This window comes from Salinibacterium sp. (genome assembly GCF_031364185.1).
Classification (GTDB): Bacteria; Actinomycetota; Actinomycetes; order Actinomycetales; family Microbacteriaceae; genus Rhodoglobus.
The window spans coordinates 1-57671 of sequence record NZ_JANLVV010000150.1; the positions used below are offsets into that span (position 1 = coordinate 1).

45 protein-coding genes (1 of these 45 running past the window's edge) are annotated in these 57671 nt (G+C 61.2%); 25 read left to right on the forward strand and 20 right to left on the reverse strand.

What is annotated here, in order from left to right; all coding sequences use genetic code 11:
* Positions 1–204 (forward strand): hypothetical protein (locus tag RMN95_RS06735; protein WP_309616172.1); only part of this gene is annotated, 204 nt, incomplete at its 5' end.
* 4 nt (positions 205–208) lie between these two features.
* Here RMN95_RS06735 and RMN95_RS06740 read toward each other — a convergent pair.
* On the reverse strand, positions 209–3154 hold the full coding sequence (locus RMN95_RS06740; RefSeq protein ID WP_309616173.1) for an aminotransferase: 2946 nt from the start codon (positions 3152–3154) through the stop codon (positions 209–211).
* Between the two features lie 30 nt (positions 3155–3184).
* A complete protein-coding gene (panB, locus tag RMN95_RS06745; RefSeq protein WP_309616174.1) occupies positions 3185–4021 on the reverse strand; it encodes a 3-methyl-2-oxobutanoate hydroxymethyltransferase in 837 nt (278 codons plus the stop codon).
* Between the two features lie 74 nt (positions 4022–4095).
* Between panB and glnA (RMN95_RS06750) the strand changes: the two genes are divergently transcribed.
* The 5 genes from glnA (RMN95_RS06750) (at position 4096) to RMN95_RS06770 (ending at position 13329) form a co-directional block, all read left to right on the forward strand.
* A complete protein-coding gene (glnA, locus tag RMN95_RS06750) occupies positions 4096–5433 on the forward strand; it encodes a type I glutamate--ammonia ligase (protein WP_309616175.1) in 1338 nt (445 codons plus the stop codon).
* A gap of 11 nt (positions 5434–5444) precedes the next feature.
* On the forward strand, positions 5445–8384 hold the full coding sequence (locus tag RMN95_RS06755; protein ID WP_309616176.1) for a bifunctional [glutamine synthetase] adenylyltransferase/[glutamine synthetase]-adenylyl-L-tyrosine phosphorylase: 2940 nt from the start codon (positions 5445–5447) through the stop codon (positions 8382–8384).
* Positions 8385–8921: 537 nt separating this feature from the next.
* Positions 8922–10412, forward strand: coding sequence for a glycosyltransferase (locus tag RMN95_RS06760; RefSeq protein ID WP_309616177.1), 1491 nt, complete (start codon positions 8922–8924; stop codon positions 10410–10412).
* A 37-nt stretch (positions 10413–10449) separates the two neighbouring features.
* A complete protein-coding gene (locus RMN95_RS06765) occupies positions 10450–11862 on the forward strand; it encodes a glycosyl hydrolase (RefSeq protein ID WP_309616178.1) in 1413 nt (470 codons plus the stop codon).
* Between the two features lie 21 nt (positions 11863–11883).
* Entirely contained in the window at positions 11884–13329 is a 1446-nt protein-coding gene (locus RMN95_RS06770; RefSeq protein ID WP_309616179.1) for a UDP-glucose/GDP-mannose dehydrogenase family protein, read from the forward strand.
* A gap of 64 nt (positions 13330–13393) precedes the next feature.
* Here the strand turns inward: RMN95_RS06770 and glnA (RMN95_RS06775) are convergent, their stop codons facing one another.
* On the reverse strand, positions 13394–14818 hold the full coding sequence (glnA, locus tag RMN95_RS06775) for a type I glutamate--ammonia ligase (protein ID WP_309616180.1): 1425 nt from the start codon (positions 14816–14818) through the stop codon (positions 13394–13396).
* Between the two features lie 135 nt (positions 14819–14953).
* Between glnA (RMN95_RS06775) and RMN95_RS06780 the strand changes: the two genes are divergently transcribed.
* Positions 14954–15358 carry an RDD family protein gene (locus tag RMN95_RS06780; protein WP_309616181.1) on the forward strand — a complete coding sequence of 135 codons (405 nt, stop codon included), beginning with the start codon at positions 14954–14956 and terminating at the stop codon, positions 15356–15358.
* Here the strand turns inward: RMN95_RS06780 and RMN95_RS06785 are convergent.
* Genes RMN95_RS06785 through lipB form a run of 3 tightly spaced genes read right to left on the reverse strand, consistent with a single transcriptional unit; the run spans position 15355 to position 17715 of the window.
* The gene (locus RMN95_RS06785) at positions 15355–16068 is read right to left on the reverse strand and encodes a DUF4191 domain-containing protein (RefSeq protein ID WP_309616182.1); all 714 of its coding nucleotides are present in this window, start codon (positions 16066–16068) and stop codon (positions 15355–15357) included. The genes RMN95_RS06780 and RMN95_RS06785 overlap by 4 nt on opposite strands.
* Positions 16052–17092 (reverse strand): lipoyl synthase, encoded by a 1041-nt coding sequence (gene lipA / locus RMN95_RS06790; RefSeq protein WP_309616183.1) that lies wholly within the window; start codon positions 17090–17092, stop codon positions 16052–16054. Before lipA ends, RMN95_RS06785 begins: the two co-directional genes overlap by 17 nt.
* Positions 17089–17715 carry a lipoyl(octanoyl) transferase LipB gene (gene lipB, locus RMN95_RS06795; RefSeq protein WP_309616184.1) on the reverse strand — a complete coding sequence of 209 codons (627 nt, stop codon included), beginning with the start codon at positions 17713–17715 and terminating at the stop codon, positions 17089–17091. Before lipB ends, lipA begins: the two co-directional genes overlap by 4 nt.
* Before the next feature lie 112 nt (positions 17716–17827).
* On the opposite strand from lipB, the gene RMN95_RS06800 reads away from it, so the two are divergent.
* The gene (locus tag RMN95_RS06800) at positions 17828–19201 is read left to right on the forward strand and encodes a protein kinase domain-containing protein (protein WP_309616185.1); all 1374 of its coding nucleotides are present in this window, start codon (positions 17828–17830) and stop codon (positions 19199–19201) included.
* 2 nt (positions 19202–19203) lie between these two features.
* On the opposite strand, the gene RMN95_RS06805 is transcribed toward RMN95_RS06800, so the two are convergent.
* From RMN95_RS06805 to RMN95_RS06815, 3 genes are all read right to left on the reverse strand, one after another.
* Positions 19204–20847, reverse strand: a complete 1644-nt coding sequence (locus RMN95_RS06805; protein ID WP_309616186.1) for a 2-oxo acid dehydrogenase subunit E2 — start codon at positions 20845–20847, stop codon at positions 19204–19206.
* Between the two features lie 61 nt (positions 20848–20908).
* Positions 20909–22282 carry a dihydrolipoyl dehydrogenase gene (lpdA, locus tag RMN95_RS06810; RefSeq protein ID WP_309616187.1) on the reverse strand — a complete coding sequence of 458 codons (1374 nt, stop codon included), beginning with the start codon at positions 22280–22282 and terminating at the stop codon, positions 20909–20911.
* Between the two features lie 95 nt (positions 22283–22377).
* Positions 22378–23871, reverse strand: a complete 1494-nt coding sequence (locus RMN95_RS06815; protein WP_309616188.1) for a leucyl aminopeptidase — start codon at positions 23869–23871, stop codon at positions 22378–22380.
* Between the two features lie 135 nt (positions 23872–24006).
* On the opposite strand from RMN95_RS06815, the gene RMN95_RS06820 reads away from it, so the two are divergent.
* The 3 genes from RMN95_RS06820 to RMN95_RS06830 all read left to right on the forward strand — a co-directional run bounded on the left by RMN95_RS06820 (position 24007) and on the right by RMN95_RS06830 (position 27594).
* Positions 24007–24927: a PAC2 family protein gene (locus RMN95_RS06820; protein ID WP_309616189.1), complete on the forward strand. Its 921-nt coding sequence runs from the start codon at positions 24007–24009 to the stop codon at positions 24925–24927.
* Between the two features lie 572 nt (positions 24928–25499).
* Positions 25500–26879 (forward strand): RNA polymerase sigma factor, encoded by a 1380-nt coding sequence (locus tag RMN95_RS06825; protein WP_309616190.1) that lies wholly within the window; start codon positions 25500–25502, stop codon positions 26877–26879.
* A gap of 19 nt (positions 26880–26898) precedes the next feature.
* On the forward strand, positions 26899–27594 hold the full coding sequence (locus tag RMN95_RS06830) for a coenzyme F420-0:L-glutamate ligase (protein ID WP_309616240.1): 696 nt from the start codon (positions 26899–26901) through the stop codon (positions 27592–27594).
* A gap of 100 nt (positions 27595–27694) precedes the next feature.
* On the opposite strand, the gene RMN95_RS06835 is transcribed toward RMN95_RS06830, so the two are convergent.
* Both RMN95_RS06835 and RMN95_RS06840 read right to left on the reverse strand, forming a co-directional pair.
* Positions 27695–28696: a sugar-transfer associated ATP-grasp domain-containing protein gene (locus tag RMN95_RS06835; RefSeq protein ID WP_309616191.1), complete on the reverse strand. Its 1002-nt coding sequence runs from the start codon at positions 28694–28696 to the stop codon at positions 27695–27697.
* Positions 28697–28793: 97 nt separating this feature from the next.
* Entirely contained in the window at positions 28794–29018 is a 225-nt protein-coding gene (locus tag RMN95_RS06840) for a hypothetical protein (RefSeq protein ID WP_309616192.1), read from the reverse strand.
* A gap of 227 nt (positions 29019–29245) precedes the next feature.
* Here RMN95_RS06840 and RMN95_RS06845 point away from each other — a divergent pair, with 227 nt between their 5' ends.
* Entirely contained in the window at positions 29246–31327 is a 2082-nt protein-coding gene (locus RMN95_RS06845) for a DNA topoisomerase IV subunit B (RefSeq protein ID WP_309616193.1), read from the forward strand.
* A gap of 56 nt (positions 31328–31383) precedes the next feature.
* The gene (locus RMN95_RS06850) at positions 31384–32895 is read left to right on the forward strand and encodes a carboxylesterase/lipase family protein (protein ID WP_309616194.1); all 1512 of its coding nucleotides are present in this window, start codon (positions 31384–31386) and stop codon (positions 32893–32895) included.
* 97 nt (positions 32896–32992) lie between these two features.
* On the opposite strand, the gene RMN95_RS06855 is transcribed toward RMN95_RS06850, so the two are convergent.
* A complete protein-coding gene (locus RMN95_RS06855; RefSeq protein WP_309616195.1) occupies positions 32993–35449 on the reverse strand; it encodes a DNA topoisomerase IV subunit A in 2457 nt (818 codons plus the stop codon).
* Between the two features lie 12 nt (positions 35450–35461).
* Between RMN95_RS06855 and RMN95_RS06860 the strand changes: the two genes are divergently transcribed.
* Positions 35462–36598, forward strand: coding sequence for an alkaline phosphatase family protein (locus RMN95_RS06860; RefSeq protein ID WP_309616196.1), 1137 nt, complete (start codon positions 35462–35464; stop codon positions 36596–36598).
* Between the two features lie 52 nt (positions 36599–36650).
* On the opposite strand, the gene sepH is transcribed toward RMN95_RS06860, so the two are convergent.
* Positions 36651–37652 carry a septation protein SepH gene (sepH, locus tag RMN95_RS06865; protein WP_309616197.1) on the reverse strand — a complete coding sequence of 334 codons (1002 nt, stop codon included), beginning with the start codon at positions 37650–37652 and terminating at the stop codon, positions 36651–36653.
* Positions 37653–37863: 211 nt separating this feature from the next.
* Between sepH and RMN95_RS06870 the strand changes: the two genes are divergently transcribed.
* Positions 37864–38157, forward strand: coding sequence for a DUF4193 domain-containing protein (locus RMN95_RS06870; protein ID WP_309616198.1), 294 nt, complete (start codon positions 37864–37866; stop codon positions 38155–38157).
* A gap of 41 nt (positions 38158–38198) precedes the next feature.
* Here RMN95_RS06870 and RMN95_RS06875 read toward each other — a convergent pair whose 3' ends face one another.
* The gene (locus RMN95_RS06875; RefSeq protein WP_309616199.1) at positions 38199–38648 is read right to left on the reverse strand and encodes a DUF3093 domain-containing protein; all 450 of its coding nucleotides are present in this window, start codon (positions 38646–38648) and stop codon (positions 38199–38201) included.
* Between the two features lie 75 nt (positions 38649–38723).
* Between RMN95_RS06875 and dut the strand changes: the two genes are divergently transcribed.
* The 5 genes from dut (at position 38724) to dxs (ending at position 45499) form a co-directional block, all read left to right on the forward strand.
* Positions 38724–39218, forward strand: a complete 495-nt coding sequence (gene dut / locus RMN95_RS06880) for a dUTP diphosphatase (protein ID WP_309616200.1) — start codon at positions 38724–38726, stop codon at positions 39216–39218.
* Complete coding sequence (locus RMN95_RS06885; RefSeq protein WP_309616201.1) at positions 39215–39829, forward strand: DUF3710 domain-containing protein; 615 nt, start codon at positions 39215–39217, stop codon at positions 39827–39829. The genes dut and RMN95_RS06885 overlap by 4 nt, the downstream gene beginning before the upstream one ends.
* The gene (locus RMN95_RS06890; RefSeq protein ID WP_309616202.1) at positions 39826–40575 is read left to right on the forward strand and encodes a DUF3159 domain-containing protein; all 750 of its coding nucleotides are present in this window, start codon (positions 39826–39828) and stop codon (positions 40573–40575) included. The genes RMN95_RS06885 and RMN95_RS06890 overlap by 4 nt, the downstream gene beginning before the upstream one ends.
* A 157-nt stretch (positions 40576–40732) precedes the next feature.
* The gene (locus RMN95_RS06895) at positions 40733–43549 is read left to right on the forward strand and encodes an aconitate hydratase (RefSeq protein ID WP_309616203.1); all 2817 of its coding nucleotides are present in this window, start codon (positions 40733–40735) and stop codon (positions 43547–43549) included.
* Positions 43550–43558: 9 nt separating this feature from the next.
* Positions 43559–45499, forward strand: a complete 1941-nt coding sequence (gene dxs, locus RMN95_RS06900) for a 1-deoxy-D-xylulose-5-phosphate synthase (protein ID WP_309616204.1) — start codon at positions 43559–43561, stop codon at positions 45497–45499.
* A 139-nt stretch (positions 45500–45638) separates the two neighbouring features.
* Here dxs and RMN95_RS06905 read toward each other — a convergent pair whose 3' ends face one another.
* The 4 genes from RMN95_RS06905 to RMN95_RS06920 all read right to left on the reverse strand — a co-directional run bounded on the left by RMN95_RS06905 (position 45639) and on the right by RMN95_RS06920 (position 50918).
* Positions 45639–47771, reverse strand: coding sequence for a 3-hydroxyacyl-CoA dehydrogenase NAD-binding domain-containing protein (locus RMN95_RS06905; protein WP_309616205.1), 2133 nt, complete (start codon positions 47769–47771; stop codon positions 45639–45641).
* A complete protein-coding gene (locus RMN95_RS06910) occupies positions 47772–48968 on the reverse strand; it encodes a thiolase family protein (protein WP_309616206.1) in 1197 nt (398 codons plus the stop codon).
* Between the two features lie 74 nt (positions 48969–49042).
* Positions 49043–50224, reverse strand: a complete 1182-nt coding sequence (locus RMN95_RS06915; RefSeq protein ID WP_309616207.1) for an HRDC domain-containing protein — start codon at positions 50222–50224, stop codon at positions 49043–49045.
* Between the two features lie 97 nt (positions 50225–50321).
* A complete protein-coding gene (locus RMN95_RS06920; RefSeq protein WP_309616208.1) occupies positions 50322–50918 on the reverse strand; it encodes a DUF3000 domain-containing protein in 597 nt (198 codons plus the stop codon).
* Between the two features lie 80 nt (positions 50919–50998).
* On the opposite strand from RMN95_RS06920, the gene RMN95_RS06925 reads away from it, so the two are divergent.
* Positions 50999–52180 carry an alpha/beta fold hydrolase gene (locus tag RMN95_RS06925; RefSeq protein WP_309616209.1) on the forward strand — a complete coding sequence of 394 codons (1182 nt, stop codon included), beginning with the start codon at positions 50999–51001 and terminating at the stop codon, positions 52178–52180.
* A 47-nt stretch (positions 52181–52227) separates the two neighbouring features.
* Here RMN95_RS06925 and RMN95_RS06930 read toward each other — a convergent pair whose 3' ends face one another.
* Positions 52228–52671, reverse strand: a complete 444-nt coding sequence (locus RMN95_RS06930; protein ID WP_309616210.1) for a SufE family protein — start codon at positions 52669–52671, stop codon at positions 52228–52230.
* On the reverse strand, positions 52668–53600 hold the full coding sequence (locus RMN95_RS06935; RefSeq protein ID WP_309616211.1) for a sulfurtransferase: 933 nt from the start codon (positions 53598–53600) through the stop codon (positions 52668–52670). Before RMN95_RS06935 ends, RMN95_RS06930 begins: the two co-directional genes overlap by 4 nt.
* Positions 53601–53732: 132 nt before the next feature.
* Here RMN95_RS06935 and zapE point away from each other — a divergent pair, with 132 nt between their 5' ends.
* The 4 genes from zapE to RMN95_RS06955 all read left to right on the forward strand — a co-directional run.
* Positions 53733–54749, forward strand: a complete 1017-nt coding sequence (gene zapE, locus RMN95_RS06940; protein WP_309616212.1) for a cell division protein ZapE — start codon at positions 53733–53735, stop codon at positions 54747–54749.
* 290 nt (positions 54750–55039) lie between these two features.
* Complete coding sequence (locus RMN95_RS06945) at positions 55040–56362, forward strand: ammonium transporter (protein WP_309616213.1); 1323 nt, start codon at positions 55040–55042, stop codon at positions 56360–56362.
* Between the two features lie 73 nt (positions 56363–56435).
* Positions 56436–57497, forward strand: coding sequence for an ammonium transporter (locus RMN95_RS06950; RefSeq protein WP_309616214.1), 1062 nt, complete (start codon positions 56436–56438; stop codon positions 57495–57497).
* Positions 57494–57671, forward strand: the start of a protein-coding gene (locus tag RMN95_RS06955) for a DUF2071 domain-containing protein (RefSeq protein WP_309616215.1). The gene runs 542 nt beyond the window's last position; 178 of the gene's 720 nt are visible here — the first part of the coding sequence; its start codon is at positions 57494–57496; the stop codon falls past the right edge of the window. Before RMN95_RS06950 ends, RMN95_RS06955 begins: the two co-directional genes overlap by 4 nt.

Genomic DNA, 57671 nt, shown 5'->3' on the forward strand with positions numbered 1-57671 from the left:
GCTTCGATGGGAGCAACACAAAGGGAGGTGGCCATGACCGAGTGGTGGTACAACAACAAGACGGGCGTCGTCGAGGAAGGCCCCCAGTCCCTTGGCGCCGATCGCGATGGACCGTATTCGTCGAAGGAGGAAGCGACGCGCGCCCCGCAGATCGCCCAGGAACGCTCCCGCAGGTGGGCCGCCGACGACGCTGCGGGTGACTAAAGATTCACCATCCCGTCGACAGCACCTCATCCAGGGTTTCGACGAAGAAATCAGCGCTCTGTCGGGTGAAACACAGCGGCGGTTTTATCTTCAGCACACACTGCCGGTCTGAGGTGGGCTGCATGATGATGCCCAGCTCACGCAGCCGCTCGCAGATCGCCGTCGTTTCCTCGGTCGCAGGCTCCAGGGTTCCACGATCGCGCACCAACTCGAGCCCGAGATAGAGGCCGCTTCCGTGCACGATTCCGACGATGGGGTGCCGCGCTCCGAGCTGCTCCAGTCGCGCCTTCAGGTACGCGCCGGTCTCACGGGCGTTCCGCTGCAACTCCTCGTCACGAATCACATCGAGCACGGTCATCCCGATCACCGAGCTGACCGGACTGCCCCCGGCGGACGAGAAGAAGTAACCCTGTGAGCGGTAGTGCTCGGCAATCTCTGCCGTGGTGATGACGGCGCCGAGTGGATGCCCGTTGCCCATCGCCTTGGCGACGGCGACGACATCGGGCACCACCGATTGCTGCTCGAACCCCCAGAACCATTCGCCGAGGCGACCGTAACCAACCTGCACCTCGTCGGCGACGCACAGGCCACCGCCGGAACGGACGGCCGCATAGATATCGTGGAGGTACCCGTCGGGTAGGGCAATCCCGCCGGCGTTGCCGTAGTAGGCCTCGGCGATGAAGGTGCCAATCGGGCTGCCTGCCTCGGCGATGGTGTAGATCTGCTGTACGGCCTCGCGTGCGTACCGGGATGCTTCGGCTCCGCGATAGCGCCCCCGGTAACTGTTGGGGGCGTCGACCGTGTGCACCCACGGCGGCCTGGTGGTGAGCGCATCCGGGTTGTCGGCGATCGACGTTGAGACCGAATCCGACAGGTCTGTCCAGCCGTGGTAGGCCTCCCTGACGGCGAGCACGTCACGTCGACCGGTCCAGGCGCGCCCGATCCGCAGCGCCAGGTCGACCGCCTCCGATCCGCTGTTCACGAAAAACACGGAGTCGAGGCCATCGGGAAGCAGGCTGGCGAGCCGTTCGGCAAAATCGACCACGGCCGGATAGTGGAACCGCGAGTTGGTATTCAACAGGTTCCACTGGCGGGTGAGGGCGGCAACCAGTCGTGGATGGGAGTGCCCGATGGAGGTGACGTTATTGAGCCCGTCGAGATAGACGCGACCGTTATCGTCGACCAGATGCTCCCTCCAGCCACGGACCATCATCGGCGGATCGACATAGTAATGTTCCTGTGCCGCTGCGAGAAAGCGCTCGCGCCGGTCGAGAAGCTCGTCCTCCCGCGGGGTCACGGGTTCGGTCCCGGAAAACAGGAGCGCGGTCGGATCGAGCGAAACTGCTCCCCACGCTCGCACGAGAGCCGACGTGACAGCCCAGGGAATCTCCACACCGTCACGCGCGACGCGGAGCGTGAGCGCCGTCTCGACGCGCCCGATTGGCTCGCCCGCCGCCACCTCGGTTCCGGATGGGTGTCGTGGAATCACCCCGCCCAGCGACATGCGCACCCCAGCGCCTAGCAGTGTCATGCCGTCGTCGGTGTGCTCGACTGTCCCGCCCCAGGGCGCGACCACCTCGTGGGGCTCAGTAACGGCAAGTTCCACGCCGAGCACGCAGTTGGCGGGCTCCGCAGCACTGAGCGGCGTGGCACGAGTCAGTCGAGGTTGTGCAAAGACGGTCATTGTTCCGGATGCGCCCGCAGCCAGCGAGGCGGACGTGATGGCGCGCTCGACACCCGCTTCCGCCCAGCGACCCTCACCCAACTCCGAGCTCGCCGCGGAAAAGTCGAGCGTCGTGATCGCCGAGGCCGCAAGGGTCGGGATCAGCGGTACGAACCGCGGAAGCCGCGGATTCGTTCTTTCCGCTCCCACAGTGTCGAGCACGAGTGCCGTGGCCACCGTGATGGGCAGCGCGGTAGCTCGCTCGAAAATCATCATTTCGTGACCGAGATTGCCGGCGGCATACTCGTTGTCGGGATCGGTGCAACCGACGTGAGCGCCACTGGCCACCAGCATCGCGCCTCTCAGCACGACAAGGGGCCAGAGCGCCTCGGCTTCGGCTCGGCTCAGCGGCCTGACGGCGTGGTAGGCCGTGATGGCAGCCATCACGCTGGTGACTGATCCTCCGGTGTGGTGCAACAGGGAAGACACCGTGACGGCCAGTTCTCCGACAGTCCAGCTGTGGTTAAGGTCCCCGAAATCGATGACCCCATCCGGCACCACACCGTAGCCAGGTGACACCACGATGTTGTCATCGGTGAGATCGCCGTGGATCACCTGCCGGGGAAGCTCGGGCCTGAGGGGCTCCACCATGAGCCACGCGGCCGCAGCCTGTGACTGCAGGCGGTCACGTAGTGGTGCATCGATGACGAAGGGAAGCAGTGCATCCAGAACATCCGGAGCACGGCGAAGGTCCCATTGGTGAGGTCTCATCAGGGCTCGAGCTGGTTGCCCTGCATGCGCCAGCGCGACGTCGACTCGAGCCACCACTGTCCCGATTGCTCTCACGACGTGAGGCGACAGGTATCGGCCGCCCGAGAGCGGTTCTCCTTCGACGAAGGTGAGCAGCCGCGCGTGTAGCACCTGGCCGTCGACGGCGAGGTGTTGAACGTCCATGCCGTCGAGGCCGAGACAGGGTCGGGGGATCCTGATGCCAGGCTCTGCTGCAGCAAGGCGGACTGTGGCAAGGTTCTGGGCTTCGAGTTCAGCCGCGGTAGTAGCCGGGTTGGAGATTTTGAACAGCATTGGACCATCGGCGCCCCGTAGCAGGAAGTTTCGGTCCTGGTGGCTTCCCAGCGATTGTGCTGACGCGACAAGTCCGAAGAGATCGCGAACGAAGCTCTCAGCCTGTGCCGGCGTGACCGGTGGCGGGGTCGATTGCACCAGCGAGAAGTCTCCGGATGTCATGGCATAGCTGTCATTGCTCGATTTACCCTGCTCGGTAGTCATCGCTCAGCACCAGACACAACTCAACCCCGGTCAGTCCTGGTAAGAGTGCTCCGGTCCCGGATACGCACCCCCGGCAACGTCGCCGCGAAACTCGCTCACGGCATCAGTGAGAGTCTGGCGCAGGTTGGCGTACTGCCTCACGAACTTCGGAATGCGCCCTTTGGTCAGTCCGGCCCAGTCCGTCCAGACGAGTAGTTGACCGTCGACGTGTGGGCCCGCGCCGACACCTATGGTCGGGATCGAAAGCTCTTCGGTGACTCTGGCCGCGGCATCCGCCGGCACCATTTCGAGCACCACGGCGAATGCGCCGGCGTCCTCGACAGCATGGGCGTCTGCCAGAAGCTGTTCGATGCCCTCACCTCGGCCCTGGATGACGTGCCCGCCGAGACCGTGTTCACTCTGCGGCGTGAAACCGATGTGCGCCATGAGAGGGATGCCCGCGCTCACGATCCTTCGGATCTGCTCCGCACTGCGCACACCACCCTCGAGCTTGACGGCATGCGCCCCCGTCTCCTTCATGAAGCGGAAAGCGGTGTGCAGAGCCTCATCCGGGCCGGACTCATAGGAGCCGAACGGCATGTCAGCCACGACGAACGCTCGAGACACGGCGCCTGCGACGGCACGGGCGAGCGGGATGAGGTCGTCGATGGAGACCGGTAACGTCGTTTCATAGCCGTAGACGTTGTTGCCCGCTGAGTCGCCGACGAGCAGGAAGTCGATGCCAGCGTCATCGAAGATGCCCGCCGTCAACTGGTCGTAGCTGGTGAGTCCGGTGATCTTGATCCCGTTTTCTTTCGCGCTCTGAAAATGCCTGGTGCGGATGCGCTTAAGGTTCGCTTGCGCTGCCAAGGCTGCGGAGTCAGTCATAACTGGGAGTCTAGCCAGCGCGGTACTCTGGTAACGCTGCCCTGACGCAGTCGAGTGGATTGAGAAGGAGCTTGATGGACAAGCAGCGTGACTTCGTTCTTCGCACGATCGAAGAGCGAGGGATCAAGTTCATTCGACTGTGGTTCACCGATGTCGTGGGAACGCTCAAAAGCGTTGCCATTGCGCCCGCCGAGGTCGAAGGGGCTTTCGCGGAGGGGCTTGGATTTGACGGTTCAGCGATCGAGGGTTTCACTCGCGCGTATGAGGCCGATATGCTCGCCCACCCTGACCCCACCACCTTTCAAATTCTGCCCTGGCGCGGCGAGATCGACCCCACCGCGCGTATGTTTTGTGACATCACCACTCCCGACGGCCAGCCCGCCGGCTCTGATCCAAGAAACGTGCTCAAACGCGCGCTCGCGAAGGCCGCCGATCGAGGGTTCACCTTTTACACGCATCCTGAGATCGAGTTCTACCTGCTCAAGTCCTCGAAACTTAAAAACGGCAGGCCAGAGCCGGTCGACTCAGCAGGATTCTTTGACAATGTTCCCGGGGGAACGGCGCACGACTTTCGACGTCGGTCCGTTCGGATGCTCGAAGATCTCGGTATCTCGGTCGAGTTCAGTCACCACGAGGCCGGACCCGGCCAGAACGAAATCGACCTACGCTACGCCGACGCCCTGACGACGGCCGACAACATCATGACGTTCCGCACCGTCATTAAAGAGGTCGCTATCGAGCAGGGTGTCTACGCGACGTTCATGCCAAAGCCGATGTCTGGTCATCCCGGGTCTGGGATGCACACCCACATGTCGCTCTTCGAAGGCGATGCCAACGCCTTCTACGACGCCAGCGGCCATTACCAACTATCGAAAATCGGACGGCAGTTTGTCGCCGGCCTCCTGAAGCATGCTCCCGAGATCACCGCAGTAACAAACCAGTTCGTCAATTCGTATAAACGGCTGTGGGGCGGAGACGAGGCGCCGAGCTTCGTCACCTGGGGTCACAATAATCGTTCGGCTCTCGTGCGCGTGCCGCTCTACAAGCCAAATAAGGGCCAAAGCGCCCGCGTGGAGTATCGCGCGATTGATTCGGCAGCGAACCCGTATCTCACCTTCTCGCTGCTCCTTGCCGCAGGCCTGAAGGGAATTGAGGAGGGGTACGAGCTGCCTCCCGAGGCAGAAGACAACGTCTGGGAGTTGTCCGACTCCGAGCGCAGGGCGTTGGGCTACAACCAGCTGCCGGCTTCCCTCGATCACGCCGTCTCGATCATGGAAGATTCCGAACTCGTCGCGGAGACGCTTGGCGAGCAGGTCTTCAACTACGTACTGCTCAACAAGCGGCGCGAGTGGAAGCAGTATCGGGCGCAGGTCACGCCGTACGAGTTGGAGTCGAACCTGGAGATTTTGTAGGCCACCCGACCATGCTCAGGTCCCAGACAACGCTGACTGAACTGGCCAAGCTCGGCTTCGCCGAGCTGGGGGTCGCCAGTGACAACCTTGTCGCGCTCGACGCGCCGACATTGCTGCCGCATTTCGCTGCGGCGGCAGACCCAGACCAGGCACTCCGCCTGCTCGTGTCACTGCGCGAGACGGCGCCAGCAGAGGTGCAGTCGCTGCTCGACGACACGGATGCCGCGGGTCGTCTAATCCAGATCCTGGGCGCATCGTCCGGTCTTGGCGAGTTCTTCGCACGGAGGCCCTCTCAGCTCGACGTGCTCCGCACCGTGCTGACCGCGCCGCCGGCCTCGGCGGAATACAACTCGGACATGCTGGAGGTTGTCGCCGGGCTCGACGGGGACGCGGCGTGGGTGGCACTGCGGGTGCGATACCGTCGCCATCTGGCCCAGCTTGCGGCATGGGATCTCTGCCAACCCGATCCGCTCGCGGCTGTCGACCGGGTCGCTGCAGCCCTTGCTGACCTGGCCGGATCAACCCTTGATGCCGCGATTACGGTTGCCCGGCGCGACATGAAGTTCCCGGCCGACGAGGTGGCGGCGACGAGGCTGTCCATCATCGGGATGGGAAAGGCCGGCGCACGCGAGCTCAACTACCTCTCTGACGTCGACGTGATCTTTGTGGTTGACGGCGACGGCGACCTGCCAGACGATCGTGCCGTGCAGATTGGTACCAGGCTGGCCATCAGCACGATGAAGGTCATCAACGAGCTCGCGATTGAGCCCGGCCTCTGGGAGGTTGATGCGAACCTGAGACCCGAGGGCAAGGATGGCGCGCTGGTGCGCACCCTCGAGTCACACGTGGCCTATTACGAGCGGTGGGCCAAGAGCTGGGAATTCCAGGCGTTGCTGAAGGCCAGACCACTCGCGGGAGATCACGAACTTGGCCTCAGCTACATCCAGGCACTGGCCCCCATGGTGTGGTCGAGTGCGTCGAGGGAAAATTTCGTTGAGTCCGTGCAGCGGATGCGAGAAAGAGTGACGGCGCACATCCCCAGCGACGAATTGGATGTACAGCTGAAGCTGGGCCCCGGAGGCCTGCGTGACGTGGAGTTCACCATCCAACTTTTGCAGCTCGTCCACGGCCAGGCCGATGAACTCGTGCGCCAGGTGGCCACCCTCCCCGCCCTGGTCGCTCTCGCGGAGCAGGGATACATCGGCCGCGTTGAGGCTGCAGAGTTCGCGCTGGACTACCGGTTCCTGCGCCTCCTGGAGCACCGACTCCAATTGTCGCGGATGCGCCGAACTCACCTCATGCCTACCGATCCGGATGCGCTGCGTGTGCTCGCGCGATCCAGCGGGCTTGCCACCACCGCCGATAAACTCACCGAGCAGTGGCAGCGCACAAAGCAAGCAGTGCGAAAACTCCATGAGCGTCTGTTTTATCGGCCTCTGCTTTCCGCCGTTGCCGCTCTGCCGGATGGGGGCATCGCGCTGTCCACATCCCAGGCGCAGGCGAGGCTCGCGGCGATCGGCTTCCGTGACGCGCGCGGTGCGCTGGGGCACATCGGGGCGCTCACCGGGGGAGTGTCCCGCCGAGCCAGTATCCAGCGCACCCTGCTGCCGGTGATGCTGGAGTGGTTTGCCGAGGGCGCGGATCCTGATCGAGGTCTCTTGGCCTTTCGACGGCTCAGCGAAGACCTGGGTGAGACGTACTGGTTCCTGCGGATGCTGCGGGATTCTTCCGGGGCCGCTGAGCGGTTGACCCAGGTGCTGTCCGGGTCGAAGTTCGTGGGTGACCTATTCGAACGCATCCCCGAGGCGGCAGCCTGGCTTGAGAATGACGACGAGCTCAGGCCGCGTTCGCGTGCGCTTCTTCTCGAGGAGTCACGGGCTACCGTCGCGCGACATGACGGTGACATGGATGCTGCGGCACTCGCCCTACGTACTGCCCGCCGCCGCGAGGTTTTGCGCACCGCGCTCGGCGGCATCCTCGGCATGACGAGCATCGAAGAAATCGGATGTGCACTGTCCGATATCACCACCGCGGTTCTCACCGGCGCCCTTGCGCTCGTTCACCGGTACGGAGACGGGATCGAATTTGGCATCATCGCCATGGGGCGCTACGGGGGAGCGGAGCTCGGCTTCGGTTCTGATGCAGACGTGATGTACGTCTATCGGCCGGCAGGGGCTTTACCCGAGGAAGCCCAGGCTCGTGCTGAGCAGATTGTGCGTGGGCTAAGCAAGTACACGGAGGATCTCAGGATTCCACTCGACCTCGACATCGGACTGAGACCCGAGGGCAAGAACGGTCCGATGGTGAGATCCCTCGATTCGTACCGTGCGTACTACGCTCGCTGGTCACTCACCTGGGAGGCCCAGGCGTTACTGCGCGCTAGGGGTGTCGCGGGCGATCCTGGCGTTCTGGAGGCCTTTGAGGAGCTTGCCAACGACGTGCGATATCCATTGGAGATCGCCGAGCAGGATGTTCGGGAAGTGAAAAGGATTAAGGCCAGGGTTGAGGCCGAACGTCTGCCCCAGGCTGCCGATCCGGCCCGCCACCTGAAACTAGGTCGGGGTAGCCTGAGCGACGTTGAGTGGTTCGTGCAGCTTCAGCAGCTCGAGCATGGCGCGACCATGAGGGGCCTGCGTACGACGTCGACCCTCAGCGCCCTGGCTGCGGCTGTCACCGGAGGCCTGATCCCGGCGGGCGACGCGAAGAAGCTTCGGGATGCCTGGATGCTGGCCTCCCGCGCCCGTTCCGCTATGACACTCTGGACGTCCAAGACTGCCGATGTGCTTCCGACGGACCGACAGCAGCTCGATGGGGTGGCGCGGCTGCTCGAGTATCCGCCGGGCTCTGCGAGCAGGTTTGAAGAGGACTACCTACGGGTGACGCGACTCGCCCGTCAGGTGTTCGAAAAGCGATTTTACGGGCCGCCGTCGCGCGCGCCCACCAACGGTTGAGGAGCACTTTGCTCCCCGATGGACGTCCTGAGAACGAGCATCCCGTTTCGCGAATGTTACGAACGTGTAAACAATATTCTCGCGAATCTCGCAAAACTCGACCGTTTAGGGTGGGGGATGTTTGTACCCCGTTCGGGAGGGCTTCGCAGTTCAGAGGTTCAGTGCTTCTGTGTGACAAATAGTCAATAGACGAAATTGTCTACCCTCAAAAGCGACAACATATTTCGACGAAACTGCTGTCCAAGGTGGACTTTTGCTCTGCCCCATAGCGTCGTGATCGAGCCATCACTGGTATCGGCGAGAACGGCTTTTGCGGTCTTGGCCGGCACCCCCTAAAGCACCGAAGTACGTCAGCCGAAGTGCCCACACGGGGCAGATCTGCCGATCGCATTTTGGCCCCGGATGTGCCGCCGATCGACAAAATTCTCGAATTGCACTCGGTGATTCCCTCCAGCAATAATCAAGCAACTCAATGCCGAGACACATCCTCAGCGCGGTGGATGATCATTCATCATCATCACAACGTCGGGGGCATTCGTGTTCATTTTCCTGCTTCAACTGCGCCACATGATCGACGGACATCCTGAGATTTACATGTTTGCGGTCTACTCAGCGCTCATATGGCTGCTCTGGGTGCTCAAGGTTGTGCTGTCATCGCGGTACCGACCGTTCACCGGCACATTCGAGGGCACCACGAGTGTTGTGGTTCCCGTGTTGGATGAGCCGGAAGAGTTGTTTCGGAGTGTGCTGGCACGCATGGTTGAGCAGCGGCCGTCCGAGATCATTGTCGTGATTAACGGGGCTCCGAATCCTACGCTCGAGCGAATCAGTGAAGAATTCGCACCCTTGGTGCGGTGGGTGCATACCCCGATTCCAGGTAAACGCAATGCGGTGATGATCGGGACAGAACTGTCGACGGGCGACATCACTGTGCTTGTCGATTCGGACACAGTCTGGACAGACAACACGCTGTCGGAGTTGGTGCGGCCCTTCGCGGACTCGCAGGTGGGTGGCGTGACTACGCGCCAGCGCATTCTTGAACCCGAACGCAGCTGGATTACTCGATGGGCAGACTGGCTTGAGAATTCGAGGGCGCTGTACTCGATGCCAGCCCAGAGCGTGTTGGGTCAGGTGGGCTGCCTGCCCGGGCGAACGATCGCTTTCCGCCGGTCGATCATGACCCGGGTGATGGAGCGCTTCATGACCGAGCGGTTCATGGGGGTGTTCATGGAAGTGAGTGATGACCGGACCCTGACGAATCTCGCTCTCCAGGAGGGTTACCGCACGGTGTACCAACACACATCCCTCGTTTTCACTGACGCACCGCTTGAGGTGAGGAAGCTGTTCAAACAGCAACTGCGCTGGGCGCGCGGGAGCCAGTACAACACGCTGCGGATGCTGCCCTGGATGCTGGGTCACGCGCCCTTACTCGCGCTGTTCTTCATTATGGATATCATCCTTCCCTTTCTTCTTGCGGGGGTCATCGCGGGATGGGTGTACCGCGCTATCAGTGGCCAGGGTTACAACTTCTACGAGGGCATACTTTCCGAATACGGCCTCCAGGGCGGGATTCTGCTCGTGCTCGCCCTCATGGTGGTCTCCTCGGTGCTGAGCATGGCCATCCGGCAGCTCAGGCACCTTTCAGAGAAGCCCTCAGACTTCATCAGGCTGCCGGTGTTCATCGTCGTCTCGACGGCGTTTTTGATGCCCATACGTCTTCTTGGGTTCTTCAGGATGGGCCATGCGAGTGGATGGGGAACTCGTGCCGGTGCTTACGCTGGCGGCAAGTCCAACGACATCTTGGTCGATCAGTGGACCGATTCACGGGACACAGAGATCGAACTCAATTCTGGGCACGACAGCCTCTCCCGTCCCGGAGCGCTGCTGGAGGCCGCACCGCGGCGTTCCACGCGAGTGGCGGCCCCGGTATCGCAACGACGCCGACTCAACCCGAAGGCCGCATGGCCCTACATCATCGGTTTCTCGATCTTCGCTTTGGAGGCATTTTTCATTGTCAATTTCTCGTAATTTCACTGTCCGGCGCGGCCCAGCAGCATGGTGGGCTGTGAGTAGTGCGCGATCTCGATGGACGGGTGTCGGTGCGGCCACTCTCGTGCTGGCCCTCGGCGTAATCAGTGCATTTGTCTGGACCTCTCCTGGCAACCGCGTGACCGAGGCACTCGGTACCGCCGCACGCAGCGTCATCGAAGGCGAGACCCTGGCGCAGGAGCGCAGCGCATGGAAGAAGGAGGAAAAGAAGCTTCAGAGTGAAATCCGAGTTCTTCAGTCTTCCGTTGCCCTGAGCAAATCCAACCTCAGGGAAACCAACTCCAAGGCTGCTGCCCTCCAGCAGGCGCTGTGGAGCACCCAGGGCGCCCTCACAGCGCTCAAGGCCACTAAGCCGGCGAGCACCCCCAAGTCAGCGCCCCCAATCTCACGCCAGCCCGGGTCGGAATCGGGATCCGATGTGGTCACCGCTCCGTCGAAGGCCGAGCTCCTCAATCCGGCATCGTCGTACCTCGGTCTCTTTACCGAACAGGCTCCATTCAACTGGGCAACGTACGACGCTACTTCGGCTCGATTGGGAAGCATCCCGAGCGTCGTGGGCTATTTCGGTGGCTGGGATGAGCCCTTCCGCTCGAATGCGATCACTCGCGCCTGGGAGCGTGACACTCTGCCCATCCTGACCTGGGAATCGCGCCCGATTGGCTCTGCGAACGATCAAGTCACTGAGCCCGACTACACATTGCCGGCGATCATCGGTGATCCGGATGCGGGCGTCGCAGGTTCTCACGATGACTACTTGCGCCAATACGCCCGTGACATCGTGTCCACCGGCTTGCCGATGGGTATTCGGCTCAATCATGAGATGAACGGGATCTGGTACCCGTGGGCTGAAACTGACGGCCAGGGCAACCCCATCAATTCGAACAGGGTAGGGGATTACGCGAAAATGTGGAAACACGTCCATGACATTTTTGCCGAGGAGGGTGCCAATGATCTGGTCATCTGGATATGGGCGCCAAACATCGTCAACAATCTGCCCGCCTTGCATCAGGCATCCGGATTTCTTGACGGACTCTATCCCGGCGATGAATATGTGGATTGGGTGGGGCTTTCCGGATATCTACGACCGCCCTACAAGCCCGATAATGATTTTACTTTCGAGTATTCGTTCGATGCGAGTCTCGCTCAGCTGCGCAGCATTACGCAAAAACCTATCTTCCTTGCTGAGATTGGCGCGTCAGAGATTGGCGGGCATAAGGCAGCCTGGATTACGACTCTCTTCGAGGCGTTGGCCAAGCCCGAGAACGATGACATTGTGGGTATTTCCTGGTTCAACATGGCGATCACGACCTATGTCGAGGGGGAGCGCGCAACCAACGACTGGCGAATTGATTCCCGCGCGGACTCGCTGGCGGCATTCGTCGATGGGCTGGCTCGTCCCGACAGCGATTTCGCACTCAATTCACGCTGAACCGACTGAGAAGGTATACACATGAAAAACACAGCAGCCGCTGGCCAGGAAAGCGAGCAGTCTGGAAAAGCGGCACGGCCCAGGCTCAGTGTGGTGGGAACGGGGTACCTTGGTGCGACGCACGCCGCCGCCATGGCCGAGATGGGTTTCGATGTCATTGGCGTAGATTCAGATCCAGCCAAAGTGCGTCAACTGAGCGAGGGCAGGGTGCCCTTTTTCGAACCTGGTCTGCCGGAACTTATCCGCACCCACGTCGATAGCGGACGATTGCGTTTTACGACTGACCTTGCCGAGGCGACGTCCAATTCCGACGTGCATTTCATTTGCGTCGGCACTCCCCAGCAGCGCGGAAGTAATGCCGCAAACCTCAGCTACGTCGAAGAGGCGACCCGGCAGGTTGCGACCTTCCTGACCCACGACGGCCTAATCGTAGGCAAGTCGACTGTGCCCGTGGGCACAGGGGCGCGTCTGCGGTCGATCATCGCGAACGCTGCCCCCGCAGAGGTCAATGTCGAATTGGTGTGGAACCCAGAATTCTTGCGTGAGGGCAAAGCCGTCGATGACACGCTCGCCCCTGATCGCATCGTGATCGGGGGTGCAACAGCACAGTCGGAGGCAACGCTTCGCGCGGTATATGCCATTCCCATCGCGGCTGGTGCCCCGGTGATCTTCTGCGACCTTCCGACAGCCGAGCTCGTAAAGGTCAGTGCCAACGCTTTCCTGGCTACCAAGATTTCCTTTATCAACGCTATCGCCGAGGTGTGTGACGCCGCGGGTGCAGATGTCGCCGTGCTTGCCGATGCGCTTGGACACGATGTGAGGATAGGACGGCAATTTTTGAATGCCGGCCTTGGATTCGGCGGCGGATGCCTGCCGAAGGACATTAGAGCCCTCATCCATCGATCCAGTGAATTGGGCGCGATGAAGGCGGCGGCGCTTCTCCAGCAGGTGGACGAGATCAACATGTCGCAACGCCTGCAGGTGATCGATCTTGCGATTGAGGCGTGTGGCGGATCTGTTCTCAATCGAAGAATTGGTGTTCTCGGTGCTGCCTTCAAGCCGCTTACGGATGACGTACGCGATTCTCCCGCGCTGAATGTTGCTGCAGCACTGCATCTACGGGGTGCCCAGGTTGTCGTTTACGACCCCGAGGCTACAGAAACGGCACACAAGATGTTTCCCACGCTCACCTATGCCGAGTCTCTCGAGGAGGCGGCCTCCGGAGCCGATGCAATCCTGGTTGTGACGGAATGGGACGAGTTCAGAAGCAGCGACCCTACGGCCCTGGGCGACATTGTGAAGAGTCGCGTGATTATTGACGCCCGGAATTGCCTCGATGCAGTCCTGTGGCGAGCCGCTGGCTGGTCGTTCAGCGGGCTGGGAGCATCATCGTCTCGACCACCGATCATTGACGGTGTTGGGCAGGATTTGACGAGACGGCCTCGGCAACTTGTGAATTCACTTTAGAGACCAGTACCTAACCGGGCGGTCGCACCTTCGGCAGGGTGCGACCGCATGGCTAGCCTTGCGCTTATACCGAGTAGTACAGCTCGTATTCGAACGGTGTAGGTCGTTGTGCGGCCGGGATGATCTCTTTCTCACGCTTGTACGCGATCCAGGTTTCGATCAGGTCGGGAGTGAAAACATTGCCTTCCGTCAGGAAGTCGTGATCCGCCTCCAGAGCGCGCAGGGCCTCCTCGAGTGACGCGGGGACTTGCGGGATCAGCCTGGCTTCCTCCGGGGGAAGCTCATACAGGTCCTTGTCAACGGGCTCATGCGGCTCGATTTTATTTTTGATCCCGTCGAGGCCGGCCATCATCTGTGCGGCGAACGCGAGATATGGGTTTCCGGAGGCATCCGGTGCGCGGAACTCGATGCGCTTGGCCTTCGGGTTGGTACCGGTGATGGGAATGCGGATGGATGCCGAGCGGTTACCGGCCGAGTAGACCAGGTTCACGGGAGCTTCGAATCCGGGAATGAGTCGACGGTACGAGTTCAGCGTCGGATTGGTGAACGCGAGCACCGCCGGAGCGTGTTTCAGGAGACCGCCGATGTACCAGCGGGCGATGTCGCTCAGGCCGCCGTACCCTTTTTCGTCGTAGAAAAGCGGTTCAGATCCGTTCCACAGTGACTGGTGGGTGTGCATTCCGGAGCCGTTGTCCCCGAAGAGCGGTTTGGGCATGAATGTCACGGTTTTGCCCCACTCGAGCGCCGTGTTCTTGACGATGTACTTGAACTTGAGGAGGTCATCCGCAGCATGCACCATGGTGTCGAATCGGTAGTTGATTTCGGCCTGGCCGCCGGTGCCCACCTCGTGATGGGCGCGCTCCAAAATGAGGCCAGCATCAATGAGCTTGAGACACATGTCGTCGCGAAGGTCGGCCTGCTTGTCGACGGGACTCACCGGGAAGTATCCACCCTTGAAGGGGGTCTTATTGGCAAGGTTGCCACCCTCCTCCGAACGGCCTGAGTTCCAGGCGCCCTCCTCGGAATCGACAGACCAGAAGCTGCCGTTCTGCTTGACGTCGTATCGCACGTCATCAAAGATGTAGAACTTGGCCTCGGGGGCGAAGAACGCGGTGTCGGCGATACCCGTTGAGGCGAGGTACTTCACGGCCTTCTTCGCGACCTGGCGTGGGTCACGGCCGTAAATCTCACCGTTACGTGGGTTGTAGATGTCGAAGATCATGATGAGCGTGCGTTCGGTGCGGAATGGGTCGACGTACGCCGTCGACACATCCGGGATTAGCTGCATGTCCGATTCGTGGATGGAGGCGAAGCCGCGAATGGAGGAGCCATCGAACATCTGGCCGACGGAGAAGAACTCCTCATCAACGGTGGACGCCGGGATATTGAAGTGCTGCTGTACACCGGGAAGGTCGGTGAAGCGGATATCAAGGAATTTGACGTCAGTGTCCTTGATGAACTTGAGCACTTCGGAAGAATCACTGAACATGTGAAGGACTCCAATGAGCGTGGTGCTGAACGGCAGCAAGCGCCGCCACCCCCGAGGGTAAGGGCAGGGAGTTTCCTTGGGGTCACGCAAATGTTTCCGACGTGTTACGCGTTGACGTTTCGATAGAGTTGAGGGGTGTCAGGAGCAAGGTCATCCGCGTCGAATTGGCCCGGCAGGCGCCTCGGCCTCCCCGAGGCTGGTTCGCGTTCTCTTGCTCGACCGGGTCGACGATTCGCGGCGATCGCCATCGACTGGGGCATTGCGGTAGGCGTCTCTGTTGTTTTCTTCGACTATGACCCGCTGGCCACACTCGCAATATTTGCCGTTGCTCAGGCGGTCGTTCTCATCACGACAAACGGCAGCATTGGCCATCTATTGCTCGGTATGCGCGTGGTTCCGCTGGCGGGAGGCTACCTCGGGCTCTGGAGACCGCTGGCGCGCACGATCCTGGTGTGTCTGGTAATCCCTGCGGTGATCTGGGATGCCGACCAGCGCGGGATGCACGACCGGCTCATCGGAACGGTGCTCGTGCGCCGTTAGCGCGGTCGCGGCGCACGGACCTTGGTCGGGTCCATTCCCTTGGGGATAGGGAGACCATTACGCCCAAGGGAATTGAGTCGGTTGGATACCGCGAGGATCTCGGGCTTCCGCAGCGCAGACTTGATCGAGCGCAATTTCACCGGGAGCTTATGAAGGGGCACCGACTCGGCGTCGGGCCCCACGTAGAGAAAAGTCACAGGCACGTTCGGCAGGATACGCGTGATATTCCTACGTTCGCCCTCAAGCATGGGCTGGGTGCGACTGCGCGGACCTTCACCGATCAGTGCCACCCCTCCGCGGCCGACGGCGCGATACACGGCATCCTGGGTCTTTGGGCTCACCGCAACCGGCATTTCACTCGCGGTCCAGCCATTGCGCAGGGAACTTTTGAGCACCGCACCCACCGCGCCTGGCTGACCTGCGATTTGGCTGTAAGCGGCGCGTTCGGCGCGGCGACCCAGCACAATCAGGAAGACCAGGACTCCACCCAGCACACCAGCGACGATGTACAGCACGAACCCAAGAATCTGGTCACGTGAGAGCAGGAACGCCAGGACCAGACCTATCAGGACCGGGCCGAGGAAGGCGAGCAGCAGAAACCAGATGGCCAGGCTGTCGTAGCGTCGGGTCATCTGGAAGACCTGGTACATCTGCTTCAGTCGGCCCGGCTCTTTAGGAGCTTTGGGCGCTGTGTTAGTGGTGCGTGCCATGAACCAAGGATACGGCCTCTGTCGATACCGCCTGGGCGAAGCCTAGGTCTGCACTGGCCAGATGACGCAACGATTCCGGGATGTCGCGGCCTTTGCGCTGCATAGAGCGCGCCCACAGGCGCCCAGCCCGGTAACTCGAGCGCACCAGCGGACCCGCGAGAACTCCGAGAAAACCAATTTCTTCCGCAGCTTCGCTGAACTCTACGAATTCCTGCGGCTTCACCCATCGGGCAACAGGAAGGTGTCGCGGGGTTGGACGTAGATACTGGGTGATCGTGATGATGTCGGTTCCGGCGTCGTGCAGATCATGAAGTGCCTGGACTACCTCCCTGGGCTCCTCGCCCATGCCAAGGATAAGATTGGACTTGGTAATCAGCCCCGCGGCGCGTGCCTGGCTGATGACCCCGAGGGATCGTTCGTACGTGAATGCGGGACGAATTCTCTTGAAAATGCGGGGCACCGTCTCGACGTTGTGGGCAAAGACTTCAGGACGTGACGAGAAGACCTCCTGAAGCAGATCGGGATTACCTGAAAAGTCGGTCGCAAGGATTTCAACACCGGTTCCTGGATTTCGATTATGGATCTGCCGGACAGTTTCTGCATGCAACCAGGCGCCCTCGTCGGGCAGATCATCGCGGGCTACTCCGGTCACTGTCGCATACCGGAGGTTCATCTTCGTCACGGACTCGGCGACCCGGCGGGGCTCGTCCCTGTCGTAATCCGCGGGTTTGCCGGTGTCAATCTGGCAGAAGTCGCAACGACGAGTGCACTGGCTCCCACCGATCAGGAACGTCGCCTCGCGGTCTTCCCAACATTCGAAGATATTCGGACAGCCAGCCTCCTGGCAGACCGTATGAAGGTTCTCCTCCTTCACGAGGTTCTGAAGCTGCCGGTATTCAGGGCCCATTCGTGCGACAGTCTTGATCCACTCGGGCTTGCGCTCGATAGGTGTCTCCGCATTTCGAACTTCCAGACGGAGCAATTTGCGGGCTCCGTGCTGCTGGGCGCCGGTGTCGACCGTCACTGTGCGCTCACCAGGCTGCTGCTGAACGCGGCGCGCACGACGGGTACGACCTCTTCGGTAGAAACATCCCGTCCGAGTTGACGGGAAATCGAGGTGACCTCGGCGCCAACAATCCCACACGCGATAATTCGACCGTAGGCATCGAAAGAATTATTGCAATTCAAGGCAAACCCATGCATCGTCACTCCTTGCGACACTCTTATTCCGATTGCGGCGATCTTCTCGTTGTCGCCAATCCAGACGCCTGACCGCCCGCTCACCCTGTTCGACTCGACGCCGAGACAATGGAGCGCCTCGATCAGCACACCCTCTAGCCTCCGCACATAACCGACCACGTCGATCGGCTCGGCGAGTGTCAGGATCGGGTAGCCGACCAGTTGTCCCGGGCCATGCCAGGTGATCTTGCCGCCACGATCGACGTCTATGACCGGGGTTCCATCGGTGGGGCGCTCGTGGCTCTCGGTTCGCTTTCCTGCGGTATAGACCGAGGGGTGCTCCAGAAAGATCACGGTGTCTGGCGATCGTCCACTAACGACAGCGGTATGGGTTGCGCGTTGAAGCTCTAAGGCTTGCAAATACGGCACGGAGTTGGCGCTTAGCCCCGCGACGACATAGTCGACCACATTCCAAGTCTAAGCCAGTCCACTACGCCTCCCCAGCCGCTCGAACCTGGTCACTTCCCCAGATCGGGGATCATGGCCCCGCTCTGACGCATAGTCGCTGCAGGCTTGTGGCGTGGTGATCGACTCTCTTGGCGGCTATCGCCTCATTCGTAAGCTTGGCGAGGGGCCTCGCGCTCAGGTCTTTCTTGCCCACCCCCTTCGTGAAGCCGACGACGCGACCCCGGCAGCAATCAAAATCTTCCATCCGGGTGTCAGCGAGGAGTCGATCACGCTCGAAGTCGAGGCCCTCTCGCGAGGAGCAGGGCCACATTCGCTGGAACTCCTCGATCTCACCACCGGGCCGGGCGGTGTGCTGGCTCTCATTCTCACCAGGTGCGCGAATGGCACCGTCGGGCGGCTCATTCGCGAGCGCCCCGACCTCAGGCCGGGGGAGGCCATCACGATACTGGCGCCGATCGCGCTCACTCTCGGCCGGCTTCATGTTTCGGGCGCCACGCACGGGGCAATCAGGCCAGACTCTATCCTGTTCGACCAGTCGGGGGCGCCGACCCTCGCCTGCTTCGGTAACGCGCGGCTCATCGATTCCGGGATGCCCGCCGCGGGTCGTGACGCACAGCCAGGCCTCCAGTCAGACCTTGAAGGGATGCGAGCACTCGCAACGCTTGTGCTCGAACACGTTCACGATGACGCAGCGGCGAACCTGGTCGAGTGGCTGAAATCTTGTGTCCCGGGCGAGTCCGGATGGCTAGAAGCGTTCGCCTGCCTCCTCTTCGACCTGGCTGAGCCGTTGGCCATCGACCTTCGTAGTGACCACGCGTCGATTGCACAGTCGCCGCCCTCGCGGCTCAGGCGCGCGGATCCCGTCCCTGAGGCCCCGACGCTTCGAAGAGCTGCCCTCCTGGACTTGCCCGATTTTGTGCTGAGGCTCATTCCCGACAAGCTCGCCATCCCCGGTGTCCTCCTGAGCGTTCGCACGGTGTTCTCCTCTGTACGCCCGAGATTCTGGGTGACAGCGGGAATCGTCGCAGCGACCCTTTTGGTCGCGGTTGTCGCTATTCCGCCGAGCAACTCTGATGCGATGCGTGCTCCGGCTGCGTCCCCGGTGTCCATGCCCGGGTCACCTGAGACCACGGGGCCCAGCGAAACTCACGAGCCCAGCGATACAGACGATGCTGCGGCTGCTGCAATTCTTCTGCTCGCGCAACGGCAAGTGTGCATCTCAGAGCTTTCGCTCCTGTGCCTGGATGCCGTCGACCACCCCGACTCTGCCGCATCGATTGCAGATCAGTCCCTGCTCAGTGACCTTCAGAGCGGTGCCGAAATTCCAAATACCTGGGTTGTGACACCGAGCGAGGTTACCGTGGTCGAGCGTCTGGGTGACTCTGCGATCGTCCGCCTTGGAGACCCCATAGGCTCCGAGCCCATCTCGCTACTTCTGGTGAGGAGTGAGATGGGCTGGCGTATCCGAAGCTACCTGCAGCAGTAGCCTCAGATTCCCAGGTCTTTCTCGAAGTCGCCACCCTCAAGACGGTGCTTGACAGCAACAAGGAATCGCGCGGCGTCCGCGCCATCGACGATCCGGTGGTCGTAGCTCAATGCGAGGTACACCATTGAGCGGATCGCGATCGCGTCACCCGACGCGACGCTGATCACGACGGGCTTCTTGGCGACGATTCCGGTGCCGAGAATTGCGGACTGGGGAAGGAATACGATCGGGGTGTCGAACAGGGCACCACGAGACCCTGTATTGGTGAGCGTGAAGGTTCCGCCCGCCAGCTCGTCGGGCTTCAACTTATTGTCCCGCGTCCGAGCGGCCAGATCGGCGATCTGGGAGGCGAAGCCAGCCAGATCAAGAGTCGCGGCATCACGGATCACCGGCGTGAGGAGTCCACGCTCAGTGTCGACGGCGATGGCAATATTCTCGTGCGGCGGATACACGATCGTGTCTCCGTCGATGGTCGCGTTGATAATCGGGTTCGATGCCAGCGCCTCGGTTGCGGCGAGGGCAAAAAACGGAAGGAAAGAAAGCTTCTGACCTGTCGCAGCAAGGAACTGATCCTTTACGCGGTTTCGCAAGCTGGCCACCAGCGTGACGTCCACCTCGACCACCGAAGTGAGCTGCGCGGATGACTGCATAGATATGACGGCACGCTCGGCAATCACCTTTCGCAGTCGAGACATCGGAACGGTAGTTCCCCGCAGCGCCGAGATTTCTGGCGGCGCGGTGACAGTGGGAGCGGGCACCCCTTCTCCTGCCGGCGCGGTGGTGGCGACATTATTCGACGCCTCGAGCACGTCCTGCTTTCGGATGCGTCCGCCGACGCCGGTTCCGGTCAGCAGGTCGAGATTGATGCCGCGCTCGTTCGCCAACTTTCGGACCAGTGGCGTGACGTATCCAGCGTGGGCGTCGGGCGTTGCTGCGCCAGTAGTAGGCGCTGCTGCCGGGAGAGTGATCGTTGTTGCTGGTGCCTGGCCTGGAGGATTGTTGACTGTTGCCGTGCCGGTAGCGTCGGCTTCGAGAGACTCGTCAGTGCTGAATTTATCGGGCGCGGCCTCTTTGGGCGTTGCTTCGGGAGGCGCTCCGGCGGCGGGAGGCGCTTCGGCGGCGGGAGGCGCTTCGGCGGTGGAAGCTGCTTCGGTTGGCGGTGCCTCGGTTGGCGCTGGCGCGTCTGTGGAGGGAACCTCAGCGGCAGGCGCCATGTCGGCAGGGGCTGCGGCAACAGTCTCAGGCGTGGTCGGCGCGACTTCTGCCGGGGCTGCTTCGGATTCCGCTGGTTCAATCGGAGTCTTGGAGTCGGGCAGCAGTTGCTCCACCGGCGCCTCGGGCGTGGGCGAGACAGGATCTGCCGAAGCATCCGAGTGGGGTGCAACGGACGCGTCGGCTCCTGCATCCACGCCATCGCCGATGGTGACCAATGCTGTCCCAACTTCGACGGTCTCGTCCTCGGCGACCAGGATGGCTTCCACCACGCCGGCGACGGGGGAAGGAATCTCGGTGTCGACCTTGTCGGTTGACACCTCGAGCAGCGGTTCATCCACCTCGACCCGGTCCCCGACCTTCTTGAGCCAGCGGGTGACCGTACCCTCGGTAACACTCTCGCCGAGTGCCGGAAGGCTGACGGATTCGCTCATCAGTGATGCTCCTTTGTAACGCTTCTACGCAATAGCTTAGTTAGGCGATCGAGTCGGTGGACTAGATCGCGTGGAGTGGTTTACCGGCGAGGGCGAGGAAGGCCTCACCCAGGGCCTCGTCCTGCGTGGGGTGTGCATGAAGCAGGGGAGCGATGTCCTCGGGGTATGCCTCCCAGTTGACGGCAAGCACGGCTTCCCCAATGAGTTCACCGACGCGCGCACCAATCATGTGAACCCCGATTACTGGGCCGTCATTGAGGCGAATCACCTTGACCGATCCTGCGGTTCCGATGATGTGACTTTTGCCGTTCCCCGCGAGGTTGTAGTCATACGTAGTGATTTTTTCGGCGCCGTACTGGGATGCTGCTTTCGCCTCTGACAGCCCGACCGATGCGACCTCAGGATCGCTGTAGGTGACCTTGGGAATATTGGCGTCGTCAATCACGATCGGGTTGAGGCCAGCGATCTCTTCTGCAACGAAGATGCCCTGCTGAAAACCGCGATGTGCGAGTTGCAGCCCTGGGACGATATCGCCGACGGCGTAGACGCCTGGGACGCCCGTGGCGAGCCGCTCGTCTGTGATGACGAAACCACGATCCAGGGTCACTCCAACCTCCTCGAAACCAAGGTTGGCAGTCACAGGACCACGCCCCACCGCGACGAGGAGCAATTCGGCCTCAAAGGTCTGTCCGTCTTCGAGCGTGACCACCACACCGTCATCATTCTGTGTGACGCCCTGGAAACGGGTACCGAGCGTGAATGCGATTCCACGCTTTCGGAACGCCCGCTCGAATTGCTTGCTGACCGACTCGTCCTCGTTCGGAACGAGGTGGGGCAGTGCTTCGATGATCTGCACGTCAGTTCCCCAGCTCTTCCAGATGCTGGCGAACTCGACGCCGATGACGCCGCCACCGAGAACGATGACTTTTTTGGGTACAAAGTCGAGCTCAAGAGCCTGTTCAGAAGTGATCACCCTGCCACCGACTTCGAGGCCTGGGAGTGAACGTGAGTACGAGCCCGTGGCCAGGATGACATTCTTTCCTGTCACGGTGTCGTCCCCGACCTGAACTGTCGTCGGCGAGATGAGCGTGCCATGGCCTTCGATCGTGGTGACCTTGCGCGCCTTCAGCAGGCCCTGCAAACCACGATATTTGCTTGCCACGATCTCTTGGCGGTAGGCGGTGACAGCGGCGATATCGACCCCGCCGAAGCTGGCGGTGATCCCATATTTGGCCGAGTCACGGGTCACATCGGCAACCTCGGCTGAATGAAGCAGGGCTTTCGTCGGGATGCATCCAACATGCAGACACGTCCCGCCGACCTTGCCCTTCTCAATGAGGCCGACGGTTAACCCCAATTGGCTGGCGCGCAGTGCCGCGGCATAACCGCCACTTCCGCCACCGAGAACGACAAGGTCAAAAGTGTGCTCTGACAATCCAGCAACTCCTCCATCAGAATCTGTGTTCCGGCACGCCAACGAGTGTGGCGAAAGACCGGGCTGGGCGGAGAAATCCCGCCTCAAGCACCCTACTACGATCGAGAAAATTCCTCTGCCAGCTCGATCAAAGCCCGCACCGAAACCCCCGTCGGGCCCTTGCCGGTGTATCCCCATCCAGCACCGCCGTTATTGGCTGCACCAGCGATATCCAGATGAACCCACGGAATGGTGGGTTCATCGTCGCCTTCGCCGGCGGTGCCGACGAAATCCTTCAGGAAAGCGGCGGCGATCATCATTCCCCCTGCGGTGTTCCCCGGCTTGATGTTGGCGATATCGGCGACATCAGAAGCAAGGAGAGGACGAAGCTCCGCCGCGATTGGCATATGCCACAGAGTTTCGCCAACGCTGTTGCCTGCTGCCACGACTCGGCCAGCCAGAGCCGCGTCGCCCATTATCGCGACATATCGTGTGCCCATGGCGACGGATGCGGCACCAGTGAGTGTCGCGACGTCGATGATTGCGTTGGGGTGTTCCTCACTCGCCGCTACCAACCCGTCAGCCAGTACCAGTCTTCCCTCGGCATCGGTGTTCAGCACCTCCACCGTCGTGCCGCCGCGAACCGTAATGACGTCGTTTGGGCGCATCGCCGAGCCGGACGGCATGTTCTCAGCGAGGCACAACCAGGCCGTCATTCGCAATGGAAGCCCTAGTCTCGCCACGGCGAGTATCACGGCGAGAACCGTCGCGGCTCCGGTCATGTCGTACTTCATTCCGATCATGGAGGCCGGCGGTTTGAGCGATAGTCCACCAGAGTCGAAGGTAATTCCCTTTCCCACCAGCGCCAGGTGCTGGATGCCTCCGGCGGGGGAATAACTCATCTTGACCAGTCTGGGCCCGCGGGTGGAGCCGAGGCCGACTCCGAGGATCCCGCCGAATCCGCCATCGGCCAGGGCCTTTTCGTCGAGTACCTCGACGGCGACGTCTGCGTGTCGTGAAAGGGACACTGCGGCGTCGGCGAATGACGCCGGATAGAGGTCATTTGGTGGTGTGTTAACGAGGTCACGCACGGTGTGCACGGCCTCGGCTATCACCCCTGCCCGCTCGGTGAGTCCTTCCGTGGTGTTTCTGGTGGCGACGGTAATCTGCACTGCGGGTTGCTGTGTGGCTTTTCGTGGGTTGGTCGTGTACCTGGTGAAGGAATATGCGCCGAGGGCTGCACCCTCGAGTACCGCGAGCACCTCGGCGTCTGATTCGGCGGGAAGGCCGAACAGGAGTGAACCGATACCCCTAAGCTGCCGTGCCGCTGAGCCGGCCGCGTAACGCAGGGAACTCGGCGTTACCAATCCTGAACCAAGCCCGACGAGAGCGATGCTGATGGCCGCCCCGCCCAGGCCGGGAACCCGGTGAACCTCATCTTGGGCCCCGGTCACACCTAGCGAATCGAGACCGGCCTGGAGCTGCGTGAGGTGCGGAGCATCGGTCAGCAGCAGCGGGCCGCCCGGAGATTTCATCACTCCAATCACGAGGACATCAGCTTCGATGGCCAGTAACGGTTCGGTGGATGTGGTAAGAATCGGAACTGTCATCCAACAATCGTATCTACGGGTGAATGGCCATCCAGACGTCCCCGACCCCGATGGGCCTGCCCTGTTCGCTGTCGGCGCTACCGCTCGGTGACTGTTCGACCGTCGCGGTGCGGTGGCCGCGATTAGGCTTGATTCATGCGCGATCCGGCTGGCCTCCACGACCTTTCCACTGACGTAAGTGTGCCCGCCGGCCTCAACCTCGTCGCAGCCCTTACGGGCTTCGCTGACGCCGGTTCAGCCGTAACGCAGCTGAGCGACTACCTGCTCGACACTATGAACCATTCAGTGGTGGCACGCTTCGACAACGACACACTTCTGGACTACCGTGCGCGTCGCCCAGTCATATATTTTGACCAGGATCACGTTTCCGACTACACGCCGTTGTCTCTGAATCTGTATCTGATGAAGGACGAGCTCGAACAGCCCTTCCTGTTGCTCACGGGCTATGAGCCAGATTTCCAGTGGGAACGGTTCACGGCGGCTGTGCTGCAGCTCATCTCGAAATTCGACGTCAAGTCGACAACGTGGGTGCACGCTATCCCGATGCCGGTTCCCCATACGCGACCAGTGGGAACGACCGTGAGTGGAAACCGCACCGAACTCATCGAATCTCTGTCGGTGTGGCGGCCACGCACGCAGGCGCCCGCGAATGCGCTGCACCTGCTCGAGTTCCGGCTGAGCGCCCTGGGTCATCCCATCGCCGGCTTCGTCTTGCTGATTCCGCACTACCTCGCTGACACCGAGTATCCCCTCGCGGCGGTGGCAGCCATCGAGGGGGTGAGCGCCGCGACGGGCCTAATCTTTCCGACCGACCGCCTTCGTGAGGAAGGAAGGGACTTCCTGGCCAAGATCGATGCGCAGGTGGAGAATAACCAGGAACTTGCCCGCCTGGTGGGAACCCTCGAAGAGCGACACGACAGCTATATGCAAGACAACCCGCTTCGTTCACCCCTCACCGACATCGACGGAGCGCTGCCCACCGCAGACGAGATCGCAGCCGAGCTTCAAAATTTCCTCGCAATCCGGCGAAACGACGACACGAACCCGACTGCCTGATCGAGGCGAAGGTGCCAGCCGTCCCGGCGTCGGAGGCTCACAGCGATGAGTTCGCATGACGAGCTGGTGTTGGGAGTGCTTTTGTTAGTTGGTTGGCAGCCCATGAGCGGTTCTCTACACCAACGTGTGGGTTAGCCGTGGGCTGAGTGCGTGGCAATGTGGAATAAACACAACCCTGCAATGGGTTATTTTTGCGGTACTGGTAGCGGCGGGGAACAAGGTGCCGTTCCGGCTGGCGTGCCAATTCTGAACCGCAGACGGTCAGAGAACCGTGTTTATTAGGTTAGTACAGCAGCGGTGTCAATAGCGGTATGAAACCCGTGCAATAATTGAATACGAGACCCGGTCAAGTTCCAGGCAACCACCCCATCCGCGCGATGAGTTGGCCTAAAACTTGACAAGGGTCTTAGTGCTGCCCCTGAGGCTGCTGCCCCTGAGGCTCCTGTCTCAAAGTCCGCTGGCCATAGGTCCGCTGGCCACAAGCCCGCTACACAGGGCCTGCCACCAACAAGTCGCACAGAACCAACAAGCCGCACAGAACGCGCTGCCCACACTCCTGAAAGGTGCTTCGAATGGCAACCCGAACCAAATCCGTACCCGTCGATGATGCGGTCGTCGAAAATGACATCGCCACGTCAAAGCCCGCGGCAGTGAAGGCCGCTACGGCGAAGGTCGGCACAACTGTCACGGCTGCGCCCGCGAAGGGTGCCAAGAAGGCGGCCGCCCCTAAGGCGACGGCAAGCAGGGGGCGGAAGTCGACTGTGAAAGCGGGCGATGAGAACGGACCTGACGAGACGGGGACTGACGAAGGCGTCGACATCGACGCAGGTAATGACCCTGAGGTAGCCATTGTCGCGGTCGATAGCGCCAAAGTTGATGGCAAAGACGATGACGCGAAGGACGAGTCGTCTGACGAAGAGGACGACGAGAACCCCAAGTCGACCAGTAAGGATGAGGCGCTGCCGACGGGCGCCCTTGTATTGTCCCTGGTGGACGACGATGACGACGTGCCTGTCTATTCGGCGGCGATCACGGGTGCCACGGCTGACCCCGTGAAGGACTATCTGAAGCAAATCGGCAAGGTCGCGCTTTTGAACGCGGCCGAAGAGGTCGAACTGGCAATGCGTATTGAGGCTGGTCTGTTCGCCGAAGATAAGCTCTCCGGAATGTCCGCGACCGAGTTGCGTTCTGCGGTCGGCCGCGAACTGCAGTGGGTAGCCAAAGACGGGCAGCGCGCCAAGAGCCACCTGCTCGGTGCGAATCTCCGACTGGTCGTGTCCCTGGCAAAACGGTACACCGGCCGTGGAATGCAGTTCCTTGACCTGATCCAGGAAGGTAATCTGGGCCTGATCCGCGCCGTGGAGAAGTTCGATTACACCAAGGGTTTCAAGTTTTCCACGTACGCGACCTGGTGGATTCGCCAGGCGATTACGCGCGCCATGGCTGACCAGGCTCGCACCATTCGAATCCCCGTGCACATGGTAGAGGTCATCAACAAACTCGCCCGTGTGCAGCGTCAAATGCTCCAGGATCTCGGTCGCGAACCTACTCCCGAAGAACTTTCCCGTGAGCTCGATATGACACCGGAGAAGGTCATTGAGGTGCAAAAGTACGGTCGGGAGCCGATCTCGCTTCACACCCCTCTTGGCGAAGACGGTGACAGCGAATTCGGTGACCTCATCGAAGACACTGAGGCGGTTGTGCCCGCTGATGCTGTGGGCTTCACGATGCTTCAGAAGCAACTCGAGAGCCTCCTCGATTCCCTGTCTGAACGCGAAGCCGGTGTGATCCGAATGCGTTTCGGCCTCGGAGACGGAATGCCGAAGACGCTCGACCAGATCGGTGACACCTTCGGAGTGACCCGCGAGCGGATCCGACAGATTGAGTCCAAAACGATGGCCAAGCTGCGTCACCCGTCACGATCACAGTCGCTGCGCGACTATCTCGAGTAAACTCGTGGCGGATTCTTCCATGGGGCAGGCCAACGAGGGCAAGTCACTGACGGTCTCGATCGACGGAGTGGCATATCAGCGAATTCCCATCAGGACCCATGTGGTGATGCGCGAAGACGTTCTGCTTGACGTAATCGTGAAGTACGCCAACGAGTCCGTGCGCGACGGAGACGTGTTCTTCGTTACCGAGAAGATCGTCGGCATCACCCAGGGGCGGGCATTTCCGTTGGAAGATATCCAGCCGCGTAAACTCGCCATCACCCTATCGAGATATGTCACTAAGACATCGCACGGCATCGGCCTGGGCATACCCGAGACGATGGAGATGGCACTGAGAGAGTGCGGCACCCCCCGAATCCTTCTTGCCGCTGCGGTAGCTGCGGTGACAAAGGCCTTCGGCAGGCGGGGAGATTTCTATCGGATCGCCGGGTCCAAGGCGCGTGCAATCGACGGCCCCACCAAGAATACGATTCCTCCGTACGATTCCCAGGTTGTCCTCGGCCCGTCGCGACCCAACGGAGTCGCGGCTGACATCAAAGCCGCCCTCGGAAAGTCACTCGATGTACTCGTAGTTGATATCAATGATTTTGGTGGCAACGTGCTTGGCTCGACCGCCAGTCGCACGGTTGACGAGCTCATGGTCAGAGTGTTGAAAGACAACCCGCTTGGTCAGGACCGGCAGTCGACACCGATGGGGATCATCCGCCGCGCATAGCCTTCGCTGCTTCATCCGCTGCTGTGGTCACAACCAACACAAGGTGTGCGTTAGCGTCCACCAGAAGTGAGCGCTTGTCTGACGTCAGTTGCTAGCGGAACTAGAAGTCGATGACCTCGCGGAATCGAGGGAGCAGGCCGATTTTATTGCCCGTCAGGCTCGGCTTCATCTGGAACACTCCAGTGTTGTAGTTGCCTTCGATGATGACGGGGTGGTCGTTGGCTATCGCGACATCCCAGCCGACATAGGCAATTTGGGGGACGATCCTCGCGACAGTGTCGAGGAGCGCCAAGACCTCGTCGAACAGCGGCACCCGGAAGCCGACGATAGATACGCCGGTGAGCGGATGAGTGGTGAACGTATGAGCGTCCTTATCGAACGCACCGTACGGCGCGATCCCGGTCTTCTCGTCGATCACGGTGTACATGCCGCCTCGGGCGTAGTTGTCGACGTCGGCTCCGTTTCCCAATCGAAGCACGGCCTCCATGACGTGCACGTTCGTGCCATCGAAGAAGGTGATCATCCGCAGGGAGTTCACGCTGGTTGGACACAGTGCCGCCATCGCTGGGTGCTGGGTAATGAATGCCTCGACGAGAAACTGCTCGTCCGTCAATAGCTGCGAACGAAGGTCATCGAAATCGACCGTGTCATTCGCGAGGTATTTACGAATGCCGGCACCACCCATGCCATCCAGTCGCTTCGCCATGACGGACCCGTGATGCATGACAAACTGCTGCAGCTCTGCAGTGCTCGTCGTTCGGACGTCAAGCCAGGCGCGACCGAGGTAAGGGTCGAACAGGCGGTTGAAGGTCAGTTTGTCGATAAACTGTTCGCGAAATGACCGCTGGTTGTATTTGATGACGATGGCATTGGCGTTGCCGCTGGTGATCCACGTGCGTCGTTCCCTGCTGCTAAGCGACCAGAATTCGAACTCCTGATAGTCGAGATACCCGGCCTGGTAGACGACCGAGCATACGACCATGTCGACGAGGATGACCCATCTTGGTTTGCCGCTCAACGCAGATACGGCGGATGCGACGACCAACATGTTGCGCACGTCGAGGCTCTTCAGCCGCGAGAGGTAGTGCCTTATCCGCTTCACGGTGCTCCTGTCGCCGAACTGCTGTGGCCAAAGAGATGAGGGCCGGCGCTGGCGCCGACCCTCAAAAACCTACTGCGTTGAAGTTGCTTTCGAAGCGTCAGACCGTGCGGTCCTCGAGGAGTCGACTCGACTCGTCATGCCAGTTGAGGGCTGTCGGAAAAAGCTTGTCTTTGAACTGGTTGCCGTGGTGGGCACAAAACAAGAGGTCGCCACTATTCAAGGTAACGCGGATGTATGCCTGGGCACCGCAACTGTCACAGCGGTCGAGAGCCGAAAGGGTGTAGTCGAGTTCTGGATTTATCTCAGTGGTGATCTGAGTCATGAGCAGCTCCATTCGGGTCGACGGGTGAAATACCGTTCTCTAATACAAACACGACTCTGTAGCAGAGGTGGGCCTTTTAGCGGTATTTCGCTGAACGCGTAGTGGTCGAATCGCCAAGACGGTCGCTCGCCGGCTTTCGAGTGTCGGAGCACGCGGGGCTGCATCGTGAAACGTAGTCTTGTAGCGGGCTTTGGCCGATGACGCAGTGTGATTTCAGGAGGATAGCCATGTCGAGTGCTGACTACTCAGCTCGCCATCTTTCGGTGCTCGAGGGTCTTGAGGCCGTTCGTAAGCGCCCCGGCATGTATATCGGCACGACCGATTCCCGCGGGTTGATGCACTGCCTATGGGAGGTTATCGACAACTCTGTGGATGAAGCCCTTGGTGGCCATGGCTCGGAAATCAGCGTCGTGCTTCATCAGGACGAGAGTGTGACAGTCCGCGACAGGGCACGAGGAATACCTGTCGACATTGAGCCGAAGACCGGTCTGTCCGGGGTCGAGGTTGTGTTCACCAAACTGCACGCCGGCGGCAAGTTCGGTTCGGGCTCGTATGCCGCATCTGGCGGGCTGCATGGGGTCGGCGCATCGGTTGTGAACGCCCTGTCTGAGCGTCTCGATGTCGAGGTCGATCGCGACGGTAAGACCTGGGCCATGTCATTCCATCGGGGTGAGCCGGGAATTTTTGACGATCGTGGGGGCGAGCCCACCCCCGATGCGCCCTTCACACCTTTTGTCTCTAATAGTGAATTGCGCGTGGTGGGCACCGTAGCAAAAGCGGTTACGGGTACCCGCATCCGGTATTGGGCTGACCGCCAAATTTTTGCCAGGGGGGCTACTTTCCAGACCGAAGAATTGCTCGACCGGGTTCGCCAGACTGCATTTCTCGTGTCCGGGCTGCGGCTCGACATCACCGATGAGCGGCCGACAGTTCCCACGCACGAGAACTATCACTTCGACGGCGGAATAGGGGAGTTCGTAGAGCATCTCGCTACCGACGTTGCGATCATGGACACCTGGCGAATGACAGGGGAGGGCTCCTTCACCGAGACTGTTCCCGTTCTTCAGGAGAACGGTCACATGATTCCAACTGAGCTGACACGAGAGTGCCAGGTGGACGTTGCGCTTCGGTGGGGTACCGGATACGACACCGTATTCAAAAGCTTCGTCAACATCATCTCCACTCCCAAGGGTGGTACTCACCAGGCGGGATTTGAGCAGGGGATGCTCAAGTTCCTTCGGGCAGAAGCAGAGAAAAATTCCCGCCGACTCAAACTGGGCAGCGATAAGCTCGAAAAAGACGACATCCTGGCTGGGCTGACCGCCATTCTGACCGTGCGCGTGCCCGAACCTCAATTCGAGGGTCAAACAAAGGAGATCCTCGGCACACCCGCCGTTCGCAGTATTGTCGCCCAGGTTATAGCCAGGGCGATGGCGGAGCGATTCACCTCGACTCGGCGCGAGGACAAGGCCCAGTCGGCCCTCGTGCTCGACAAGGTCGTCTCCGAGATGAAGTCACGAATATCGGCCCGGGCACATAAGGAAACGCAGCGCAGGAAGAATGCGCTGGAGAGCTCATCACTGCCTGCGAAGCTGGTCGACTGCCGATCGAATGACGTGGCCAACAGCGAACTCTTCATCGTGGAAGGTGATTCGGCGCTGGGCACCGCGAAACTGGGGCGTGACAGCGAGTACCAGGCGCTGCTGCCTATTCGCGGGAAAATACTGAACGTGCAGAAAGCCTCGGTGAGCGACATGCTGTCAAACACCGAATGCGCTTCCATCATCCAGGTGATCGGTGCAGGATCAGGGAGAAGCTTCGACCTGTCGGCGCGGCGGTATGACAAGGTCATTATCATGGCCGATGCCGATGTCGACGGGGCTCACATCCGCACGCTTCTTCTCACTCTCTTCTTCCGCTACATGCCAGAGATGATCGCGGCAGGCAAGGTCTACGCCGCGGTGCCGCCGCTGCACAGGGTCATCGTCATGAATCCGGGCTCAAAGCCAAATGAGACGATCTATACCTATTCGGAAGCCGAATTGAACGGAGTTCTTTCCGGCCTGAAGCGATCTGGCAGGAAGTACCAGGATCCGATCCAGCGTTATAAAGGCCTCGGAGAAATGGATGCCGACCAGTTGGCGACCACCACGATGGATAGACAGCACCGGACGCTGCGTCGGGTAAATTCACCCGATGCCGAGATGGCAGCGACAGTGTTCGAGCTCCTGATGGGAAACGATGTGGCTCCGCGTAAGGAATTCATCATTGCGGGCAACGGCCTCAACAGGGATCGCATCGACGTCTGACCTCGCCACATAAGACGCGCTACCGGCTGGCCAGACTCGATACGTAGACTGCGCGAGTGAGAGTTGAGACAACGGGCGGTGTGGTCGAGGGGATGCTCAGACGTGGCTTGCGGATGTGGCGTGGTATCCCGTACGCGGCACCGCCTGTTGGGGCTCTCAGGTTCAGGGCGCCAGCCCCCGTGGTGCCCTGGGAGGGAGTTCGTGATGCCACCCGCTTCGGCCCCGTGGCTCCACAGGACCGCAAGGGCCAGTTTCTCGGGCCGGCCCCACACGTGCTCATATCGGAAGACTGCCTGACACTCAATGTCATCGCTCCTCCTGATGGCGAGCGGTTGCCAGTCATGGTCTGGATTCACGGTGGCGCCTACAGCGTCGGCTCTTCGCGTGAGATCCGCTACCAGGGCGAGGTGCTGGTGCGACGGGGTGTGGTCTTCGTCAGCATGAACTACCGGCTTGGTTCGCTGGGTTTTCTTGATTTCAGCAGTTTTTCGACCTCACAGCGACCGCTCGAGAGTAACGTCGGCCTGCGCGATGTGGTGGCTTCCCTGGAATGGGTTCGTGACAACATTCACGCGTTTGGCGGCGACCCACATAACGTCACCCTATTCGGAGAATCTGCCGGCGCCAACGCCGTGACGACGCTCATGACAGTCCCTAGTGCACACGGTTTGTTCATCAGGGCCATCGCCCAGAGTTCGCCAGCCAACGCGGTGTATCCACGCGAGCTCACAGCGCAGTGGGCCGGCGAATTCGTGGAACTCCTCAGCAAGGTGGTCGACGATCTAAGCACAGACAGCACCTCCACCGAGGACGCGGGTGAGTTGTTGGTGTCGTGTGATGTCGCTGTGCTGGTGCAGGCGACCACTCGGATGCAGTTGCTCACCCCCGACCGCAATCCGGGCACGGTCGCACTGTGCCCGGTGATAGACGGAGAGTTCTTGCCGGAACGCCCACTTGATGCCTTCAAAGCGGGTCGTGCCCACGCCGTGCCGCTCATCATCGGCACGAACGATCGAGAGGGCTCGCTTTTTCGGGGACGCCTGGACATTCTGGCGACCACGCCGCCTCGCATCCGGGCCATCTTCGCGAAGACGCGCAAAAAGTCGCGTAGGGCGTTAAAATCGCAGTACCCGGGGCTACCCGCTCGTCGCCCTGCTACTGACTTTGGGGGCGATTACGCCTTCTGGTTCCCCTCTGTGAAGGTCGCTGAGAGACACTCGCGGTTCGCCCGCGTGCATTTCTACCGGTTCGACATCGCACCACGGCTGGTGCGACTGGCGGGTTATGGCGCCACACACGGGCTCGATCTCTTCGCGTTGTTCGATCGGATGGATGGCACATTCGGTCGGGTAATGGGTGCCCTTGGTGGGAGGGCCTCATTCAAGCGAGCAGGCATCCGGATGCAGCGGAACTGGGTCAGCTTCGCCACGGACGGCTCACTGCTCGAGTGGCCGAAATACACACCACGTGCCCGTCGAACCCTGGTGATCGACTCTGTTGATCGAGTCGAGAAGGATCCCCGCGGTGACCGCCGGCGTGCCTGGCAGGACTTTGTACCGCACGTATGAACACCTTTGTCTATCGTGAATGGGCCGCCGGCAGCGCGGTGGTATCTGGTGCGCGGTGGGGACGATTCACGAGGGATCCCCGCATCGAGCCCTGATCTCACACGGCTGAGCCGAGTGAACCCACCAGTGCGTCGAGCTGGACGCCCGAGGCATCACGCTTCGCTCCGGCATCGGGAAGCCGACGCACCGCGCCATCCGAACCGACGGCCACCGCTGGACCTTCACCAGCCCAGGCCAGCGCGAGAGCGTCCTCCCCCTTCAGGAAGCTGTGCGCTCGCACACCGGCCGTCGCTCGACCCTTGGTCGGGAACTCCGTGAGCGCTGAGACCTTACCGCGACCGGGATCGACACCGGCGATGGTCGCGGTCGACATCGAGACCGTCGCAACCACATTCTCGGCGGTCGGATCGACAACGCCAAAGAACATCACCGTCGCGTGCGGAGAGAGATTGATTGCCGACATACCTGCGGCCGCGACTCCCTGCGGTCGCACGGCAGCAGATCCGAATCGAAGTAGCCGGGCGTCGGAAGTGATGAAAATGAGTTCGTCGCTGTCAGCGGCGAGCGCGGCACCCACCACCTCATCGCCCGCCTTCAGTGTCATCATATCGACGTCGGGCCGCGCGGGCCATGAAGCGGGAATTACACGCTTGACGACACCCCGGCGCGTACCGAGAGCAATCGGTCGCGCGGAGTCAAGGGGCACGATGCCCACCACGTGTTCCTTGCCACTGATCGCGAGGTAGTCATTGATTTTCGCTCCGGCAGCCAGCTGGATCGAGTTTGAGGGCACACTGGGGAGGTCAACCGCAGTAAACCGGATGAGTCTGCCGCGATTCGTGATCGCACCGATCTCGGTTCGGCTGGTGGTAGCCACTCGCGATCGGATCGCGTCGTGCCGTGAGCGCCGCCTGGCAGGTGCCTCCGCAGGCTGGCCATCGGCGGTGTCGACTCGGATCGCGCGACCCGTGGTCGAGAGCAGCACCAGGCACGGGGCATCCAGAATCTCAAGGACGGTCGGCGATTTACGTGAGGCGGAAGTCGTCGCAATCGACGCTCGAGCCTCGGTCAGGAGGGTGCGTCTCGGAGTCCCGAAGCGCTCGGCGACCTCTTCGAGCTCATCCGAGACGAGCTGAGCGATGCGAGCAGGGTCAGCGAGGAGACACTCGAGGTACTCGATCTCAGCGCGAAGTTTCCCGGCCTCGGTTTCGAGCTCGATGCGGCTGAATTTGGTGAGACGCCGCAGTCTCAACTCGAGAATATACTCGGCCTGCAGTTCGCTGAGGTCGAAGACATCCCTGAGGCGTGCTCGCGCCTGGTCGCCGTCATCGCTCTGCCTAATGACCTGGATGACCTCGTCGATATCGACGATGGCGACCAGAAGTCCTTCCACCAGATGGAGTCGCTCAGTGCGTCGAGCCAGCCTGAACTGGCTGCGGCGCCGTACCACGCTGAGGCGGTGGTCGAGGTATACCCGCAGCAACTCCTTCAGGCCGAGCGTGCGCGGCCCGCCGTTGACCAGCGCGACATTATTGATGCTGAAGCTGTCCTCAAGCGGGGTGAGCCGATAGAGCTGTTCCAGCACGGCATCCGGGCTGAAACCGGTCTTGATGCCGATGACCAGCCGCAGGCCGTGCTTGCGGTCGGTGAGGTCGGTGACATCCGACACCCCATTGATTTTCTTGGAGTTGACTCCGTCTTTGATCTTCTCGATCACCCGTTCCGTGCCGATAAGGTAGGGCAATTCGGTCACGACGAGACCCGTCCGGCGAGCCGTGATCGCCTCGACCGAAACCCTGGCGCGCGTTTTGAATGCCCCGCGGCCGGTGGAGTACGCGTCTTTTATCCCGTCGAGTCCGACAATGGTGCCTCCGGTAGGGAGGTCTGGTCCGGGTACGAACGCCATCAGGTCTTCGAGGGATGCCTGCGGGTACTCAAGGAGGTATCGGGCCGCAGCCACCACCTCGATCAGGTTGTGCGGCGCCATGTTGGTGGCCATGCCGACAGCGATTCCACTCGCGCCATTGACGAGCAGATTGGGGAAAGCGGCCGACAATACTTCCGGCTGGGTGAACTGGTTGTCGTAGTTGGGGATGAAGTCAACGACATCTTCGTCAAGGTTCTCGGTCAGCGCCAAGGCCGTGGCGTGCAACCGCGCCTCGGTGTAGCGCGGCGCAGCGGGGCCGTCGTCCAGCGTGCCGAAGTTGCCGTGACCATCAATCAGCGGCACACGCAACACGAATTCCTGGGTAAGCCTGACCATAGCGTCGTAAATGGACGCGTCCCCGTGAGGATGGAGCTTGCCCATCACTTCGCCGACGACGCGAGATGACTTCACGTGTCCGCGATCAGGCCGGAGGCCCATCTCAGACATTTGATACAGGATCCGACGCTGCACCGGTTTGAGTCCGTCGCGCGCATCCGGCAGCGCACGAGAGTAGATAACTGAGTATGCGTACTCAAGGAATGAGCCCTGCATCTCGGTCGTGACGTCAACGTCTTCGATGCGTTCGCCTGGGGCGGCACTGCTAGTGGGGTGTTCGGGAGTAGCCATAAGATTGCCCCCATGTTACCGGCGCCCAAACCCCGTGGATTGAGCCTTGCCGATGTGTTGCAAAGTTGTCTCGAAGCGGTATCCGGTGTGCACAACCGACTCGGCCTCGGCGTGGCCCATAATGCGATCGTCGTGATGGTTGATGGGCTCGGTGCCGATGTGCTGCGCGCCAGCGCCGGGCACGCGCGCACTCTCGTTGGTGCGATGACCTCACGCTCGGTGATCGAATCCGGGTTCCCCACCACGACGGCGGCCGCGCTGGCAACCCTGACCACCGGAGAGTCGCCAGGGCGACACGGCATGGTGGGGTACAGCATCCTGGATGCGGCACACGATCGAGTGATTAACCAGATTTCGGGCTGGGATGACCGGCTTGACCCCGCGACCTGGCAACGAGTCCCCACGCTGTTCGAGACCGCCCGTGAGCGCGGTTTTGATCCCGTGGTGATTGGACCTGCTCGGTACCGGGAGTCGGGTTTCACGCACGCTGTTTTGCGAGGAGCTCGATATGTTGCCGCAGCGTCGATGGGTGACCGAGCCAGGGCAACCGCCGAGGAACTCTCCACTTCCGGCGCGCCAAAGCTGATCTATGTCTACATTCCCGAACTTGACCAGGCCGCTCACGCACATGGCTGGCAGTCCACCGAGTGGACCACAGCCCTCGAGATGGCCGATGCGGCCGTGCGCGATATCGTGTCATCCCTTGGCGTTCGCGACGGGCTGATCGTCACGGCAGACCATGGGCTCCTTGACGTACCCCGGCATTCCCACGTGCTCGTCGAAGGGAAACTCCTCGACGGCGTTCGATTTGTGGCGGGGGAGCCGCGGTGCCTTCAGCTCTACTTCGAGCCGGATGCGAGCCCCCAGCATCGGGAAAACACCGTCGACCTGTGGCGTCAGACGGAGGGCGGCCGATCGTGGATAGCGACCAGGGACGAGGCCGTTGCCGCAGGCTGGTTTGGGGAGGTCGACACCGAGGTGCTTCCGCGCATCGGTGATGTCCTCATCGCCGCACGGAAGACCATCGCCTATTACGACGGACGCACCGAGAACCGAAAGGGGCGTTCCATGGTTGCTCAACATGGATCGTGGTCGCCGTCCGAGACGCGAGTACCTCTACTTCGCTTCGGAGCCTTTGACCTGGCCTGAGAATCTGGACTCATCAGCGCTTCCCGCCAGCGCTTCCCGTCAGCGCTTCCCGTCAGGCGGGGTCATCGTCTGATCGAGCCCCGAACACTATTTCGTCCCAGCTCGGCATCGACGCGCGGCTCTTCCGCCGAGCGACAGGCTGAGGCGATGTGGTGCGCAGGGGATCTTCTGCTTCGTCGTCGAAGACATCCATTTGCACATCGACGATCCTGATTGATCCCGTCGACGGATGGGATGCCCTCGCCTCCGAGTCATCGAAGTTGGCGCTCTCCCGTTCGCCGCGTCGCCGACGCAGGGCCTCGAGCAGATCCGATGTCTGATTTGCCTGCACGGGTCGCAGTTGATCCTCCGCGCGTGGTCGCCCCACCGGAACCGGACCGGGGCGTGCCATAGACAGTTGTTGAGAGTCACTCAATGCGAAAGCTCCACTGTCGAAACGCGAGGAATCACTGGTGGGCTCACCTACCGCACGGAGTCGGGGCATCATGCTGCCCCCAGTGTTGCCCTGCTGGGACAGCGTGATTGCTTCACCGTTGAGCGGAGACAAAGACTGCTTTTTGGGATCAAACCCCCAGCGCGCGTCGTGGTCGATCTCCTTCGCGGTGAACGAGAGTTTGACGATCCATCCTTTTTCTGAATCTTTCCAACTGGCCCAACGCTCATCGGTGGCACCGAGGTCGTGGAGGCGCTCGCGGATCACAGTTCCGAAGTTACGTCCTTGGCTGAGGGGATCCGTATCTGCCGCCGCTTTCACCGCGACCCCGAGGGTCGACTGCACGACGAATTCGCGTTCGGCGATAACCGGCCCCTCGAACCGTTGGATGTACTCCAACGACGCTCCCGTAATCGAGGCCACATCCTGTGCGGACATTCCTGATCTGATGTGGGCCTGTATCTCACGAGGAGATAGCTTCGGCCCCGTGCCAGGGTCTGGCACGCTGTGGCGCAGCTTTGACTGCATCATCTCGTCGATAGGGATGCGGAATCGCGTCCCGTCCTCGGCGGCCACCAGTAGTGCGCCACTCTCTACTCCGATTACTCGCAGGTCCTGCATGCTGAAGCCCTCCAGCCGTGAAGATTTGGCATCAGGATCGCACGATCCGGGGCCGATTGGTGGGAATAGAACGGGCGCGCCGCAAGTTGCACGCAAGGCGCGAAGGTCACGGGACTTCGGTGGTTTGCTATTCCAGATGGTTTGATGCACACTGTCCCCGCGATTTCGTTACAGAACTATCACAACGAGACGCTGACAGAAGTGGATGGGCATGGCAACCGATTACGACGCACCCCGAAAGACCGACGATGACTCCGAGTCGATCGAGGCTCTAAAGGAGCGCGTTCCGGATAAGACATCGGGGTCGATCGACTCCGATGACGCAGATAATCCTGGCAGCTTCGAACTCGCCGGCGCCGATCTGTCTGACCTCGACCTCGACGTCGTCGTGCTTCCGGCCCAAGCCGATGAGTTCACCTGCGTTGAGTGCTTCCTGGTGAAGCACCGCTCGCAAATCGACCACTCGACCAAGCTGGGTGCCGTCTGCCAGGAGTGCGCCGCCTGAGTCGATGTTCGTTGCCAGCCTCGTGCCTCATGCCCAACTGATTATTTCGGCTGGGCATGAGCCCGACGGATGGCACTAATGACATCCTTCGGATTTCTCGTAGACACCAGCCAGTAGGGCACAGGGTCGTTCGCGTCGAGCAGTTCGATTCGGATGACCGGATCGATCCATCCTCGGATCACAAGAAATGCCCTGGCATCGAGTCGTTGTCCGCGTTCCAGCGTCGCGTCCGAGCCGGCGAACCCCTCTACATCGCCAATGATGGCGAGGGGAAGCCGGGCTCTGCCTGCGACCAGTTCTGTCTCTGTGACCTGGATTCGTGTCGCGGACAGGAGTAACAGGGTGAGGCAACCGCTGTATAGCACGATCGCTGCAGCAATCCCGACAAAGATATTTATGGGCAGGAACACCAGCAGACTGGCGGGGATCACCAGCGCCGTGCTCAGAAAGAGCCAGGGGGCGGGCCACAATTTTTCGCGGTAGTTGGTCACTGCTCTATTAGACACCGTCCCTCGGGCACCGGGCAGGATCATGGAGTGTGCAGCGTTCTGCACTACCCTCGTCACGTGGCCGAGAACATTGAAGTGCTCATCGCGAGCGGAGAGTCGCCCGTGTACGCGCATCCGGGCGATGCCGGAGCCGACCTTCACTCGGCAGGGCACCACGTGCTCGCTCCCGGAACCAGAGCAACAGTGGGTACCGGGGTGTCGATTGCGCTGCCGAACGGCTTTGCGGCATTCGTGGTTCCGCGGTCCGGACTTGCGGCACGACACGGTATTACCATCGTCAACAGCCCCGGAACGGTGGATGCGGGCTATCGCGGGGAGATCATGGTCACTTTGCTGAATACCGACACCGAGCATCCCTTCGCTATCGACGCTGGCGATCGCATTGCCCAACTTATCGTTATGCCCATTGCCAGGGCCGAATTCATTCGCGTAACCACGCTGCCGGGCAGCCATCGCGGCGGTGGAGGCTTCGGCTCGACCGGTCGGCGATCGTCAACCACAGTCGCCACTGCTCTCGGAGCTGGCGTAACAGGATCAGGAGCCAACTCGTGAGCGACATCACACCAGACCAGCAGGACGTCACGGAACAGCCGAAATCCGCCCCCGCTGACCGAGCGACCGCTGGTCCGCTCGATGAGAGTGAGGCAAACGCCGTGAGACCGTATGTTGACCTCGGCGGCGTGAAGATCCTTCCGCGACCTGATCTCCATCTGAGACTGGAGGTGGAAGAGGGAAGCAAGCGCGTGGTGGCGGTAGGGCTCGACTACGCCGGCTCCACCCTGCAGGTGCAGCCATTTGCTGCTCCACGGACTAGCGGACTGTGGCATGAAATCCGCCAGCAGATAGTCGACCAGATTCACAAGCAGGGCGGAACGACCACGGTTGTTGTCGGTCCGTTTGGGCCGGAAGTGCGGGCTGAGATCCCTCTCGCTGCAGAACAGGCTGGAGGAAGCCGGATCGCCAGGTTCATCGGCGTAGATGGTCCCAGATGGTTCTTGCGTGGCGTCATTGCCGGCTCTGGTGCCGCCGGCGGGGATGCCGCAGCGCAGGTCGAGGACCTATTCCGCTCCATCGTGGTGGTGAGGGGCAATACCCCGATGCCGCCGCGGGACCTCATCCCCCTGAGCATGCCTGCGACCGGGCCTGCCGCAGCCCAGGCATGACACGCGACTCGACCCACGTGAACGACGACAGCGAGGCCGATGAAGCACCGTCGGTCTCCGACGGCCTCGGGGCAGCAGCGCGCCGGTCGGGGCTCGGTGCCGTTGCGCCGGGCGAGACTCCCAGCGGCACCGCTCTGCTGAGGGCGATGGGCGGGATGCGCGGGCTGGTCGAGTCGATCGTCCCGGGGCTTGCGTTCCTGGTGGTCTACACGATAACCCGCAACCTCGTGTTCGCAGTCGCTATCCCGCTCGTTTTCGCCGTTCTGTTCGTTCTGGTGCGAGTGCTGACCCGATCGCCTTTCACAAGCGCGCTGGCCGGAGTAGTCGGGCTCGGTCTTTCTGCCGGACTCGCTCTCATTACGGGGCGTCCCGAAGACAACTTCATTCTCGGATTTCTCATCAACGGGGCCTTCCTGCTGGCATTGGTCGTGAGCATGGCCGTGCGTTGGCCGCTGATCGGCGTCATTGCCTCGTTGATTACCGGCGAGGGCCCGGGCTGGCGAGCGGAGAGGGCGAAGCTCAGGGTTGCACTGATCGCGACCGTCCTCTGGTGCGGCCTTTTCGTGGTCAGGCTCGGTATTGAGCTTCCACTGTATTTTGCAGGCAACACCAGCGCGCTGGCCGCACTGAAGCTCATTCTTGGCGTGCCGCTGTACGCAGGAGTGTTGTGGGTCACCTGGCTGCTGATGCGTACGGCCTACGGTCGCCCTGCGAAGGCTGACGCGTCTCGCTCTGCTGGGGCTTAGTGTTACATTTATCTTGATATCAAGATACTTTTGATCGGTGGGGTGGGATCCAATCCTCCGCTCGGGTCTTAGGATTGCTCTGCTGGCAGATGGCGGGGCCGGCGGTGAAAATGGCAGGGTACCCGCAGGGATTGCGGGCTCAGCAGAGGAGACGACAGTGTCAGCAGTGAACAGCTTCGGTTCGAAAGACACCCTGACGGTCGGCTCTACCGACTACGAGATATTCCGAATCGACAGGGTACCCGGGCACGAGAAGCTTCCCTTCAGTCTCAAAGTCCTTCTCGAGAACCTCTTGCGTACCGAAGACGGCAAGAATGTTACGAGAGCTCAAATCCAGTCACTCGGTTCATGGGTACCGACCGCGGAGCCCAATACTGAAATTCAATTCACCCCGGCCCGGGTGATCATGCAGGACTTCACGGGGGTGCCCTGCATTGTCGACCTGGCTACTATGCGCGAGGCGATGGGCGCCCTGGGTGGCGATCCAAACAAAATCAACCCGCTGGCTCCGGCGGAGCTTGTCATCGACCATTCGGTGATAGCTGATCTCTTCGGAAGCGAGAACGCCCTCGAGCGCAATGTCGAGATTGAGTATGAGCGCAATGGTGAGCGCTACCAGTTTCTGCGCTGGGGCCAGACCGCCTTCGACGACTTCAAGGTCGTTCCTCCCGGAACCGGAATTGTGCACCAGGTCAACATCGAGTACCTGGCCAGGGTGACCTTCACGCGCACCGTGAACGGCGCTCTGCGCGCCTACCCGGATACGTGTGTCGGCACCGACTCTCACACGACCATGGTCAACGGCCTCGGTGTTCTCGGGTGGGGTGTTGGCGGAATTGAGGCCGAAGCCGCGATGCTCGGCCAGCCCGTGTCGATGCTCATCCCCAAAGTGGTCGGTTTCAAATTGAACGGGTCAATCCCGACCGGGGTGACCGCAACGGACGTGGTGCTCACCATCACTCAGATCCTTCGAAAGCATGGGGTGGTCGGAAAATTTGTCGAGTTCTACGGTGCGGGGGTGGGCGAGGTTCCGCTGGCAAATCGAGCGACTATCGGCAATATGAGCCCCGAATTCGGATCGACTGCCGCAATGTTTCCCGTCGACGATGTCACGCTGGATTACCTGCGCCTCACGGGTCGAAGTGATGACCAGGTTGCCCTTGTCGAGGCATATTCCAAACTGCAAAAACTGTGGCACGACCCCGACGCTGAGCCCGTATTCAGCGAGTATCTCGAATTGGATCTGGCGACCGTCGTTCCGTCGATCGCGGGGCCGAAGCGCCCACAGGATCGCGTGGAGCTCTCAAACGCCAAATCGCAGTTCGAGATCGACCTGGGTGATTACACGACTCACGACATGTCCAGAGTGGATGCTGCTGGCGAAGCAAGCTTCCCGGCGTCAGACCCGATCGGGTTCACGCCCGAGGACGAAGAGCGTGCTCATGAGCGCTCGCACAGCCACGTCAGCCATGCTCCAGGAAAGCTCTCCCGACCGGTCAGCGTCACAACGTCCGCCGGCCTCAATTACACACTCGATCACGGAGCGGTCGCGGTTGCCGCCATCACCTCGTGTACGAACACCTCGAATCCCAGCGTCATGCTTGCTGCCGGACTTCTCGCACGTAATGCGGTGAAGAAAGGGCTGACCTCGAAGCCCTGGGTGAAGACGACGCTCGCGCCCGGATCGAAGGTCGTCACTGACTACTACGCCAAGGCCGGGTTGACTGGCGACCTGGAAGCACTGGGTTTTTACACCGTGGGTTACGGCTGCACGGTGTGCATCGGCAACACAGGGCCGCTCATCGACGAGGTGACGGCGGCGATAAACGAGAACGATCTCGCCGTAACGGCCGTGCTCTCCGGAAACCGCAACTTCGAGGGTCGCATCAGCCCCGATGTGAAGATGAACTATCTTGCGTCACCGCCCCTGGTCATCGCGTACGCTCTGGCAGGCTCGATGAACTTTGACTTCGAACGAGACTCTCTTGGCACCGGGAGCGACGGCAACGAGGTCTACCTCAAAGACATCTGGCCAGATTCCGCCGAGGTTCAGCGCACGATCGACACCTCCATCGATACCGAAATGTTCACCAAGGAGTACGGCGAAGTTTTTGATGGGGACGAGCGCTGGCGTTCACTGCCGACTCCCGACAGCGAAGTCTTTCAATGGGATGAGACCTCGACGTATGTGCGTCGACCTCCGTATTTTGACGGCATGACACTCGAGACCACGCCGGTCTCTGACATCGCCGATGCCAGGGTGCTGGCCACGCTCGGCGACTCGGTCACGACGGATCACATCAGCCCGGCGGGCAACATCAAAGCAGATAGCCCGGCTGGTGAGTACCTGCAGCAGCACGGTGTCGCACGGGGCGACTTCAACTCGTACGGATCACGCCGAGGGAACCATGAGGTAATGATCCGCGGGACGTTCGCCAACATCCGGTTGAAGAACCAGTTGTTGGATGGGGTCGAAGGTGGCTACACCCGCGATTTCACTCGAGTGGATGCCCCGCAATCGTTCATCTACGACGCGGCCAGCAACTACGCGGCGCAGACCACTCCACTCGTGATTTTTGGCGGCAAGGAGTACGGCTCGGGCTCGAGCCGTGACTGGGCCGCCAAGGGTACGTCACTGCTGGGGGTGAAGGCTGTCATCACAGAAAGTTTTGAGCGCATCCATCGCTCCAACCTCATTGGAATGGGCGTCTTGCCGTTGCAGTTCCCGGCCGGAGAAAGCTGGAAGTCCCTCGGCCTCGACGGCACGGAAATCATCGATATTGCGGGCGTCGAAGAGCTCAACGACGGCACCACCCCGAAGACGCTTCATGTGACGGCGTCGCCAAGCGAGCATTCGGCTGAGGGCAGGGCCGTGGTCGAGTTTGATGCCGTGCTGAGGATAGATACGCCCGGTGAGGCTGACTACTACCGAAACGGCGGAATCCTGCAGTACGTGCTCAGAAGTCTCGTTTAGGGTGACATCATGACCCTGCTCGAGGAAATCCAAAACCCTCGTGACCTCGACACGCTCTCGCAGGAGCAACTTATCGAGCTCGCGGCCGAAATCCGCGCCTTCCTCGTGCGTGAGGTGTCGAAAACGGGCGGTCACCTCGGACCGAACCTTGGCGTGGTTGAACTCACTATTGCCATGCATCGTGTGTTCGAATCGCCCCATGACGCGATGGTGTTCGATACTGGCCACCAAAGTTACGTGCATAAATTGCTTACCGGTAGGCAGGATTTCAGCCGTCTTCGCGAAAAGGGCGGGCTAGCTGGTTACCCTCAGCGTTCTGAATCTGTGCACGACATCGTAGAGAGCTCCCACGCATCCAGCTCACTGTCGTGGGCCGATGGAATCTCCCGTGCTTTTACGATGACCGGGCAGTCCGACCGGCATGTGGTGGCGGTGGTCGGTGATGGTGCTCTGACCGGCGGAATGACGTGGGAAGCGCTGAACAACATCAGCGATGACAACAGCCGCAATCTCGTCATCATCGTCAATGACAATGGTCGTTCGTACGCCCCGACCATCGGCGGAATGGCGCACTTTCTCAACGACGTTCGCACTCGGCGGTCCTATCGCACTCTGCACTCCACCAGCCGGACGGTGTTCCACAAGTTCGGTGCCCCTGGTAGAGCCCTCTATCGCGGCATCCGGGGCGGTACGCACGGGTTCCTCTCTCGGCTTACGAATAACGAAGCTTTGTATTCGAACCTCGACATCAAATATCTGGGACCCGTCGACGGTCATGACATCAAGGCGCTAACCGAGGCGTTGGAGCAGGCGAAGCACTACGGGGCCCCGGTTATCGTTCATGCGATCACCGAAAAGGGTCGGGGTTATCAACCCGCGCTGCGTGACACGGCCGACCAGTTCCATGCGGTCGGGCAGATCGACCCCGAGACTGGCGAACCGATCGACGTTGCGAGCAAACCATCCTGGACCTCGGTATTCTCCGATGAGATTGTCGCGCTGGCTGACGACAACCCGAGACTGGTGGGCATCACTGCAGCCATGCTTCGCCCCACAGGCCTGCACAAGTTCGCCGAGAAGTATCCCGAGCGCGTCCTTGACGTGGGAATCGCCGAGCAGCACGCCGTCACCTCTGCAGCGGGCCTCGCGTTCGGTGGGCTTCATCCTGTGGTGGCGATGTATGCCACTTTTGTCAACCGCGCCTTCGACCAGATTCTCATGGATGTCGCGTTACACGAGGCCGGGGTCACTCTGGTGCTCGATCGGGCGGGAGTGACAGGACCTGACGGCCCCAGCCATCACGGAATGTGGGACCTGGCGATCCTCCAGGTCGTGCCCAATATTCGAATCGCGGCCCCGCGAGACGCTTCACGCCTTCGAGAGGAACTCGGCGAGGCTGTGGGCGTGGATGACCGGCCGACAGTGCTCCGCTTCTCCAAGGGTGTGGTCGGCACAGAGTTCGAGGCAATTCGGCGCACCACCGATGGCGTGGACGTGCTGACCGAAGCCGAGAATCGGGATGTGCTCATCGTGACAGTGGGCCCGATGGCGGCACTGGGACTCGACGTTGCTGATCGCCTTGCCGCGCAGGGGATTGGCGCTACCGTGATCGATCCGCGTTGGGTTGTGCCGGTAGCGCGAGGCGTCATCGACCTCGCGGCACACTATCGCCTGGTGGTCACCATCGAGGATGGCGTACGCGTCGGTGGAATTGGAACCAGGATTCGCCAGGATCTGCGGTCCGCCGGAGTAGACACGGCTGTGACCGAGTTGGGGCTGCCGGACCAGTTCCTGCCCCACGGGAGCAGGAGTGCGATCCTCGAGCAGGTCGGTCTTACGGCACAGGCGATCGCGCGGGATGTCGTCGAGCAAGTGCTCGGCAGTAAGATCCCCGTGGCCAGGCCGTTGCCGGCCGATGCGGACTCGGAGTCGCACGTAACCCAGGAGTGACGGCCCAACCATCCAGGAACACAGCGGTGATAGCGCGTCGGCGGGGGACCGCAAAGAGGGTATGTCGCTGCCCAGCACGCAGTTGTGGGCTAAGAAACGGGCCCGCCGACGGTGCGGCGGGCCCGTTCTGACGCTATTTCTATCGGACGCCCACGATCATGGGCGTGTGGAACGTGCCGCCGAACGTTCGCTCCGAGGCTCCCACCCGATCGAGATATGGGGTGGCACCGCCCATCTGGAACGGGTATCCCGCACCAAGGATCAGGCAGAGATCGATGTCTTGGGCAGCAGTCACTACGTCGTCTTCGAGCATGCGATGAATCTCGTCGGCCAGGCCGTCCTCGATGCGCACCTGGAGCTCGGCCGCAGTCATAGGTGACGTGCCCCCCTTGACGATCTTCAACGCAGCCTTATCGATGCCCTTGACCCTGCCCTTAGAATCGCGCTCGAAGATGTGCCCGAGTTCTGCCAGTTTGTGGAGGTTCTCGCTTTCGAAGAACCGGTCCGGAAAGGCCTTGTGGTGTGTATCAAGCACGTGAGCGCCTACCTTGAGGCCGACGAGTTCGAGCAGTTCGAACGGGGTCATCGGCAGGCCGAAGGGCCGAGTGGATTCTTCCACCACCTCGAATGGAGTTCCGGTATCGACGGCGTGCATTGCTTCGCCGAGTACCTTGGCCAGGATGCGGTTGACGACAAAGCCCGGAGTGTCCCTGGTGATCACCGCGTTCTTGCGAAGGCTGGCCGCCGTAACCATGGCGGTAGAAAGTGACTCGTCGTTGGTGTGTGGTGTCCTCACGACCTCGATCAGAGGCATAACCGCCACTGGATTGAAGAAGTGGAAACCTACCAGTCGCTCCTGGTGTTCAAGTTTGGCCCCGATCTGCTCGACAGAAAGCGATGAAGTGTTGGTCGCGAGAATAGCCTCAGGGGAGATATATTTCTCTATCTCGGCGAAGACATTCTGCTTCGCTTCCAGTTCCTCGTAAATTGCCTCAATCACCCAATCACAATCGGCGAAGTCGGACTTATCCGTGGTTCCGGTTACCAGCGCGGTCAGGCGATGCGATTCGTCGGTCGAGATGCGACCCTTCTCCAGCAGGGCGTGAATCTCCGCGTGAATAGCGGCGACTCCAGCATCTGTCGCGCCCTGGTCCAGGTCGGTGATCACCACCGGCACCTGCAGTCGGCGCACGAAAAGCAGGGCGAATTGGCGTGCCATCAGACCCGCGCCGATAACTCCGACCTTGGACACCTTGCGAGCAAGAGCCTTATCCGGGGCGCCCGCAGGTCGCTTTGCGCGCTTCTGCACGAGGTTGAACGCATAGATGCTGGCATGGAACTGATCTCCCGAAATCAGGTCCGCGAGAGCATCATCTTCGGCCGCGAACCCGGTCTTCTTGTCCGTGTTCTTTGCGGCCTTTAGCAGTTCGAGGGCTCGATAGGGCGAATGCGCGACCAGGCCGATTCGACTTTCCAACGTCTTCCGTGCCATCCCGATGGCGATATCCCACTTGACGGCCCGCTCGATCTTGCCAGGTTCATGTGGGCGTGTGACCTTGGTTGTGCCGGCGATCACGCCGTCGGCCCAACGGATTGAATCTTCGATGAAGTTAGCTGGCCCAAACATGGCATCCGCAATTCCGAGCTCGAACGCCTGGGGGCCCTTGAGCATCCGGTTGCTCTTGAGGGGATTGGAAATCACCACCTCGAGTGCATTCTCGATTCCGATGAGGTTCGGGAGCAACCAGGCGCCACCCCAGCCCGGGATGATGCCCAGGAACACTTCGGGCAGCGCGAGAGCGGGCACCGAGCTATCGATGGTGCGGTAGGTCGAATTGAGCGGAATCTCGACGCCACCGCCCAGGGCCAGCCCATTGATGAAGGTGAACGAAGGCACACCGAGTTCGCTGAGCTTACCGAGGGACCAATGGCCGAGCTGCGCCATTTGCTTGCCGGTCTCGCGATCGGGCAGCTCGCCCACCTTCGAGAGGTCGGCGCCCGCAGCAAAGATAAACGGCTTGCCGATGACAGCAAGTCCGTGAATCTCCCCGGCGGCAGCGCGAGCCGTCTGCTCGTCGAGCACGCGCGCGAATTCGACCAGAGTCTTTGGGCCGAGGGTGTTCGGCCGGGTGTGGTCCTTGCCATTATCAAGTGTGAGCAGTGCGAGAATCCTGCCGTCAGAGATGGGGATGTCACGTACGTAGGAGTTCGTCACCACCTCGTCCGGGTCGAGCGAGGCAATCTTCGTGAACGTGTCGGCCGTGATGGTCATCTATTTCTTCCCCTTGTAGTTCGGGTTCTCCCAGATGACTGATCCACCCTGCCCGAGTCCGACGCACATGGCCGTCAGGCCGTAGCGGACCTCAGGATGCTCAGCAAACTGGGCGGCAAGTTGAATCATGAGTCGAACACCGGATGATGCCAGGGGATGACCCATGGCGATGGCGCCTCCCCACTGGTTGACCCTCGGGTCGTCATCGGCGATTCCAAAATGATCGAGTAAGGAGAGCACCTGGACAGCGAATGCTTCGTTCAGCTCAAACAGTCCAATGTCCGCGATGCTCAGCCCGGCCTTGCGCAGTGCCTTTTCTGTGGATGGCACCGGCCCGATTCCCATAATCTCGGGCTCGACACCAGCGAAAGCGAAGCTGACCATTCGCATTTTCGGCTTCAGTCCGAACTCTTTGGCAGCGTCGGCACTGGCGATGATGCTCGCTGTCGCACCGTCATTCAGACCAGAGGAGTTACCCGCTGTGACTCGTCCGTGCGGCCGAAACGGTGTACGCAGGGCAGCAAGCCCCTCGAGGGTGGTCTCGGGGCGCAATGCCTCATCGCGGGTGGCAAGCCCCCATCCGGCGCCACTTTTCGTAGCGACCGGCACCAGGTCTGGCTGCAGCTTCCCGTTCTCGTAGGCGGCAAATGCCTTCTGCTGGCTGGCCAGGGCGAATCGGTCGGCGCGCTCTTTCGTGAGGTGCGGGAAACGATCGTGGATTCGCTCCGCGGTGTTGCCCATGTTCAGCGCTTCACCGCTGACCAGTTTTTCCGAAAGGAACCGGGGGTTAGGGTCTGCCCCGAATCCCATCGGATGACGACCCATGTGCTCCACCCCGCCGGCGATACCGATGTCGTATGCCCCGAAGGCGATCCCCCCGGCGATGGCGGTGACCGACGTCATGGCGCCCGCACACATACGGTCGATTGCGAAGCCCGGAACCGACTTCGGCAGCCCCGCCAGCAAGGCGGCGGTGCGGCCGATAGTCAGACCCTGGTCGCCCTGCTGGGTCGTGGCCGCTATCGCAACCTCGTCGAAACGATCCTTCGGGATGGATGGGTTGCGCTCAATCAGCCCGATCATCGCCTTCACGACGAGATCATCGGCCCTGGTATTCCAGTACATGCCTTTCTCGCCTGCACGACCAAACGGGGTTCGAACCCCGTCGACGAATACAACTTCAGCTTGCTTGGCCACGGTGTCTCCACTTTCCTTAGGTCTGCGTCGATCGTAGGTTGGCCGTTTTCGGGGCTGGAATCCTTTGACTGTTCCTACGACTCGGGTTCGGACGCCGGCTGGGGTGTTTGGCTGGCTTCCACAAAGGCATCGGCAATTACCTGTGCCGTTGCGTCAACCTGCCAGGCACGCGCGCCTAGCGCCACGAGACTCGCGGCGATGCCGTCTTTTCCGGCTGGCTCAGGGGGAGTCCACGCAACGCGCCTCAGCATTTCGGGGGTCAACATGTTTTCCACGGGGATAGAGAGGTCCGTTGACACCTCCGTGATCCGCGTCCGGGCCGTCTTCAACCGTTTGTCAGCGTCGGGGTTCTTATCGCTCCAGACGCGCGGCGGTGGCAGCACATCGCCGGCGACACGAAGCACAGGGAGATCATCACTGGCCATACCTGCCTGGATCGCATCCCACCAGCGGTCAATCTGCGAGCGACTCGCTCGACCCGTGAAATCTTTGAGGGCAGCGAGATCCCGTTTGGATTCGGGCACCATCCTTGCCGCGGCCACGAGGGCAGAATCGGGAACCAATCTTCCAGGCGCAGTATCGATCTCGCGTGCAAACGCATCCCGTGCCTGCCACAGTTCCCTGGCGATGGCGAGGTTGCGCCCACCCCTGATGGCGTGCACACCGCTGAGCCGCCTCCAGGGTTCCTGGCGCACGACCACGAAGTCGCGGGTGAGCACCGAGGCGAACTCCTGCTCGGCAATTCCGGACTTGCCATCGCGCTCAAGCACGACGGCAAGAGACTCCCGCAGGTCGACTAACAATTCCACATCGAGCGCGGCGTAAACCAGCCAGCTCTGAGGCAGGGGACGAGTAGACCAATCCGCCGCCGAGTGCTCCTTCGCGAGATGGATGCCCAGCAAATCCTCGACGACAGCACCGAGTCCGACGCGGGGGAGTCCGGCCAGCCGCGCGGCCAACTCGGTATCGAACAGGCGTGTGGGATCGAGGCCCACCTCCCTAAGACAGGTGAGATCCTGGCTGGCGGCGTGCAAGATCCACTCTTCGCCCGCAATGAGTTCGTTGAGTTCAGTAAAGGCCCCGATAGCGGGAGGGTCAAAAAGAAAAGTGCCCGCGCCCCGTCTGAAGATCTGAATCAGATATGCACGCTGCGAGTAGCGGTAACCGGATGCACGCTCGGCATCGATGGCGATGGGGCCCGTTCCGCCGGAGATCGCTTCGACGGCGGCGAGGTAGCCACTGTGAGTGTCAATCACTCCAACCTCGACGTGCGAGGCCTGGTGGGGCTCAGACGCCCCTTGCGGCTCGACGGTAGGGGACGCAGCGTCTCCAGCTGCGGCGCTCTCGTTCGTGCTATTCACGTCCAGCTCGGCGTACAGGCAACACACTTACTCCCTCGATCGTCGGCGGCAGGCCGGCAAGCATGCACAATAACTCACCCCAGCCTTCCACATGAGAAGCGAGGTCGTGGTCTTCGGGAGTCCATGATGCGCGTAACTCGATCTGGGCGCCGTCGCCCTGCGACTGCAATTCTCCAAATCCGGTGGACAATATTCGCGTTGCCGTGCCGCTCGCCGAGGTGTATCTCGCGCCTCGAGCATCGAGGGCGTCAACCAGCCATGACCAAGCCACATCGGCGAGAAACGGGTCTATGCCCATCTCGGTTTCAAGCGGCGCCTGGGCGTAACAGATGACTCTGAACTGACCCCCCCACGCCTCGGGTGATTCCGGATCGTACAACAACACAAAACGCCCCGTTCCTAACTCCGAATCCGTACCGTGACGGGCTGGCGTCACGTCAGCCGCAAGTGCAAAGGACCATGGCGCAAGGCTTCCCGGCGCAGGAATTTCGGCCACACTGAGCTCCGGTCGCGAAATCGCGGCCCTCAGCGACTCAAGGGCGGCGGCGAAAGCGTGGGGTGGTTGTGGTGCAGGGAGCGTGTCGGGCACGATTGAAGATTAGGCTTTGTCCCACGATTAGCAACCGAGGCACGCCGGGGTACACGCGGCACGGGCATACCAGGAGCGGCATGAGCAGGCACGAGCATCCGCGTCCGGTCGCCCGCCGAGTGGCATTGTGGGCGACGATTACAGCGGCCAGCGCAGTCGCCGCAACTGCCATAGTTGGTGGGCTTATCGCCCTGATATTTGCCAGGACAGTAGTGACGCCCCCGAGGAAGCGCGACGAGAGCCTGCGCATTCTGTCGCACGATGAGACCACGATCACCATATCGCCATCGTTGGATTCCCTGATTCCGGGAACCTATAGCCTGTGGTTCAACCAGGATCGCGGTCACGCGCGCATTGGTGAGATCGTCGCTCACTCGACTACGAGCGTGACGCGTCAACTGCTGGACGTTGCGCGCGGTTCGCTCCGAGGAGTCAGTCGCGGACGAATCGGTGGCTGGTTTTTTCTGGGGCCTGCCGAACTGGGGTTCGGCTACACCGACGTTGCTGTCGACACGGAACTCGGCCCGGCTCCCGCGTGGTTGATTCCGGCGGAGCATCCGTCCACTCGCTGGATGATAGGCGTGCACGGCCGAGCTGTACGACGTGAGGAAGCACTCAGGGCGGTGCCAGCTTTCAGGGAAGCGGGTTTCACATCTCTCCTGGTGTCCTATCGCAACGACGGGGATGCACCAGCAAGTTCTGACCAGCGCTACTCGCTCGGTGATAGGGAATGGAAGGATGTGGAAGCGGCCGTGCGGTATGCGGTCGAGCACGGCGCTGAGCAGATAGTGCTGATGGGTTGGTCAATGGGTGGCTCGATCGTGCTGCAGATCGTGACCCGCTCCCCGGTGGCGCATCACATCCACGGCGTGGTCCTCGACTCACCGGTCGTGGATTGGATCACCGCATTGCGCTACCAGGGAATCGCTCGGCGTCTTCCTCGATCGGTGACCCTCGCGATGATGTGGATGCTGTCGCATGCCTGGTCGAGAGCGCTCACCGGGCAGGCGCATCCCATCGACTTCGATCGACTCAATATGGTCAGTCGCGCCCGGGAGCTCGACCTCCCAATCCTGCTTCTGCACAGCGTAGACGACGGCTCGATCCCGGCAACTGCATCCCGTGCCCTCGCCGCGGCCAGGCCAGATATCGTCACGTACGAGGAGTTCACTACAGCGCGGCATACACGCCTGTGGAATTACGATCCCGATCGTTGGAACCTGGCACTACGTCGCTGGCTGAGCGGCTTGGGCGCGCCGTGAGGGCGTCGTCCTTGGGGTAACCGACGGTGCGGCCGCGAGGCTACCACCTAGGCGACCAGCGTTTTATCGCGGATCTGGCGCTTCACGCGCGCGAGCATCCCTGTCATGCCTCGGATGCGGAGTGGGCTGACGGCCGCCGTCAACCCAATGCTGTTCGGGTAGTCATCGGGCACGTCCAGCACCTCAGAGGCACGCAACCCGCTCAGCCCCCGCACAAGAATGGAGGCAAATCCGCGGGTGGTGGGTGACTCTCTCGGCGCCGTAGCGAAAAGGTGTACAGCCTGCTCGCCGTCGACTTCGACAAAGATAAAAACGGGGGACTGGCACTCCACCACTCGTTCTAGAAGGTCAGGATGATCGGAGTATCGAGTGGGAAGCTCGGGAAGCTCGTTCGCAAACTCGAGAAGCAGTTGAAGTCGAGTCTTTACCTCGAGACCGAGGAAGTCATCCCGGATCTCGGCGAGTTGTTCGGGGAGCTGATCCTGCGTCACTGTGGCGGCCTGTTTTCTCGGTACCTGTCCTGGTGGTCCGGTACCGGTCCCGGCGCCGAACCCTGCACGATAGGTACGCGAACCGCCGAGCCCCATTCCGTCCACGAGCCGTCATAGTTGCGCACGTTCTCGAAGCCCAGGAGGTGTGTGAGCACGAACCAGGTATGACTGGAGCGTTCCCCGATGCGGCAGTACGCCACCACGGAGTCTCCCGGTCGCAGGCCCGCGCCATCGCGATAAATTGCCGTGAGCTCGTCGAAGGATCGGAACGTTCCATCCTCGGCGGCGGCCTTGCTCCACGGGACATTTTGCGCGCTGGGGATGTGCCCCGCACGAAGGGCACCCTCCTCGGGATACGCGGGTGCCGTCGTGCGTTCCCCAGTAAATTCCTCCGGAGAGCGAACGTCGATCAGCGGGCTGCCGAGATGCGCGAGGACATCGTCTTTGTAGGCGCGAATACGAGAGTCATCGCGCTGAACCACGGGATAGTCGACTGTGTCGGCGCTTTCTGGATCCGTCGTGTACCGGCGTCCGTCGGCCTCCCACTTCACCCTGCCACCGTCGAGGAGCCGAACATCGTCGTGGCCGAAAAGGCTGAAGACCCAGAGCGCGTAGGCGGCCCACCAATTGCTTTTGTCCCCGTAGATGACGACTGTGCTGTCCCGGCGGATTCCCTTCGAACCCAGGAGCGAGGCAAATCGCTCGCCGTCGATATAGTCGCGTTCGACCGGATCGTTGAGATCGGTGTGCCAGTCGATCTTGACCGCTCCGGCGATGTGTCCAGTTTCATACAGCAACACATCCTCATCCGATTCCACGACGACGAGGCCGGGTTCTCCGAGATGCGCTTCGAGCCACTCACCTGACACGAGCCGTTCGGGGTGTGCGAAATGGGCGAATCTCGTCGCGCTGTCGACCTCGACGGTCATGGGATACCTCCGTGATTGCTGTGATTACGGGAGGTGCTCGTGAGCCAGCTAGGCTGACATCTCCCTAACGTCAAATCTACGCTGTGCGGGATTGCGCCGTTGTAAGACTTCGACACAAGCCGAGGCAGATCCATGAGTGCCGAAGAACCAAGGTCGCCGGGTCGCCTGGTCGACCGTGTTCCTACTCTCGATGGGCTCGAGATGATCGCGCACCTTGTGCCCCCGCGACAGTTCACCACTGCCACTCTCGATTCGTATCGCCCAGACAGGGATTACCCCTCGCAGGGCGGCGCTGTGGCAGCGATTCGCAACTTTGTCGCCGGCTGGAATTCGGGCGGCGGACGACTATTCTCACGCAGGAAAACCAACGCCACCCTGCCCGGCATTTATCTCGATGGCGGCTTCGGTGTAGGCAAAACCCACCTTCTCGCCGCTCTCTGGCACGGAGCGCCCGATCGCAAATATTTCGGCACATTCATCGAGTACACAGCACTGGTAGGTGCCCTGGGATACGCACCAGCCGTGAAACTATTCACCGGCGCATCTTTGGTATGTATCGATGAATTCGAACTCGATGACCCAGGTGACACTCGTCTCATGTCACGACTTCTGAATGAACTCGTGTCGTCGGGTACACGAATCGCCGCGACATCCAACACCCCACCCAATGCTCTGGGTGAAGGGCGATTCGCGGCGCAGGATTTTTTGCGTGAGATCGACTCGCTGGCGGCGAAGTTCACCACCGTCAGGGTAGACGGCCTCGATTATCGGCGTCGTGATGGTGAAGCGCATGCGGTGACGGTGACAGATGTGGCCGCCGGCCTCGCCGCTATTGCCGGTGAGACCACCCTCGATCGGCTTGATGATGTGCTCGCGCATCTCGGCACCGTTCATCCGTCCCGTTACGCCAAGATTGTCGAAGGGCTTTCAGGGATCGGGCTCACCGGTGTTCATATTTTCGCAAGCCAGACTGACGCCCTGCGATTTGTTGCCTTCGTCGACAGACTGTACGACTCGCAGGTGCTGATCGTGGCTGAGGGAATCCCACTCGATCAGGTTTTTCCTGAGGAGATGCTTGCCGGGGGGTACCGGAAAAAATACCTGCGCGCGGCATCACGGCTGATCGCACTGACCAGCGGCGTCGACTGACGGCGCAGACCAACAGCACCTACCGCGACACACCGGCGGGTCTCGCGCACCGCCTGTTCCGTCGGACCCATCCACGGGCACATCGCCGCGCTGAGAGACCGTTTCACGCCTGCGACAGGCCGAGCACACGAAACACGATGTTTACATGGCTCGCGGTCGCGTAACAGTCCAGAAACACGTGAACACATCCGGCGAAACCTCGGATCGGCACACTGTGACCGTACCCGCGTTGACACCTTGTGGTGCAGACCGGATGGTGCACCCTTCACAGCAACAATGAGAGGTACTCAATGGATTCTGGCAATACGGCCTTCCTGCTTATCGCGTCGGCACTTGTGCTCCTGATGACTCCGGGGTTGGCCTTTTTCTACGGTGGACTGGTCAAGGCCAAAAGCGTCATCAGCATGATGATGATGAGCTTTGGTGCCATTGGGCTGATCGGGGTGCTGTGGGCTCTATACGGCTACGCCATATCCTTCGCGGGCGCTGGCGGACCGGGTTTCTCTGGCGTCGATGGTTTTCTGGGCATCAACATGGGAAATGTCGGCCTCACAGCCGCCTACGACCAGGCGGTCAATGGCGTTGACAATGGGCTTCCCTACCCGGATCTGGCATTCGTGGCATTTCAGGCCACGTTCGCGATCATCACCGTGGCACTGATCTCGGGGGCGATCGCGGACCGTGCGAAATTCGGAGCGTGGATGATCTTTGCGGGCATCTGGTCTACCGTCGTCTACTTTCCGGTGGCGAGTTGGGTGTTCAACTTCACTCTGGGTGAGAACGAGAACGCGGCAGATTTCTCAGCCGCCACCTTCTCCGATGGCGGGTGGTTAACCTACGGCCTCCAGAACGTCTTCGGTGTTGGGGCGCTGGACTTCGCGGGTGGAACTGCCGTGCACATCAATGCCGGTGCGGCCGCTCTGGCCCTGGCGCTGGTTTTGGGCAAGCGGGTGGGCTTCGCGAAGGGCATCAGCGTCCCGCACAACCCGCCGTTCGTGCTTCTGGGTGCCGGGCTGCTCTGGTTCGGATGGTTTGGTTTTAATGCTGGCTCAGAACTGGCCGCTGATGGCTTTGCCGCTGTCGCCTTTGTCAATACACTGATCGCCCCCGCCGCCGCGCTGCTGGCGTGGCTTGTCGTTGAGAAGATCAAGGACGGCAAGCCGACCTCGGTCGGGGCCGCATCAGGTGCTGTGGCGGGACTGGTAGCGATCACGCCCGCGTGCGCGTTCCTTACCCCCGGCTGGGCGCTGGTGCTCGGTGCCATCGCCGGGGTCGTGTGCGCGCTGGCCATCGACCTGAAATTCAAGCTCGGATTCGATGACTCGCTCGACGTCGTGGGTATCCACCTGGTCGGCGGTCTCATCGGCACGCTGTTCCTCGGCATTTTCGCCACCGGGGCAGGCTTTATCTACAGCGGTAGTGGAGTTCAGCTTCTCGTGCAGGCAATTGCGGCTTTCTCCGTTTTGATCTTCTCGTTTGTCGGTGCCTACGTGATTGGCTTCATCCTTGAGAAGACGATGGGTTTCCGGATTAAAAGTGAGGACGAGATTGCCGGCATCGACACCGTCGTCCACGGAGAAGAAGGCTACGTCTTTACCGACGCCAAAGCGTAACGGCACTACCCCCGTACAGGGTGTCGTTCTTCAGAGCGGCACCCTTTACCCTTCTTAGTTAAGGGAGATTCTTGTGGGCAGCTGGGGGGTGGCGGTGGGGTCCGTTGCGGCGATCCTCCTGATCCTCGTCTCGCTCGCCGTGGTCGACACGCGCATGCTCCCGGTAGCGCCGTGGGTTAGATCGGTCGTCGTGTCGCTCTCGTGTGCATCGACCGGGGTGGTGTCATGGCTGGTTCTTGCGCCGGTGTTGGTCCCGGATGCCGCTGGTCCACTGTTTCTTCCCGTGGCGGCTCTCGGCGGGGTGGCGTCATACCTTGCCACTATTGCCGTCCGTGCGGGCGGCGGTGGCGTAGCCGTCACACTGCTGTTCGGCGTCTTATGGAGTCTGCTGGTATATGTTCCGACGGCCGCGCGCACCTTTGCCAATTCGGGTGCTGCCGGGGCGCTCACCATAAACCCTGTTGACCATGGTGGCTCGCTGGCGGTAAACGTAGCCTCCGGCGCTGCAGCCCTCGGGGTGCTTCTCTGTGGCGGACCGAGACTGCGCACCGCAACCATCAGTCGCACAACCGGGCTCGTCGGTGTCATTGGGCTGTGCTCGGGATGGCTCTTATGGCTCGCCGGCGCAGAGTTTGCCGTGGACGATGCGAGCGCCGCGATCCTCGCTAACGGGGTCGTCGGTGCCGCCGGGGGAGTCGTTGGATGGCTCGTCTCGCAACGCATTAGGCATAGGTCGGTTACGTTGAACTCTCTTGCGGCCGGGCTTATCAGCGGGCTAGTCGCGGTGACGGCGGGCGCCCCCCTGTTCACCCCCGTCTCCGCGGCCGCGGCCGGAGTGCTGGCGGGAGGAGCGGCCTGTATTTTTACGCTGAGTCGGGTCGGAAGCACTCGTCGTCAACAGTGGTTCGTGGTTGGCTCGCACCTTGTTGCGGGAGCGATCGGCACCGTCTTATTGGGCTTGCTCGCCACCAATATGGGGTTCCTGTTCACCGGATCTGTCACGCTGATCGTGGATCAGATCCTCGGTACGATTATTGTTGCGGGCTATTCGGCGGTCGTCTCTGTGTTGTTGTGGCTCATCCTGAGGACCGGTGCAACAATCTTTTCTGGCGCGAGGACAAGGACGGCACGATGATAGATCCGATCCAGCCCACCGCGCCGGAACTCACGGGCAGGGCCGTGGCGAGCCAGCGCTGGTCGAAGCTGGCGTTCCTGCACTGGCGTGTACCCGCATCTGCACTGGTCGACCTCATGCCCGTAGGTGTGAGACCCGATGAGCATGACGGATCAAGTTGGGTCGGGTTGATCT

Coding starts and splice junctions, on each gene's coding strand:
- RMN95_RS06905 (WP_309616205.1), bottom strand. CDS start 47,771: ATGACCATCACGGCCGACACGTTCACGAAGATTGCCTCGCTCGACCCG.
- RMN95_RS06805 (WP_309616186.1), bottom strand. CDS start 20,847: ATGAGCGAATCCGTCAGCCTTCCGGCACTCGGCGAGAGTGTTACCGAG.
- RMN95_RS06925 (WP_309616209.1), top strand. CDS start 50,999: ATGAGCAGGCACGAGCATCCGCGTCCGGTCGCCCGCCGAGTGGCATTG.
- dxs (WP_309616204.1), top strand. CDS start 43,559: ATGACCCTGCTCGAGGAAATCCAAAACCCTCGTGACCTCGACACGCTC.
- RMN95_RS06935 (WP_309616211.1), bottom strand. CDS start 53,600: ATGACCGTCGAGGTCGACAGCGCGACGAGATTCGCCCATTTCGCACAC.
- RMN95_RS06755 (WP_309616176.1), top strand. CDS start 5,445: ATGCTCAGGTCCCAGACAACGCTGACTGAACTGGCCAAGCTCGGCTTC.
- glnA (WP_309616180.1), bottom strand. CDS start 14,818: ATGTTCAGTGATTCTTCCGAAGTGCTCAAGTTCATCAAGGACACTGAC.
- panB (WP_309616174.1), bottom strand. CDS start 4,021: ATGACTGACTCCGCAGCCTTGGCAGCGCAAGCGAACCTTAAGCGCATC.
- RMN95_RS06820 (WP_309616189.1), top strand. CDS start 24,007: ATGCGCGATCCGGCTGGCCTCCACGACCTTTCCACTGACGTAAGTGTG.
- RMN95_RS06815 (WP_309616188.1), bottom strand. CDS start 23,871: ATGACAGTTCCGATTCTTACCACATCCACCGAACCGTTACTGGCCATC.
- RMN95_RS06860 (WP_309616196.1), top strand. CDS start 35,462: ATGTTACCGGCGCCCAAACCCCGTGGATTGAGCCTTGCCGATGTGTTG.
- RMN95_RS06945 (WP_309616213.1), top strand. CDS start 55,040: ATGGATTCTGGCAATACGGCCTTCCTGCTTATCGCGTCGGCACTTGTG.
- RMN95_RS06845 (WP_309616193.1), top strand. CDS start 29,246: ATGTCGAGTGCTGACTACTCAGCTCGCCATCTTTCGGTGCTCGAGGGT.
- RMN95_RS06840 (WP_309616192.1), bottom strand. CDS start 29,018: ATGACTCAGATCACCACTGAGATAAATCCAGAACTCGACTACACCCTT.
- RMN95_RS06770 (WP_309616179.1), top strand. CDS start 11,884: ATGAAAAACACAGCAGCCGCTGGCCAGGAAAGCGAGCAGTCTGGAAAA.
- glnA (WP_309616175.1), top strand. CDS start 4,096: ATGGACAAGCAGCGTGACTTCGTTCTTCGCACGATCGAAGAGCGAGGG.
- RMN95_RS06785 (WP_309616182.1), bottom strand. CDS start 16,068: ATGGCACGCACCACTAACACAGCGCCCAAAGCTCCTAAAGAGCCGGGC.
- RMN95_RS06890 (WP_309616202.1), top strand. CDS start 39,826: ATGACACGCGACTCGACCCACGTGAACGACGACAGCGAGGCCGATGAA.
- zapE (WP_309616212.1), top strand. CDS start 53,733: ATGAGTGCCGAAGAACCAAGGTCGCCGGGTCGCCTGGTCGACCGTGTT.
- RMN95_RS06855 (WP_309616195.1), bottom strand. CDS start 35,449: ATGGCTACTCCCGAACACCCCACTAGCAGTGCCGCCCCAGGCGAACGC.
- sepH (WP_309616197.1), bottom strand. CDS start 37,652: ATGCAGGACCTGCGAGTAATCGGAGTAGAGAGTGGCGCACTACTGGTG.
- RMN95_RS06870 (WP_309616198.1), top strand. CDS start 37,864: ATGGCAACCGATTACGACGCACCCCGAAAGACCGACGATGACTCCGAG.
- RMN95_RS06830 (WP_309616240.1), top strand. CDS start 26,899: ATGGGGCAGGCCAACGAGGGCAAGTCACTGACGGTCTCGATCGACGGA.
- RMN95_RS06740 (WP_309616173.1), bottom strand. CDS start 3,154: ATGACTACCGAGCAGGGTAAATCGAGCAATGACAGCTATGCCATGACA.
- RMN95_RS06825 (WP_309616190.1), top strand. CDS start 25,500: ATGGCAACCCGAACCAAATCCGTACCCGTCGATGATGCGGTCGTCGAA.